Below are 50654 nucleotides of genomic sequence, written 5' to 3' on the forward strand. Positions count from 1 at the left end.
ATTGGAGGCTGGTTTGTCTGCTGCCGGTGCTGACGTAATGCTGTTGGGGCCGATGCCAACGCCAGCGATCGCCTACCTGACACGTACCTTTCACGCTGAGGCGGGCATTGTGATCAGTGCGTCGCACAATCCTCATGATGATAACGGTATCAAGTTCTTCTCGGGCCAAGGCACCAAGTTGCCTGACGAGATCGAACTGATGATCGAGGAATTGTTGGACGCGCCGATGACGGTCGTGGATTCCAGCAAGCTCGGCAAAGTGTCGCGCATCAACGATGCTTCGGGTCGCTACATTGAGTTCTGCAAGAGCAGCGTGCCGAGCAGCACCAGTTTCGCGGGCTTGAAGCTTGTAGTCGACTGCGCCCACGGCGCGACCTACAAGGTGGCGCCAAGTGTGTTCAAGGAGTTGGGCGCGCAGGTGACGGTTTTGTCGGCCCAGCCAGATGGTTTGAACATCAACGAAAACTGCGGCTCGACCCATATGGAGCAATTGCAGGCGGCTGTATTGGCCGAGCATGCTGATTTGGGTATCGCGTTCGATGGTGACGGCGACCGCGTGTTGATGGTTGACCAGACAGGCGCGATTGTCGACGGTGATGAACTGCTGTTCATTATTGCTCGTGACATGCATGAGCGTAACAAGCTGCAGGGCGGTGTCGTCGGGACCCTGATGAGTAATCTGGGCTTGGAGCTCGCCCTGGCGGATTTGGGGATTCCTTTTGTGCGTGCGAACGTGGGTGACCGCTATGTCATCGCAGAGCTGCTTGAGCGCAACTGGCTGGTGGGTGGTGAGAACTCCGGGCATGTAGTCTGCTTCCAGCACACCACTACCGGTGACGCGATTATTGCGGCGCTGCAGGTGCTGATGGCGCTTCGGACTCGCGGCGAGAGTTTGGCTCAGGCGCGCCAAGCGTTTCGCAAGTGTCCTCAAGTGCTGCTCAACGTACGCTTCGCTGGCGGCGAAAACCCAATCGATCATCCTGCTGTCAAGGAAGCGTGCGAGCGCGTGACCCTTGCCATGGCTGGGCGTGGGCGAGTGCTGCTGCGCAAGTCCGGCACAGAGCCTTTGGTGCGCGTTATGGTCGAGGGCGACGACGAAACACAGGTTCGCGGCCATGCAGAAGACCTGGCAAAACTAGTAACTGAAGTTTGCGCCTGAATTCGGCTTGCCAGTGATGATGTGGTTGGGTAACATCTGCGCCCACTTTGACCGACGAGGTACAGCATGCGTCGCACTATGGTAGCTGGTAACTGGAAGATGCACGGTACCCGCGCCAGTGTCGCTGAGCTGATCAATGGCCTTCGTCACTTGGCCTTGCCTGGCGGTGTTGATATCGCGGTTTTCCCGCCTTGCTTGCATATCACCCAGGTGGTTGATGGCTTGAAGGGTAAGTCGATTCAGGTCGGCGCGCAGAATTCTGCGGTGGAAGCCATGCAAGGTGCGTTGACCGGTGAGGTTGCGCCGAGTCAGCTGGTTGATGCGGGTTGTTCCTATGTGCTTGTCGGGCACTCCGAGCGTCGTCAGATGATGGGCGAGCGTGATGGGACACTCAATCGCAAGTTCGCAGCGGCACAGGCTTGTGGCTTGATTCCAGTGTTGTGCATAGGGGAGACCCTTGAGCAGCGTGAATCAGGCAAAACTCTAGAAGTTGTCTCGCGTCAGCTGGGCAGCATCATCGAGGAGCTGGGTGTTGGTGCGTTTGCAAAGGCAGTAATTGCTTACGAGCCGGTCTGGGCCATTGGTACTGGGCTGACTGCTACACCGCAACAAGCGCAGGATGTGCACGCAGCCATCCGCGCTCAGTTGGCGGCAGAGAATTCTGAAGTCGCACAAGGTGTGCGTCTTCTATACGGCGGCAGCGTGAAGGCGGCCAATGCGGTCGAACTGTTCGGCATGCCGGATATCGATGGGGGGCTCATTGGTGGAGCTTCCCTGAATGCAGATGAGTTCGGTGCGATCTGTCGCGCCGCGGGAAACTGAAAAAATGCTGGAAACAGTCGTAGTCGTTTTTCATCTGTTGGCTGCCCTGGGCGTAGTTGCCCTGGTTTTGTTGCAACAGGGTAAAGGTGCGGATGCTGGTGCGTCTTTCGGTGCAGGTGCTTCAAATACTGTGTTCGGAAGCCAAGGTTCCTCTACCTTTCTTAGTAAGTTTACTGCTATACTTGCCGCCGGTTTCTTCATAACCAGCTTGGGGTTAGGTTACTTTGCTAAAGAGAAGGCTCATGTGCTGACTCAAGTAGGTTTGCCAAACCCAGCAGTGTTGGAAGTACCAAAAGCAAAACCGGCTTCTGATGATGTCCCGGTGCTTCAAGAGCAAAAGTCGGCTACTCCAGCGACTGACGTACCTCCAGCTCAAGAGCAAAAGTAAGAAGGGTTTTAAACGCTGTATTGCCGAGGTGGTGGAATTGGTAGACACGCAACCTTGAGGTGGTTGTGCCCATAGGGTGTAGGGGTTCGAGTCCCCTTCTCGGTACCAATTATCAGGAGAGCCCGCTGTTGCGGGCTTTCTTGTAGGTGGAAGGTTACATTGACCCTGTAAGGGATCGGTCGTATACTTCCGCCCCAGCTTTGTCGCGGGGTGGAGCAGTCTGGTAGCTCGTCGGGCTCATAACCCGAAGGTCGTCGGTTCAAATCCGGCCCCCGCAACCAGTTTTAGCGGAGCCCCTTTTAAGGGGCTTTTTGTTAGCTGGACACTTTCAACGCCGCTGTTCGACGGCGTTTCAAGGATGGGCGTTCCGCCCATTTTTTTATTTTGCACAGCATGCACATACATGCACGAGGGGGTTCAGGTGTCGAGCAAGCTAGAAGAGTTGCAGGCCTTGCTGGCCCCGGTGGTCGTGGCCCTAGGCTATGAATGCTGGGGTATTGAGTTTTCGGCTCAAGGTCGCCACTCAATGTTGCGCGTTTATATCGATAAAGAGGGCGGTGTGCTGGTGGACGACTGTGCCATTGTCAGCCGCCAGATCAGCGGTGTCCTGGATGTTGAAGATCCGATCTCCGTTGAATACACCCTCGAAGTTTCCTCGCCAGGCATGGAACGCCCACTGTTCACTATTGATCAGTTTGCAAAATTTGCCGGTGAACAAGTGAAGATCAAGCTGCGATCTCCTTTTGAAGGGCGACGCAACTTTCAGGGCCTTCTGCGCGGTGTAGAAGAACAGGACGTCGTGGTGCAGGTAGAAGACCATGAATTCCTGTTGCCGATCGATATGATCGACAAGGCCAACATTATTCCCAGTTTTGACTGAGACGCGGATCCCGCGGATCCAATGGCTTGCGAAAGGCGAGGCGTACGATGAGCAAAGAAGTACTGCTGGTTGTTGAGTCGGTATCCAATGAAAAGGGCGTACCGGCAAACGTGATTTTTGAAGCGTTGGAGCTGGCTCTGGCCACTGCTACCAAAAAGCGTTTTGAAGACGAAGTTGATCTGCGTGTGGAAATCAACCGCCACACCGGTGCCTATGAGACTTTCCGTCGCTGGACGGTCGTCGAAGAAGCCGATCTTGATGATCCGGCCATCGAAACCTGGCCAAGCAAGGTTGCGCAAACGCACCCTGGTGCCAAGGTCGGTGATGTCGTCGAAGAAAAGATCGAGTCGATCGAGTTCGGCCGTATTGCTGCACAGACCGCCAAGCAGGTCATTGTGCAGAAGGTTCGCGAAGCCGAGCGCGCTCAAGTCGTTGACGCTTACCGCGAGCGCCTGGGTGAAATCATCTCCGGCACCGTGAAAAAAGTTACCCGCGATAACGTGATCGTTGACCTGGGCAACAACGCTGAAGCGTTGCTCGCCCGCGAAGACATCATTTCCCGCGAAACCTTCCGTGTCGGCGTGCGTCTGCGTGCGCTGCTCAAGGAAATCCGCACCGAGAACCGCGGCCCTCAGCTGATCCTGTCGCGTACCGCGCCGGAAATGCTGATCGAGCTGTTCCGTATTGAAGTGCCGGAAATCGCCGAAGGCCTGATCGAAGTCATGGCTGCGTCCCGCGACCCGGGTTCGCGCGCCAAGATTGCGGTCCGCTCCAAGGACAAACGCATCGACCCGCAAGGCGCTTGCATCGGTATGCGCGGTTCGCGCGTCCAGGCAGTGTCGGGTGAGTTGGGCGGTGAGCGTGTCGATATCGTCCTGTGGGACGATAACCCGGCGCAGTTCGTGATCAACGCCATGTCGCCGGCTGAAGTGGCGGCAATTATCGTTGACGAAGATGCCCATGCAATGGACATCGCCGTTGGCGCAGACAATCTGGCTCAGGCCATTGGTCGTGGTGGTCAGAACGTGCGTCTGGCCAGCCAACTGACCGGTTGGACCCTGAACGTGATGACCGAATCGGACATCCAGGCTAAGCAGCAAGCTGAAACCGGTGACATCCTGCGCAACTTCATCGACGAGCTGGAAGTCGACGAAGACCTGGCACAGGTGCTGGTAGATGAAGGCTTCACCAGTCTGGAAGAGATTGCCTACGTACCGTTGGAAGAAATGCTCAACATCGACGGCTTTGACGAAGACACCGTCAACGAGCTTCGCGCTCGGGCCAAGGATCGTTTGTTGACTAAAGCCATCGCTACTGAGGAAAAGCTGGCAGACGCCCATCCGGCCGAAGACCTGCTCTCGCTTGAGGGTATGGACAAGGATTTGGCGATGGAACTGGCGGTGCGCGGCGTAATTACCCGCGAAGACCTGGCCGAGCAGTCTATTGACGATCTGCTCGACATCGACGGCATTGACGATGATCGTGCCGGCAAGTTGATCATGGCCGCCCGAGCCCATTGGTTCGAGTAACTAGGCGCGGCCTGAGGAGAGAAGTGCATGACGCAAGTCACGGTGAAACAACTGGCCGATGAGGTCAAAACACCGGTAGAGCGCCTGTTGCAGCAGATGCGTGAGGCAGGTCTGCCGCACACCGCCGCCGATGAAGGTGTGAGCGATAGTGAGAAGCAGTCTTTGCTGACTCACTTGAAGAGCAGCCACAAGGCGAAAGTGGAAGAACCGCGCAAGATTACATTGCAGCGCAAAACCACCAGCACCCTGCGTGTTGCTGGTAGCAAGAGCATTAGCGTTGAAGTACGCAAGAAGAAAGTCTTCGTACAGCGCAGCCCGGAAGAAATCGAAGCCGAGCGCAAACGCGAACTGGAAGAACGTCGCGCAGTAGAAAATGCTGCTCGTCAGAAGGCTGAAGAAGAAGCCAAGCGTCGCGCCGAAGAAGAAGCGCGTCGCCAGCCTGCTGCTGCGCAACCTGCTGCCACTGAAGCAGTTGCCGCGCCTAGCGCGCCGGTTGAAGCTGTGCGTGAGGCCGCTCCGGTTGCCGCCGCACCTGCTCCTGCTGCCGATGCTCGCAAGCGTGACGAACCTCGTCGCCCAGACAAGCCACGTGCTGACGATAACAATCGTCGCGGCGGTGGTGGCGATGGCGAGCGCAAAAACGCTCCGCATCGTGCCTCGGTTAAAGAGAAAGCGCCTGCTCCACGCGTTGCCCCACGTACTACCGACGAAGAAAGCGATGGTTTCCGTCGTGGTGGTCGCGGCAAGGCCAAGCTGAAAAAACGCAACGCCCACGGTTTCCAGAGCCCAACCGGCCCTGTTGTGCGCGAAGTGAAGATCGGCGAGACCATCACTGTTGGCGATCTCGCCCAGCAGATGTCGGTCAAGGCTGCTGAAATCATCAAGTTCATGTTCAAGCTGGGTACTCCAGCCACCATCAACCAGGTACTGGATCAGGAAACTGCCCAACTGGTTGCTGAAGAGCTGGGCCACAAAGTGACCCTGGTCAGCGACACTGCCTTGGAAGATTCCCTGGCCGAGTCCCTGAAGTTTGAAGGTGAGGCGGTTTCCCGTGCGCCGGTCGTGACCGTAATGGGCCACGTTGACCACGGTAAAACTTCCCTGCTCGACTACATCCGTCGTGCCAAGGTTGCTGCTGGCGAAGCCGGCGGTATCACCCAGCACATTGGTGCATACCACGTTGAAACCGACCGTGGCATGGTGACGTTCCTCGACACCCCTGGTCACGCCGCGTTTACCGCAATGCGTGCCCGTGGTGCCAAGGCGACCGACATCGTGATCCTGGTGGTTGCAGCTGACGACGGCGTGATGCCACAAACCATCGAAGCCGTTCAGCATGCCAAGGCAGCTGGCGTTCCGTTGGTCGTTGCTGTGAACAAAATCGACAAGCCGGGCGCTGATCTCGATCGCATCCGTAGCGAACTGTCGGTTCACGGCGTGACATCCGAAGAGTGGGGTGGCGACACTCCATTCGTACCGGTCTCGGCGAAGATGGGTACCGGCGTTGACGAACTGCTCGAAGCCGTTCTGTTGCAAGCCGAAGTGCTGGAACTGACCGCCACTCCATCGGCTCCTGGCCGTGGTGTTGTGGTTGAGTCCCGCCTCGACAAGGGCCGTGGCCCGGTTGCGACCGTTCTGGTTCAAGACGGTACCCTGCGCCAAGGCGACATGGTTCTGGTCGGTTCGAACTACGGCCGTGTACGTGCCATGCTCGACGAGAACGGCAAGCCAATCAAGGAAGCAGGTCCTGCTATCCCGGTCGAGATCCTCGGCCTGGACGGTACTCCGGACGCTGGTGACGAGATGAGCGTTGTGGCCGATGAGAAGAAAGCCCGTGAAGTGGCTCTGTTCCGTCAAGGCAAGTTCCGTGAAGTCAAGCTGGCCCGTGCTCACGCAGGCAAGCTGGAAAACATCTTCGAGAACATGGGCCAGGAAGAGAAGAAGACGCTTAACATCGTCCTCAAATCTGACGTACGTGGTTCCCTCGAAGCGTTGAACGGCGCCTTGAACGGCCTGGGTAACGACGAAGTGCAAGTGCGCGTTGTCGGTGGCGGTGTCGGTGGTATCACCGAGTCCGACGCCAACCTGGCACTGGCTTCCAACGCTGTACTGTTCGGCTTCAACGTGCGTGCCGATGCTGGCGCTCGCAAGATCGTCGAGCAGGAAGGCCTGGACATGCGTTACTACAACGTCATCTACGACATCATCGAAGACGTCAAGAAAGCCCTCACCGGCATGCTTGGCAGCGACGTCCGGGAGAACATCCTGGGTATCGCCGAGGTGCGTGACGTGTTCCGCTCGCCGAAATTCGGCGCGATCGCCGGCTGCATGGTTGTCGAAGGCACCGTGTACCGTAACCGTCCAATCCGTGTACTGCGTGAAGACATCGTTATCTTCGAAGGCGAGCTGGAATCCCTGCGCCGCTTCAAGGATGACGCTTCCGAAGTACGTGCCGGCATGGAGTGCGGTATCGGCGTCAAGAGCTACAACGACGTCAAGGTTGGCGACAAGATCGAAGTCTTCGAGAAGGTTCAGGTTGCTCGCAGCCTCTAACTCGCGCACTTCCGGAGCCACGCGGCGTGTGGGCATGCAAATGCCCCGCGCAGCGTACGGACTCTAAACGCAACGCCCGGTCTGGCTTTTGTCAGGCCGGGCGTTTGCCGCTTTCAGACCCCACGGGTTTCACCGTGTGGCAGTAACAGGTAACAAGACATGGCAAAAGAATACAGCCGTACCCAACGTATCGGCGATCAGATGCAGCGTGAGCTGGCCCAACTGATCCGTCGCGAAGTCAAAGACCCGCGCGTTGGCCTGGTCACCATCACCGCCGTAGAAGTGAGCCGTGACGTGGGTCACGCCAAGATCTTCATCACCGTGATGGGGCAGGACAGCAGCGAAGAAATCGCGCAAAGCATCAAGGTGCTCAACTCGGCAGCTGGCTTCCTGCGCATGCAGTTGGCACGTGAGATGAAGCTGCGCAGCGTTCCTCAGTTGCACTTCCACTACGACGAAAGCGTCGTGCGTGGTGCGCACCTGTCGGCCCTGATCGAGCGCGCCGTGGCTGAGGACAGCCAGCACCCGTCCACACCTGAAGACGCCAAGGAGTAAGCGGTGGCTCAGGTCAAACGTATCCGTCGCAACGTCAGCGGCATCATTCTGCTCGATAAGCCCATTGGCTTTACCTCCAATGCCGCGTTGCAGAAGGTCCGCTGGCTGCTCAATGCCGAGAAGGCCGGGCACACCGGCAGCCTTGATCCCCTGGCCACTGGCGTATTGCCGCTGTGCTTTGGCGAGGCCACCAAGTTTTCGCAGTACCTGCTCGATTCTGACAAGGGTTACGAAACCCTGATGCAATTGGGCAAGACCACCACCACGGCAGATGCCGAAGGTGATGTTTTGCAGGTTCGCGACGTGACCGTTGGTCGTGCTGATATCGAAGCTGCTTTACCCGGTTTTCGCGGTGAAATCAGTCAGATACCGCCGATGTACTCGGCGCTCAAGCGTGATGGACAGCCTCTTTACAAGCTGGCACGTGCGGGCGAAGTAGTGGAGCGTGAACCGCGTTCTGTTACTATTGCGCGCTTGGAATTGCTCGCCTGTGAAGGCGACACCGCTCGCTTGGCCGTGGACTGCAGCAAAGGCACCTATATCCGTACCCTGGTGGAAGATATTGGTGAACAGCTCGGTTGCGGTGCGTACGTTGCAGAACTGCGACGCACCCAGGCCGGCCCTTTCACCCTGGCCCAGACGGTCACGCTGGAAGAGCTGGAAGCGGTACACGCCGAAGGCGGCAACGACGCAGTTGATCGCTTCCTGATGCCGTCGGACAGCGGTTTGCTCGATTGGCCGTTGCTGCACTTCTCGGAGCACAGCGCGTTCTACTGGCTTAACGGCCAGCCGGTACGTGCCCCGGATGCACCGAAGTTCGGCATGGTGCGGGTACAAGATCACAACGGTCGCTTCATCGGTATCGGTGAAGTGAGCGAAGACGGGCGTATCGCGCCGCGTCGACTGATTCGGTCAGAATGACCGAACGAGTGTGGCTGTTAACAGGCACGGTCAACACTCATTTTTAGATACAGGGATTTGTCCCTGGCCTGTTGAAACTGCCCTTTGGGTGGTTTCCTGAAAAAAGGATTGCCTCATGGCTCTCGACGTTCAAGAAAAAGCACAAATCGTAGCTGACTATCAGCAAGCTGTTGGTGACACTGGTTCGCCAGAAGTGCAAGTTGCACTGCTGACCCACAACATCAACAAGCTGCAAGGTCACTTCAAGGCCAACGGTAAAGACCACCACTCCCGTCGTGGTCTGATCCGCATGGTAAACCAGCGTCGTAAGCTGCTGGACTACCTGAAGGGCAAGGACGTGAGCCGTTACAGCTCGCTGATCGCTCGCCTGGGTCTGCGTCGCTAATAAGCGATTGCGCTAGAGGTTGGTTGTCTGCCGTGTGCCAGTGGGAATCCCGCTGGCCCATGGTAGGCTCCCAGCCTCAAGTTTTATCTGGATACACGTTTTACCCTGGACCAGGCTCGGGCCGATTCCCGACATTGCCCAAGAATTTCGCAAGAAGACAAGTTCCCCCAAGAGCCACAAAGAAGGTAGGACACCGTGAACCCGGTTATCAAAAAATTCCAGTTCGGTCAGTCGACCGTTACCCTCGAGACAGGCCGTATCGCCCGTCAAGCCTCCGGCGCAGTGCTGGTTACCGTTGACGATGACGTTACCGTATTGGTAACCGTTGTTGGCGCCAAGACCGCTGACCCAAGCAAAGGCTTCTTCCCTCTTTCCGTTCACTACCAGGAAAAAACTTACGCTGCCGGTAAGATCCCTGGCGGTTTCTTCAAGCGCGAAGGCCGTCCTTCCGAGAAAGAAACCCTGACTTCCCGACTGATCGACCGTCCGATCCGTCCGCTGTTCCCAGAAGGCTTTATGAACGAAGTGCAGGTTGTCTGCACCGTCGTTTCCACCAGCAAGAAGACCGATCCGGACATCGCTGCGATGATCGGTACCTCGGCTGCCCTGGCTATCTCCGGCATCCCTTTCGATGGCCCGATCGGCGCAGCTCGCGTTGCTTTCCACGAAAGCACCGGCTACCTGCTGAACCCGACTTACGAGCAACTGAAAGCATCGAGCCTGGACATGGTCGTTGCCGGTACTTCGGAAGCCGTTCTGATGGTTGAATCGGAAGCCAAAGAGCTGACCGAAGACCAGATGCTGGGCGCCGTACTGTTCGCCCACGACGAGTTCCAGGCTGTCATCAAGGCTGTTACCGAGTTGGCTGCCGAAGCTGCCAAGCCAACCTGGACCTGGGCTCCACAGGCCGAAGCCACCGAACTGCTGGGCGCTATCCGCTCCGAGTTCGGCGCTGCCATCTCCGACGCCTACACCATCACCGTCAAGGCCGACCGTTACGCTCGCCTGGGCGAGCTGAAGGACCAGGTTGTGGCCAAGCTGTCCGGTGAAGAAGGCCAGCCTTCCTCCAGCGAAGTCAAAGCTGCGTTCGGTGAAATCGAATACCGCACCGTTCGCGAAAACATCGTAAACGGCAAACCACGTATCGACGGTCGCGACACCCGCACCGTACGTCCGCTGAACATCGAAGTCGGCGTTCTGCCGAAGACTCACGGTTCGGCCCTGTTCACCCGTGGTGAAACCCAGGCCCTGGTAGTCGCGACTCTGGGCACCGCCCGTGACGCACAGCTGCTGGACACCCTGGAAGGCGAGAAAAAAGACCCGTTCATGCTGCACTACAACTTCCCTCCGTTCTCGGTAGGTGAGTGTGGTCGCATGGGTGGCGCTGGTCGTCGCGAAATCGGTCACGGCCGTCTGGCGCGCCGTTCGGTACAGGCCATGCTGCCTGCTGCGGACGTGTTCCCATACACCATCCGTGTTGTTTCGGAAATCACCGAGTCCAACGGTTCCAGCTCCATGGCTTCCGTGTGCGGTGCCTCCCTGGCGCTGATGGACGCTGGTGTGCCGATGAAGGCGCCGGTTGCCGGTATCGCCATGGGCCTGGTTAAAGAAGGCGAGAAGTTCGCCATCCTGACCGACATCCTGGGTGACGAAGACCACCTGGGCGACATGGACTTCAAAGTAGCTGGTACCGCTAAAGGTGTTACCGCGCTGCAGATGGACATCAAGATCAAGGGCATCACCGAAGAAATCATGGAAATCGCTCTGGGCCAAGCCCTGGAAGCGCGCCTGAACATCCTCGGTCAGATGAACCAGATCATTGGTCAGTCCCGTACCGAACTGTCGGAAAATGCTCCGACCATGATCGCGATGAAAATCGACACCGACAAAATCCGTGATGTTATCGGTAAAGGCGGCGCGACTATCCGTGCGATCTGTGAAGAAACCAAAGCTTCGATCGACATCGAAGACGACGGTTCGATCAAGATCTTCGGCGAAACCAAGGAAGCGGCTGAAGCTGCACGCCAGCGCGTCCTGGGTATCACCGCTGAGGCCGAGATCGGCAAGATCTACGTGGGTAAAGTTGAGCGCATCGTCGACTTCGGCGCATTCGTCAACATCCTGCCGGGCAAAGACGGTCTGGTTCACATCTCCATGCTGAGCGACGCTCGCGTTGAGAAAGTGACCGACATTCTGAAAGAAGGCCAGGAAGTGGAAGTGTTGGTACTGGACGTGGATAACCGCGGCCGTATCAAGCTGTCCATCAAGGACGTAGCAGCAGCCAAGGCTTCGGGCGTTTAAGTACTCCGGGCCTCAAGCTGTAGAAAAGGACTCTTCGGAGTCCTTTTTTTATGGGCGCTGGAAAGTGAAGCCAAATCAGCCGTTTACCTTTTGGCAAAAACCGCAACTTGCATGCAGGCACGATCGGCTTCATGCAAGTTGCACGATTTCGAAAATCTATGAATTTTATAAGGTGTTGATTTATAAGGATTTTAACTGGTTTTAAAACTTGGCACAGCGCCTGCAATATCCCTGTTAACGCTGCAGCATCTAGGTACACACACTGCAGACTTTTAATAAAACAGGAGTTACTCGTATGAAGAAGTTCGCTCTCGCTACTGCTACCGCTCTGACCCTGGCTATGGGGGCTAACGTTGCCTTTGCTCAAACTTCCCAAGCGCCGATGACCCTGGCCGCTGGTGAGGTGACTAAAGCCAAAGAGTCCACCTCTGACACGTGGATCACCACCAAAGTCAAAGCTGACCTGCTGACCGAAAAAGGCATTCCAGGTTCGGACATCAAGGTTGAGACCAACAAAGGTGTAGTAACCCTGTCGTCTGACGTAGAGATTTCCGAATCGCAAAAAGCAACTGCTGTAGCGATCACCAAGAAAATCAAGGGTGTGACTGCAGTGTCCGCGGACAGCCTGCATGCAGGTGGCGCATACAAAGCTGACAATGTTGATAAAACCAAGGCTGCTGCTTCTGACGCAAAAGGCGCTACTTCCGATACCTGGATCACTACCAAAGTGAAAGCTGATCTGGTTACCGAAAAAGGTATTCCTGGTACCGACATTAAAGTCGAAACCAACAAAGGTGTTGTTTCCTTGTCGTCGACTGTCGCAGTGACCGACGCACAGAAAACCACCGCAGTGAACATCACCAAGAAAATCAAAGGCGTTAAAGCTGTATCGGCTGACGGCCTGAAAGCAGAGTAACGCTTAACTTATCGCCTTGAACTAAGCGTCGGCGGCAACGAGTGAGCTAGATATCCACTCAATGCACCTCACGTGTTCATGCGACCGACCACAAGGATGTGGTCATTACAGGCCCCGGCATTCGTGTCGGGGCCTGTTCTATTGTGGGGTGGAGTGCTGGCGGCAAGGCGATGAGGCCAAATGTGGGAGCGGGCTTGCTCGCGAACGCGGTGTGTCAGCCAACATGGCTGTCACTGGTCCACCGCATTCGCGAGCAAGCCCGCTCCCACATTTAGAAGTGTGTTGCTATTGGTTCACTCGGCATCCAGATGCATCGGTGTCACCACTCGACCATCTTTCTCCGCCTGACCCAGGTTGGCATCAATGAAGTACACCCGCTCATCTTCCAGTTGGCCTTTGTCCACCAAGTAATCCTTGATGGTGCTGGCGCGGTCCTGACCCAGTTGGCGCAGCAGAACGTCACTGCCACTCCAGAACGTGATGACGCCTTCACGCAGCTTCGCAGTGCGGTCATCGTCGCTCAGGTTTTTCCACTCGGCCGGTGGTTGCTGTTTGAGTCGTGTGCGGTAGATGCCTTCCAGCAATGGGGCCTTTTCCTTCTCTGGGACGACAAGCAATGAAGCCTGGGCCGGGACCTTGTCCCCACGGCGCTGAAGAATCTTGTAGTAGTTGTACTGGTATTCCCGTTCCAGGCGTTGGGCGGCCAGGAATGGGCCATCGCTGCTGGCTGCGGCGGTGCCTTCGATTTCCAGACGCAGGGCAGGACGCTCTTTGAGTGCCTTGGCCAGCGTATTCAAGGCGCCCTCGGCGTCTTTGCTCAATTCGCTGGAGCCAGCGGCAAACGACACATTCCCCAAATCCTCTGCGCCGCCTCCGCTGATCAGCCCGCCAATGAACTTGAACGGCGCGGTCGCTGCTCGCACCACCAGGTTACGCAGGGTCTGCCACACAATCGGCATGACGCTGAATTGCGGGTTGTTCAAGTCCCCGGTCACCGGCAGTTCGATGGAGATCTTGCCGTCGCTATCCTTTAGGAGCGCAATTGCCAAGCGAATCGGCAAATCCACGGCGTCGGCACTGTCGACCTTCTCGCCCAGTTGTAGCTGTTCCACCACTACTTTGTTTTCGGCCTTCAACTGGCCTTTGGTGATCACGTAGTGCAGGTCGAGGTTGAGACGACCCTTGCGAATGCGGAACCCGGCGAACTTGCCGGAGTACGGGGTCAGGGTGGTCAATTCGACGCGTTTGAAACTGGTGGCGATATCCAGCGCCGCCATCGGGTCAAACGGGTTCACGCTGCCTTTGATAGTTACCGGTGCATAACGGTCCACTTTGCCCTTGATATCGACACTGGCCGGTTTGGCCTGGCGGCTATCAATGGTGCCGATCTGACCGTTGAGCTGTTGGATGGCGGTGGCAAAGTTGGGGGTCAGGCTAAAGTCGGCAAAGTTGGCCGAACCGTCATTGATCGCGATCTGCCCTACATGAATACCCAGCGGTTTCTCTTTGCTGGCCGGCTTGGGGCCCTTATCGGGTGGTTGTGGGATCAGCAGGTCATCGACGTTGGTGGTGCGGTCATCATTGATCATGAAGCGCGCATACGGTTGCAGCAGGTTGACCTTGTCGATCGACAGGCTATCGCCGTGCTGATAGTTCAAGCCCTCCACCACCACGCGCTGCCATTTGACGAAATCGCGGGTCTTGAGCGTGTCGAGGGTGTGCAACTGGTCGACCTGTGCCCGGCCAGTGACCTGAAGCTTGAGTGGGTCAGTGCTTTTGAGGTTCACATCCAGGTTGCTGCCGAGCATGCCGCTGCGCAGTTCCAGGCGAATGAATGGGCTGATGTAAGACTGCGCAACCCGTAGGTCGATGTCCTGGGTATTCACTTTGAGCTTGGCGCTGACCGGGTTGAGGTTGACCTCGCCACTCGCGGCGATCTTGCCCTGTTTGCCCAGGCCGGTGTCGATCTTCAGGGTAAACGGGCTTTGGTTGAGGCTGTCGAAGTTCTGCACATCAACATTCAGTGGGCCCAGTTCCAGCGCGACTGCCGGCTTGGCCTGACGGTCTGCCAGGTGCACCTGATAGTTACGCAGTTGCACGTCCTTGAGCAGTACTTGCCAAGGTTTGCTCGGCGCTGCGGGTTCCGGTTTTGGTGAATCGGCGGTGGCCGGCGCGGTGGCAGGTTCGGGTGCCTTCGAGGGTTTGCTCGGTTGGCTGGCGAACAGTTTCTGCCAGTCCAGTTGGCCATCGGCTTCACGGGCGGCCCAGGTTTCCAGCTTGTTGCTGCGGATTTTGCCGACCACGACTTGCTGTTTGGCCAAATCTACCGTGGTTTCACTGACATCCAGACGTTCCAGGCGTACCAAAGGTCGGCCATCCGGCGCCTTGATGGCAAACGGTGCAATGCTGGCGGCGGTGTTCGTCAAGTTCAGCTCGGTCTCCTTGGCCAGGCTGAATTTATAGTCGGTACTGAAGTTGAGTACGCCGTCTTCCAGCACCAGCGGCAAGGCGTCCCGCACATAGGGCCACCAGGCCTTCATCTTGCCGTCGGTGACTTTCAGCGTGCCTTCGGAGGTGATCGGGATCAGGCTGAAATTACCTTTCCAGTCGATCTGCCCACCCTCGGGGCCGACCGCGACCAAGGTCATGTCCGCGTTGTCTTCGGGCAAAGTGCTGAGGTTTTTCAGCTCGAAATCGAGCTTGTTGTAAAGAAATTCGATGGGCTCGCTGGGGCGCAAGTCTTGGAAGTGCACATAACCGCCGGCCAACTTGATGCCGTCGATACGCAGCGGAAACGGTTTGGCGTTGGGATCGGCCGGGGTTGGCTCGCTGGGCGGCAGTTTGAATAGCTGCGCCAGGTTCAGTTGGCCTGACTTGTCGAACAATATTTCAGTCTTGGGCTGGTCCAGTTGCACGTCGGCCAGGTGCAGCGCGCGCGTCCAGAGGCTGTCGATCTGCAAGTTGGCATAGAGGCGTTCGAAACCCACCTGTTCCTTGCCGGGCTCGCCGACTTTCAGGCCCCATACCGTCAGTTCCAGGCTGAACGGGTTGAGCTCGATGCGCTCGATCCGGGCCGGCACTGTGGCGTAATTCGCCAGCTGTTGGTTGGCAATGCGAAGGGCAATGCCGGGCAAAATCAGGAAGCCCAGCAAGCTGTATAGGGCTAGAGCGGTCAACAAGGCGCCGATGGCGCGAATCAATCCTTTGGGCATGGGTGACGCCATCTATGTCAAACAGGAGTGCCTTGGAGTATGGCACGGGTTTTCGGTTCCGAAGATCCAGACTCTTGGGAAACGTCCTACAGCTGGAGTATCAATGTTTTAAGAGGGGGCTGTTGATCCTGTGAAGGAAAATCCGCTCCAGGCGTCATGATTTGCCAGTCACGCACTGGGCGCCCGGCTTTTTCTGCGCAACGCAGTACCTGTTCACGCCAGTCCTCCATGCTGACTTTTGCCAAGTTGTTGCAGCAGATCAGCACGCCGTTGTCAGCGGTGGCCAGCAACGCAGGCTTGAGCAGGCTCTGGTAGTCGCGAAGCAGGTCGACGGTGCCGAATGCGCTCTTCGCCCATGCTGGGGGATCCAACAACACCAGGTCGTACTGGCGCTGCTCCAGGCGTGGATAGCTCGGCAGCTTCTGCCCGCGACGCTGGGTAATCGGCAAACCGGCCAGTTGACGAATGGCCGGGAAGTAGTCGGATTGCACGAATTCCATGCTCGGCAACTGTGGGTTCAGCAGGCCGTTTTCGCGCCCAACCGCCAGGTTGCCCTCGGCAAAGTCCAGGTTGCACACTTCACGGGCACCGCCGGCAGCGGCGCTCAGCCCCACGCCGCAGGTGTAGGCGAACAGGTTCAGCACGCTTTTGCCGGCACTGTGTGCCTTGACCCAGCCACGGGTGTTGCGCAGGTCAAGGAACAGCAACGGGTCCTGCCCGGCGTGCCGACCACGGACGCGATAATTGAGGCCCCATTCGTGACCGACCAGGTCTTCCAGCGCGACAGGATCGGCACGGTAGACGGTGTCTTCGCGGTCGATCCGCGAGTGGCCACGGGAGCGGTCGTTGTACACCAGCAACAATTCCAGGCCGGTGTACTGGTTGATCAGTTGATGCAGCTCCAGCAACTCTTCGGTTTTCAGCGACTGGTGGAAGCTTTGCACCAGCAATTGCGGGCCGTAACGGTCGATGGTCAGGCCGCCGGCACCTTCCTGGCTGCCATGGAACAGTCGATAACAGTCGGTGCCCTGGGCGTGCAGCTCGTTGACCAAGTCTTGGCGATGATCGAGGGCGGCGCGCAGCGCCTGATTCAAGGGAGACATGGAGCGCGCCTTGCTGGGAAAAGAGGGCGCGAAGTTTAACAGTTATGAGGCGTTGCCTACATCAACCCCATCCGCCGATGGGCGCGCTGTACCGAACCGTTACGCATCGCCCAGCGCAGCAGCGGCGCACTGCGTTTGACGCCGCTGCGGATCATCTGGCGTTGCAGCGGGCTCTGATGTTGATCGAGCATGTCGCTGGCCCAGTCCGGCAGCAGGTCGATCCCGGCCTGCATCATCAAGGCCCCGAACGGCTTGGCCATAGTGCTGGGGGAGGGCGCATTGAGCAGCAGGCGCAACACTTCGCGACTGCGCTCGTCGCACAACAGCTGAGGGCGGATGCGTTCCAGATAATCCGAAACTTCCTGCCGTGAGCGCGGAACATGCCGCGCGCCCAGCCGTTCGGCCACCAGGGCGATTTCGCTGTAGTAACGGTCTTGGTCGCGGCCCGAGAGATGAGGGTTGCGGTAGCGCAGGTGTGCGGCCAGGAAGTTGCTGACCTCCGCCACATGCACCCAGGTCAGCAACTCCGGGTCGCTGGCCGCATAAGGTCGCCCATCCGGTGCATGGCCAACCACTTGCAGGTGAATGGTGCGCACTTTTTCGATCAACCATTCAGCATCACGTCGAGAGCCGAACGTGGTGCCGGAGATAAATTGCGAAGTCCGCCGCAATCGCCCGAGCATGTCCTGGCGAAAGTTCGAATGGTCCCACACGCCTGCCAGGGCCAGTGGGTGCAAGGCTTGCAGCATCAAGGCACTGATGCCGCCGATCAGCATGCTGCTGAAGTCGCCATGGACTTGCCAGCTCACCGAGTCCGGCCCGAACAGGCCTGGGTCGCCCTTGGGGTTTTCCAGGTCCAACTGGCCCAGCGATAGGCCGGTGAGGCTCATCAGCTGGTTCTCGATACGGCTGCGGATAAATTCCATGGCGACTCAGGGGTTCCTATCGGTTCAGGCGTTTGTCGATCAGGCCGTCCACCACGCTTGGGTCGGCCAGGGTCGAAGTGTCACCGAGGCTGTCCAGTTCGTTGCAGGCGATTTTGCGCAGAATCCTGCGCATGATCTTGCCGGAGCGGGTTTTCGGCAGGGCCGGCGCCCATTGGATCAGTTCTGGCTTGGCAAAGCTGCCGATTTCCTTGCTGACCAGCTCCAGCAGGTGTTTTTTCAGGGTTTCGCTGGGCTCCACGCCGTTCATGGGCGTGACAAACGCATAGATGCCCTGGCCTTTGACGTCATGGGGGTAACCCACCACGGCAGCCTCGGCGACCTGGTCATGCAGCACCAGCGCGCTTTCGACTTCTGCGGTGCCAATGCGGTGGCCGGAAACGTTGATGACGTCGTCGATACGCCCGGTGATCCAGTAGTCACCGTCCTCATCGCGACGTGCGCCGTCTCCGGTGAAGTAGTAGCCGGGATAGGGTTTGAAATAGGTGTCGATCATGCGCTGCCGATCATGGTACACACCGCGAATCTGCCCCGGCCAGCTGGCCTTGATTGCCAATACGCCGCTGCCGGCGCCGCTGAACTCCTTGCCCTGTTCATCCAGCAACACGGGCTGTACGCCAAACATTGGCTGGGTTGCACAACCAGGCTTGATCCGCCGGGCGCTCACCAACGGGCTGAGCATGATGCCGCCGGTTTCGGTCTGCCACCACGTGTCCACGATGGGGCAGCGCTGTTCGCCGACCGCGTTGAAGTACCAGTCCCAGGCTTCCGGGTTGATCGGCTCGCCGACGCTGCCGAGCAGGCGCAGGCTGGCGCGAGAGGTGTTTTCCAGAGGGCCGTGGCCTTCACGCATCAGTGCGCGCAAGGCGGTGGGCGCGGTGTAGAAGATATTCACCTGGTGCTTGTCGATCACTTGCCAGAAGCGCGAGCTATCCGGGTAGCTCGGCACGCCTTCGAATATCAGCGAAGTGGCACCGTTGGCCAGTGGGCCGTACACGATGTAGCTGTGGCCGGTGACCCAGCCGACATCGGCGGTGCACCAGAACACTTCGCCCTCGCGGTAGTCGAGGACGTACTTGAAGGTCATCGCCGCCTGCAGCAGATAGCCGCCGGTGGTGTGCAACACGCCTTTGGGTTTGCCGGTGCTGCCGGAGGTGTAGAGGATGAACAGCGGGTCTTCGGCGTCCATCGGCTCGGGTGGGCAGTCGTCGCTGGCGGCGTCCAGTGCTTGTTGGTATTTGAGGTCGCGGTCTTTGACCCAGATCAGGTCTGCGCCAGTACGCTCCACCACCAGCACCGTGCTGACATTCGGGCAACTGGCCAAGGCCTTGTCGACGTTTTGTTTCAGCGCCACTGGCTTGCCGCCGCGCACGCCTTCGTCGGCGGTGATCACGATGCGGCAGTCGGCATCGAGGATGCGGTCGCGCAGGGCATCCGGCGAGAACCCCCCGAATACCACCGAGTGCACCGCGCCAATACGCGTGCAGGCCAGCATGGCGTAGGCCGCTTCCGGGATCATCGGCATATAGATACACACCCGGTCGCCTTTCTTCACACCACGGATTTTCAGCACATTGGCCAGGCGGCAGACATTTTGGTGCAGTTGGCGGTAGGTGATTGTGGCGGACTGTGTCGGATCATCGCCTTCCCAGATGAAGGCCGGCTGATCGGCACGTTGCGCCAGGTGACGGTCGATGCAGTTGTAACTGACGTTGAGCTGGCCACCGGCAAACCATTGGGCGGCGCCGGTGTTGATGTCCGAGCTTTGGACGGTGTGCCAGGGCTTGATCCAGTCGAGAAAACCCTTGGCTTGTTCGGCCCAGAAGGTGTCGGGGTGTTCGATGGATTGGCGGTAGAGGCGCTGGTAGTCCTCTTGACTGAGTTGCGCAGCCCGGCGGACGGCATCGGCGGCAGGGAATGTGCTGATATCGAACATGAGCGGTCCTTATTCTTGTTTTAGCGACAAGTGATAAAGATGCACGCAGTGGGGGGAGGGTTCAAGGCCAACGTCCAAACGGACGTTGGCCTTGGAGTTAACGCATCAGCCGCGATGACGGCCGCGGAAGTAGTTGATCAAACCTTGTGTCGAGGCATCGTCGGCCAGGGTTTCTTCGGCGCCGGTCAGGCGGTTGTAGACGCCTTTGCCCAGCTCCTTGCCCAGCTCCACGCCCCATTGGTCGAAGGCGTTGATGCCCCAGATCACGCTCTGCACGAACACCTTGTGTTCATACATCGCGACCAAGGCGCCCAGACGACGTGGACTGATGCGCTCGACCACCAAGGTGTTGCTCGGGCGGTTGCCCGGGATCACCTTGTGCGGTGCCAGCTTCTGCACGTCGTCTTCGGCCATGCCCTTGTCGCGCAGCTCGGCTTCGGCTTCGCTGCGGGTCTTGCCAAGCATCAGCGCCTGGCTCTGGGACAGGCAGTTGGCGTACAGCCACTGATGGTGGTCGGACACTGGGTTGAAGCTGACGATCGGCACGATGAAGTCGGCCGGAATCAGTTGGGTCCCCTGGTGCAGCAACTGGTGGTAAGCGTGTTGGCCGTTGCAGCCTACGCCGCCCCAGATCACCGGGCCGGTATCGGTAGACACAGGCGTACCGTCCTGCCGCACGCTCTTGCCGTTGGATTCCATGTCCAACTGTTGCAAGTGCTTGGTGATGTTACGCAGGTAGTGGTCGTACGGCAGGATCGCATGGCTCTGCGCGCCCCAGAAGTTGCCGTACCACACGCCCAGCAAGCCGAGCAGCACCGGCATGTTCTGTTCGAACGGGGCGTTCTGGAAATGCTGGTCCATGGTATAGGCACCGGACAGCAGTTCCTTGAAGTTGGACATGCCGATGGCCAGGGCGATTGGCAAGCCTATGGCCGACCACAGCGAGTAGCGCCCGCCGACCCAGTCCCACATCGGGAAGATGTTTTCTTCGCGGATACCGAAAGCCACCGCTGCCGCGTTGTTGCTCGATACGGCGATGAAGTGGCGATACAGCTCGGCTTCCGAGCCACCCTGGGCCAGGTACCAGGCACGAGCAGCCTGGGCGTTTTTGAGGGTTTCCAGGGTGTTGAAGGATTTTGACGAGACGATAAACAGCGTGGTCTCGGCGCGCAGCTTCATGGTCAGCTCGTGGAACTCGCTGCCGTCGATGTTCGCCAGGTAGTGGCAGCGCACGCCTTTGTGGGCGTAGGACAACAGCGCTTCGGAGACCAGCTCCGGGCCGAGGAACGAGCCACCGATACCGATGTTCACCACGTCAGTGATCGGCTTCTCGGTGTAGCCACGCCACAGGCCGTCGTGGATGCGACCGACCAGGTCAGTGATCTGGTTCAGCACCTTATGCACGTCCGGCATGATGTTCACGCCATTCACCGACAGCTTGTCGCCTACTGGGCGGCGCAGGGCGGTGTGCAGGGCCGGGCGGCCTTCGGAGGAGTTGACCGGCTCGCCGTTGAACAGCGACTTGATGGCGCCTTGCAGGTCGACTTCGTTGGCCAAACCCACGAGCAGGTCGCGGGTTTGGCTGGTGATCAGGTTTTTCGAGTAATCGAGGAAAAGTCCGCAGCTGCTCAAAGTGAATTGGGAAAAACGCTGAGGATCGGCATTGAACGCTTCGCGCATGCTGAAATCCTGCATGGCTTGGCGATGTTGATTGAGCGCTTGCCAGGCGGGCAGAGCGGTAACGTCATGAGGAGTGCGGTAGTACGCCATCGCTGCGGGTTTCCTTTTATTACGGGGACTGCCTTTAGGACACTTCAAAGCCCGGAACATCCCACCTGTCGTCAAGGATCGGGTTCCGGACAGCGCTAACCAAGAGCGCAGGGCGATTACATTAAACCTAGCGTGTGAATATGTCTTGGCTTTGTCTGCGCTGTGGCCGGTACTTTTTTATACCGGCACGGCGGGAAGGGCAACTGGAGGGGGTTAGTTGAGGTTCAGATGCAGGTTGTCGATGAGGCGGGTGGCACCGAGGTAGGCCGCCACCAGGATCACAATGTCGCGATCTTCGGCGGTGGCCGGACGCAGATGCACGCCTTGGCGCACTTCGAGGTAGTCCAGGCGCAACCCGGCGGCTTCGATCAGTTTGGCCTGCTCGGCACGCAGTCTGGCGAAGTCGCGGTCACCGGCTGTGACCGCAGCGCCGATCTGGCTGAGGCTGCGGTACAGCACGGGTGCGATGGCGCGTTGTTCTTCCGTGAGGTAGCCGTTGCGCGATGACAGCGCCAGGCCGTCGTCGGCACGCACGGTGGGCTCGCCGATGATTTGGATCGGCATGTTCAGGTCATGGACCATGGCACGGATGACTGCCAGTTGCTGGTAGTCCTTCTGGCCAAACACGGCCATGTCCGGTTGGACCATGTTGAACAGCTTGCTGACCACCGTCGCCACGCCTTCAAAGTGCCCTGGGCGGCTTGCGCCGCACAGGCCCTCGGACAATTGTGGGACGCTGACGCGGGTCTGGCCGGTCGTGCCGCCGGGGTACATTTCCTCGACAGTGGGCGCGAACAGCAGGTTGCAGCCGGCTTGCAGCAGCTTCTCCTGGTCGGCGGCCAGAGTGCGCGGGTACTTGTCCAGGTCTTCGCCAGCGCCGAACTGCAGCGGGTTGACGAAGATGCTGGCGACCACGAAGTCCGCCTGTTGCGCCGCCTTGGTCACCAGGGTGGCGTGGCCGCTGTGCAGGTTGCCCATGGTGGGCACGAAGCCAATGCGTTTACCGGCGTTGCGGGCGTGGGTCACAGCGGCCCGCAGTTCGCGTACGGTTTTTACGGTGTTCATGCAGAGAATCCGTGTTCGGCGCCAGGGAAGGTCACGGCTTTGACTTCAGCGACGTAGGCGCTCAGGGCGGCGTGGATGCTGTCTTGGCCGGTCATGAAGTTTTTCACGAACTTCGGCACGCGGCCGGTGATCGACAGGCCGAGCATGTCGTGCAGCACCAGTACTTGGCCGTCGGTGGCCGAGCCTGCGCCAATACCGATGACCGGTACTTTGACAGCCTGGGTAATTTCAGCAGCCAGTTCGCTGGGCACGCATTCGAGCAGGATCATCGCGACCCCTGCTTGTTCCAGGGCGATGGCATCAGCGCGCATCTGGCGCGCCTGGGCTTCGTTGCGGCCCTGAACCTTGTAGCCGCCCAGGATGTTGACCGACTGCGGTGTGAGGCCCATGTGGGCGCATACCGGCACGCCTCGTTCTGCCAGCAGGCGGATCGACTCGGCGAGCCACACGGCGCCTTCTACCTTGATCATGTGCGCACCGGCACGCATCAACTTGCCTGCGTTCTGGAAAGTCTGTTCGACGGTGGCGTAATCCATGAACGGCAGGTCGGCAATGATGAACGCGCCATCGTTGCCACGCTTGACGCTGGCGGTGTGGTAGGCGAGTTCGTCGGTGGTCACTGGCAGGGTGCTGTCATTCCCTTGAAGAACCATGCCGAGGGAATCGCCCACCAGTAACACTTCAACCCCGGCCTGGCAGCTGGCGTGGGCAAAGGTGGCGTCGTAGCAGGTCAGCATGGTGATTTTTTCACCTTTGAGCTTGAGGCTCTGCAAGGTGGTCAGGGTAACGTCTGGCATGAAAAGGGTCCTCGTTCAGGCGCTTGGAAACAGCGAGTAACGCGCGTGAGTCTTCGTTTATACAGGCGCACTGTCTTGAGAGCAGTGCTTATAAGGCCTGGATTGCGCCCTTTAGCGCCGGGTTGGCGGCAGCGGGACGCCTATAGTCGTGAGGAGGGCACGGGAAGTCAATTGGATGTGTTACCGCATTGTTACGGACGGGGTGTTACCGCTGTTACTGATGCGATTCAGCAATTCGAACAGGTTTTTTGACGACGCTGGAGATCAAATGTGGGAGCGGGCTTGCTCGCGAAAGCGGTGGGTCAGCTTGCGTGTGTGTCGGTTGACACGCCGCCTTCGCGAGCAAGCCCGCTCCCACGTTGACCGAGTCAGGCTTGAGGCATGCGTTCCAGGCCGACAAACGGGCAGGCTGTCAGTAGCTCGCTGAGGCGTTGGCCGTCAGGTAGTTGGAGGTTCTCGGGCGCAAGTTCGGCCAGCGGATACAGCACAAACGCCCGCAGATGCATCTGATAGTGAGGCACCTTGAGGCGCGGCTCGTCGATCAGGCGATCGCCGAACAGCAAGATATCCAGGTCGAGTGTGCGTGGGCCCCAGCGTTCAAGGCGCTCGCGGCCCTGGTCGTTCTCGATGGCCTGCAAGGCGTCCAGCAGCTCCAGGGGGGTGAGGCTGCTGTCGAGGGCGGCAACCGCATTGGTATAGCGCGGCTGGCCCGGGAGCAGGGAGTCACTTTGATAAAAGGCGGACACACCGGCAACGTGGGTGCCGGGCAATTGCGCCAGCGCTTCAATGGCGCTGCGCAATTGCTGGTCCGGGGCAGCCAGGTTACTGCCCATGCCGATGTAGATACGTTCCACGTTTATTCGCCCGAGGTATCGGCCGCGCTGCGCTTGCGCTTGCTGCCACTGCGGCGGCGTTTTTTCGGGCCTTCGCCATCGCCTTTGCTGCCGAGGTCACGAATCATGTCGCGGCGCTCGCTGTCATTGGCGTCCTGGTAGTCGGTCCACCATTCGCCCAGGCCGTCGGTCTGCTCGCCGGCGCTTTCGCGCAGCAGCAGGAAGTCGTAGCCGGCGCGGAAGCGTGGGTTGTCCAGCAGCAGATCGGCACGTTTGCCGCTGCGGCGGGGCAGGCGCTCCTGCATGTCCCAGATCTCACGGATCGGCATGGTGAAGCGCTTCGGAATAGCGATGCGCTGGCACTGTTCGGCGATGAGTTCGTGAGCGGCTTCCTGCATGGCTGGAATCGGCGGCATGCCACGGTCTTGCAGACGCAGTACGCGTTTTGGCAAGGCCGGCCACAACAGTGCGGCAAACAGGAACGCCGGGGTTACCGGCTTGTTCTGCTTGATGCGCAGGTCGGTGTTGATCAACGCCTCGCTGATCAGCGTGTGGGTATAGGTCGGGTTGTGTTCCAGTGCTTCGGCGCTGGCCGGGAACAGTGGATCGAACAATTGCAGGTCGACCAACATTTCGAAGGTGTCCGCCGCGTAGCCCGAGAGAAACAGCTTGAGCACTTCTTCGAACAGACGTGCCGAGGGGATTTCCCGCAGCATCGGTGCCAGCTCGCGAATCGGTGCAGCAGTGTGCTTCTCGATGCCGAAGTTCAGCTTGGCGGCAAAGCGCACGGCCCGCAGCATGCGCACCGGGTCTTCCTGGTAACGCTGTGTCGGGTCGCCGATCAGGCGGATCAGGTTGTTGCGAATGTCGTGTACGCCATTGGCGTAATCGAGGATGCGCTCGCTGACCGGATCGTAATAGAGGGCGTTGATGGTGAAGTCGCGGCGCTGCGCGTCTTCTTCCAGGCTGCCATAGACGTTGTCGCGCAAGATGCGCCCGCTTTCGTTACGCGAAGACTGATTGGTGTCTTCCTCGTCATCGTTTTGCGGGTGGCCGGCGCGGAAGGTGGCGACTTCGATGATTTCGCGGCCGAAATGGATGTGCACCAGCTTGAAGCGGCGGCCGATGATCCGCGCATTGCGGAACTCGGCGCGCACTTGCTCGGGCGTGGCGCTGGTGGCGACGTCAAAATCCTTGGGCGTGATGTTAAGCAGCATGTCGCGCACGCAACCACCTACCAGATAGGCCTGGTAACCGGCGTTCTGCAAACGTTCGACGATATTCACCGCATAACGGCTGAATTGAGCACGTTGCAGCGAATGCTGGCTGCTATTGAGCACTTCAGGCGTGCTGCGTTTGTGTTGCGTACGACGCAAGGGAGAACGGAATGACTGGAACAACTTCTTCAGCATGGGATGCACTGTTTGAAGGAATGTTCGGCCATAACGAAGAATGACCGCATGATGGGCGGGGATTCTAGCATTTAGTCAGGGGATGGTGTAGGAACAAGCTGCAGGCCTTGCGCCATAAGCCTTAAAAGGTCAAATCCCGGAAACTACAAGGGGAGCCGAAGCTCCCCCAGAAGTAGTTGCGTGCTCTATTTTTATTATTGGTTGCGGGCTTCTTGTTTTTGTTGATCGCCCTCGCCATGAAGCTTCACCTTCATGACACTCCCAATCGGGAGCCAAGAGCAAACGGATTGCTTTGGTCGCTGTGTTGCTGATCTACGATCCAACCAGTTCAGGCTCTGCCTTAGGGCAGTTTTTGTTGTTCTCGGCCTGGTTGCGGGGCAAGCCCCAAATGCAACGCCTCTCCAAAAGAATCAGTTAGCTGCGCCTCCGCCGTGTTGTTTTTGTTATGCGTGAGTCGATTCGTCTTATTTTTATTGTCTTGTACAAAGCTTGTTATTGTTTTTGTACTAAGCATATAGCAGGGTGCGTGCCAACTTTTGTACCGACCAACAAAATCAGGGGGTTGAGGCGATTTTTGGTTTTTGACAGGCCAAAAAAAGCCGGGGCTTCGTTACCGTAAGCCCCGGCTTTTGTTACGCAAAAAATCAGCGGTAACAGTTTTTTCACAACTGAGGGTGTTACCTGTGGGGGAACACCCTCAACTCTCGCTGGCTACCCCGGTCTTGCGGCGTGGAATGCCCAGGCGCTGGCGGCGTTCCCACAGGCATTTACGGCTCACACCCAGTTTGCGTGCCAGTTCAGTCTCGGTCATGTGGTCCTGGTGTTCGAGGACGAAATGCTGGAAGTAATCTTCCAGTGACAAATCCTCAGTCGGCTCATGGCTGGTGTTGCTGCCACCGCCCTGTTGCGGGGCCAAGCCGATGAAATCGTCGTCTTCCAGGTCGCTCAGTTCGATATCAATGCCCAGCAACTCAGCGGAAATCTCCGGACTCTCCGACAGGATTACCGCGCGCTCGACGGCGTTTTCCAGTTCCCGCACGTTACCGGGCCACGAGTAATGCCGAATTGCCTGCTCGGCATCCGGGGCAAACTTGAGGTCGGTACGGTTGATGCGCGCGCTCTGGCGTAGCAGGAACGCGTTGGCGATCTCGTTGACGTCTGCGCCACGCTCACGCAGGGCAGGCAGCTTGAGAGCAATGACATGCAGGCGGTAATACAAGTCTTCACGGAACTGGCCGATCTTGGCCAGGCTTTTCAAGTCACGGTGCGTTGCCGCGATCAAGCGTACATCCACCTTTTGTGACTGCACCGAGCCCACACGGCGAATCTCGCCTTCTTGCAGCACGCGCAGCAATCGCGCCTGGGCTTCCAGTGGCAGCTCGCCGATTTCGTCGAGGAACAACGTGCCGCCGTCCGCTGCCTCCACCAGGCCAGCACGTCCAGCGCTGGCGCCGGTAAAGGCGCCTTTCTCGTGGCCGAACAATTCGGACTCTATCAGCGATTCCGGGATCGCCGCACAGTTCACCGAGATCATCGGCGCCTTGGCACGCTTGGACAGGTTGTGCAGGGCGCGGGCGACCAGTTCTTTACCGGTGCCCGACTCGCCCTGGATCAACACATTGGAGTCGGTCGGCGCTACTTTGCGGATCTTGCTGTACAGGTCCTGCATCGGTGGGCAGGAGCCGATGATGCCGATTTCGCCGTTGCTGTTATCAACCCCGGGTTTGTCAGCGGTTTTGCCGGCGGGGCGCTGTTCGGCAGGCGCACTGCTGGCCGACTGACGGTCGCGCAGGATACGGGCCACGGCCTGGAGCATTTCGTCATGGTCGAACGGCTTGGCGATGTAGTCCACCGCGCCCATCTTCATGGAGTCCACCGCCGAGCGCAGGCTGGCGTAGCTGGTCATGATCAGCACCGGCGTGCCCTGGCCAAGCTTGATCAGCTCAGTGCCCGGCGCGCCCGGCAGGCGCAGGTCGCTGACAATCAGGTCGAACGTGGGAATGCTGAAACGCTCCTGGGCTTCCTGCACCGAGCCAGCTTCGCTGACCTGGTACTGATTACGTTCAAGCAGGCGACGCAAGGCAGAGCGGATAATGGTTTCGTCTTCGACGATCAAAATGTGCGGCATTGATTCAATTCTCTCGACGGTCTCAGTTCACAGCGGACGTCGCTTCGACATGACGCGGCAAGGTCACCCGAATACGGGTGCCGCGTTGGCTTTCGGTGTCAGCCGGGCTGTCGATGGTGATTTGTCCATAATGCTCTTCAACGATGGAATAGACCAGTGCAAGGCCCAGACCAGTACCTTCACCTGGGTCCTTGGTGGTGAAGAAGGGTTCGAACAATCGGTCCATGATGTTCTGTGGAATGCCGCTGCCCTCGTCTTCGACGATCAGGTCGACCGTATGCTCGAAAGCCTCGGTCTTGACACGTACCGCGCCACCGGCCGGCGTTGCATCACGGGCGTTGGACAGCAAGTTGATCAGCACTTGGGCCAGGCGTTGCGAGTCGCCGTCGACCCAGTGTTCCGGGTCGCATAAATTGAAGAACTGTACTTCGAAATTGCGCCGGTTCAAGGCCAGCAGCCCAATGGCGTCTTGTGCCACTTCGGCCAGGCATACGGCTTCATCCTGATTCTGGTGCGCACCGGCGTGGGCGAAGCTCATCAGTGACTGCACGATGCGCGAGACACGCTTGGTCTGCTCAAGTATTTGCCCGCTGATTTCGGTGATTTCGCCGTCTTCTTCGCGTTCTTCCCGCAGGTTCTGCGCGAGGCACGCGATACCGGTGATCGGGTTGCCGATCTCATGGGCCACACCGGCTGCGAGGCGACCAATGCTGGCGAGACGCTCGGAGTGCACCAGCTTGTCTTCGAGCATCTGGGTTTCGGTCAGGTCTTCCACCAGTAGCACCAGGCCGCTATTACCGGGCGCCAGCGGTTCGTCGATGGCCGCTTTGTGCAGGTTGAGCCAGCGGGTCTGGCCGTCGAGGGCCAGGTGTTGCTTGTGCAAGTGCTCGTCAGGCAGGTTGATGAAGCCTTGCAGCAGTTCTTTCCACGGCTCGCCCAAGGTGTTCAGGCGCGAGCCGACCACCCGTTGCGCGGCGATGCCGGTGAGTTCTTCCATGGCTTTGTTCCACATCAGGATCTCCTGATCCTTGGCCAGGGAGCAGACGCCCATCGGCAATTCCTGCAGGGTCTGGCGGTGGTAGCGGCGCAGGGCATCCAGTTCGGCTGCAAGGCCGGTGAGGCGCGAGTGGTAGTCCTCCAGGCGGCTCTCGATGAAGTGGATGTCTTCGGTCACGTAGTTTTCGCCACCGGCCTTATAGGGCAGGAAGGTTTCCACCATGTCTTGGGACACGCTGGGCCCCATCAGCCCTGACAGGTTGGCTTCGATACGGTCGCGCAGGCGACGCAGCGCATACGGGCGGCGTTCGTCAAAGGGCAAGTAGAGGTCGCGCAATGCCTGTTCGACTTCTTTTTGCGCGGCCTTGGCGCCGAGGGGCTTGGCCAGTTGCGTGGCAAACTCCTGGGGCGAGGCGGCATGCAGTTCGCGGCGTTGTGGGCGGCGCACGTTATCAACCGCGCAGGCCTCGGCGGCGCTGGTTTCTTCGGGGCTGGCGTTGGTGAACAGCGAGATCAGGGTGAACATCAGCACGTTGGCGGCCAGCGACGCAATGGCTGCCATGTGCCAACTGGTGTCGTCCAGCACGTAGATCATGTTCAGCAGCGGGATGTAGAAGCCCTGCAAGTTGCCGACCAGCGGCAGCAGCATGGTCACGATCCACACCAGGATCCCCGCTAGCAGCCCGGCGATAAAGCCACGACGATTGGCCGTCGGCCAGTACAGCACTGACAACACGCCTGGCAGGAATTGCAAGGTGGCGACAAACGCGACGATGCCCAGGTTGGCCAGGTCCTGGCCCGCGCCCAGCAGCAGGTAGAACCCGTAGCCGGCCATGATGATCGCGACGATCAGTGCTCGGCGCGTCCATTTCAACCAGCGGTAGATATTGCCCTCAGCGGGCGGCTGGTACAGCGGCAGTACCAAGTGGTTTAGCGCCATGCCCGACAGCGCCAACGTCGTGACGATAATCAAGCCGCTGGCCGCCGACAGACCGCCGACATACGCCAGCATCGCCAGGGCCGGGCTATTGGCGGCGATGCCGATGCCCAGGGTGAAGTATTCGGGGTTGGTGGTGGCGCCCAGTTTCAGGCCGGCCCACAAGATTAGCGGTACCGCCAGGCTCATCAGCAGCAGGAACAGGGGCAGGCCCCAACTGGCGCTGACCAGCGAGCGCGGGTTGAGGTTCTCGGTGAAGGTCATGTGATACATGTGCGGCATCACAATCGCCGAGGCGAAGAACACCAGCAGCAGGGTGCGCCACGGGCCTTCCTGCAGCGGAGTATGCAAGGCGGCGAGGGCGGTCTGGTTCTGCAGCAGCCACAGTTCCAGTTGCTGCGGGCCGTCGAATACGCCGTAGAGCGCGTAGAGGCCGACGCCACCGATGGCGATCAGCTTGATGACCGACTCGAAAGCAATCGCGAAGACCAAACCTTCGTGTTTTTCACGGGTGGCGATGTGGCGCGAACCGAAGAAAATCGTGAACAACGTGATCAGCGCGCAGAAGGCCAGCGCGACGCGATGCTGCACGGGTTCGCGGGTGAGGATACTGATGGAGTCGGCCACTGCCTGGATCTGTAGCGCCAATAACGGCAGCACGCCGATCAGCATGAACACCGTGGTCAGTGCACCGGCCCAGGTGCTGCGAAAGCGGAAGGCAAACAGGTCGGCCAGGGACGACAGCTGATAGGTGCGGGTGATTTTCAGGATCGGGTACAGCAACACCGGCGCCAGCAGGAACGCACCGGACACCCCGAGGTAGCTGGAGAGAAAGCCATAGCCATATTGATAGGCCAGGCCCACCGTGCCATAGAACGCCCAGGCGCTGGCATAAACGCCGAGGGACAAGGTGTAGGTCAACGGATGGCGAATGATCGCCCGCGGAATCATTCCACGCTCACTGATCCAAGCCACCCCGAACAACGCAGCCAGGTAGGCAGCGCTGACGAGCAGCATCTGGGTGAGGCTAAAGCTCATCGGCATCTTTTTGGCTCTGCAGGATGAAAGTCACGACGATCAGGATCAACCACAGCAGATAAGGGCGATACCAGGCGCCCGTGGCGTCGATCCACCAATCCATGATGGCGGGAGAAAACAGGTAGATCCCGACGACCAGCAGCAGGACCAATCGATAGATGTACATGTTGGCCTCTGATTGAAAAACTGCGGCGATGGTAACGGATGCTTGGCAAGCTGCAAGGGGCTTCAGCTCAATTGCGCTTCGGCCAGCGTGAGTGTGCGCGGGATCAGTGTTGCATCCCAGTGCGCGATGCCCCAATCCAGCAGTTCCCGTGGGTTGGCGTGTAGCAGTTCATCGCCGGCTCGTTGGCCGAGGGCGCGCAGTGCTCTCAACAGCAAAGGCGTGGCTTGGTCGGGTGTCAACGGTGGGGAACGGTAGGACTTGCCCAATTTGTTACCGTCGGGCTGGATGATCAACGGCACGTGCAGGTAACGCGGTTGGCGCAGGCCCAGCAGTTCTTGGAGATAAAGCTGACGTGGTGTTGAGTCCAGCAGATCGGCGCCACGAACGATATCGGTCACACCTTGCCACGCGTCGTCGAGCACCACGGCGAGTTGATAGGCGTACAGGCCATCACGGCGACGGATGATGAAGTCGCCTACATCGCGGCCCAAGTGCTGTCGGAATTCGCCCTGCACGCGGTCAGTAAAGTGGTATTCCAGCTCCGGTACACGCAAACGGATGGCAGCGTCTTGCTGGTCATACCCGGCATTGCGGCATAGGCCGGGATAAATGCCGCTATAGGGTTCCAACTGCTTGCGCGAGCAAGTGCAGGCGTAAGCCAGGCCATGGTTGAACATATCGTTCAGCACCTTGGCGTAGGCATCATGCCGCTCGCTCTGTCGGACCAGTTCCCCGTCCCACTCAAAGCCGTAGCTTTCCAGGGCGTGCAGAATCGCCGCCTGGGCACCAGGTTCTTCGCGGGGAGGGTCGAGGTCTTCCATACGCATCAGCCAGCGACCTTGGTTGGCGCGGGCGTCGAGGTAGGAGGCGAGAGCAGCAACCAGGGAGCCAAAATGCAAATGGCCGCTGGGCGTAGGGGCGAAGCGCCCGGTATAGGTAGAGGCTGTCATGGGCCGGATACTACTGGAAAATCGGTAAACGCCAGAAACAAAAATGGGGCGTTGGTACGCCCCATTCGCTCAGCTCGGAAGGATTACTTGCCGACCTGTTTTTCCTTGATTTCAGCCAAGGTCTTGCAGTCTACGCAGAGGTCCGCGGTTGGGCGGGCTTCCAGGCGACGGATACCGATCTCGACGCCGCAGGACTCGCACCAGCCGTATTCTTCGTCCTTGATCAGCTGCAGCGTCTTGTCGATCTTCTTGATCAACTTGCGCTCGCGATCACGGGCGCGCAGTTCAAGGGCGAACTCTTCTTCCTGGCTCGCACGGTCGGCCGGATCAGGGAAGTTGGCTGCTTCGTCCTTCATATGGTCAACCGTACGGTCGACCTCCTGCATCAAGTCCTGTTTCCACTTGTTCAGGATCTTGGTGAAGTGCTCGCGCATGGGCTCGCCCATGTACTCCTCACCTTTCTTCTCTACGTAAGGTTCGAAGCCATTGAGGCCTTGAGTCTGCTGTTGCTTTGCTTGGGTGGACATGAATAGACCGCCTCTCACTCTTCTAATCCATTGCGCAGGATTGCAACGTCACCGACACCTGCCGGCCCTGCGGCTGCAAGCGGGCGAACTTACCAGATAGATTCGGGGTGCGCCACTCCCGGTTGTCGAGGCCCATGCCCCCCAGGTCGCAAACGCAAGCGGCCCGTCGTGGCTGAGTATGAATCGTCTCGAATGTTGATTTTAGTCGTTTTGCAGGCGCTTGCTCGGTTCATCTGGGACGGCCGAGCAGGCAATAGAACATGTTTTACCGTGAGGGTTCGGTAGAATCCTGTTTTTGTCCTCACCGTTAAGGAAGGCTAATGGCCCAGCCCTACAGTGCGCGCAGTCGCGCCATCGAACCTTTTCATGTCATGGCGTTGCTGGCACGTGCCAACGAGCTGCAGGCGGCCGGCCATGATGTGATCCATCTGGAAATCGGCGAGCCGGATTTCACCACGGCCGAGCCGATCATCCAGGCGGGCCAGGCCGCACTGGCCAACGGCAAGACCCGCTACACCGCTGCCCGTGGCCTACCGGAGTTGCGCGAAGCCATCAGCGGCTTCTACCAGCAACGTTACGGGTTGAATATTGACCCCGAGCGCATCCTGATCACGCCAGGCGGCTCGGGCGCGTTGCTGTTGGCCAGCAGCCTGCTGGTAGACCCAGGCAAACACTGGCTGCTGGCCGATCCGGGTTACCCGTGTAATCGGCATTTTCTGCGACTGGTGGAGGGCGCCGCACAACTGGTGCCGGTGGGCCCCGATGTGCGCTATCAACTGACCGCTGACCTAGTGACCAAGCACTGGAATCAGGACAGTGTAGGCGCGCTAGTGGCATCCCCGGCCAACCCGACGGGCACTATCCTCACGCGGGATGAGCTGGCCGGGCTTTCGAGCGCAATCAAGGCGCGCAACGGCCATCTGGTGGTGGACGAGATTTACCATGGCCTCACCTACGGCACCGATGCGGCCAGCGTGCTGGAAGTGGATGATGACGCCTTCGTCCTAAATAGTTTTTCGAAGTATTTCGGCATGACCGGCTGGCGCCTGGGTTGGTTGGTGGCACCGCCAGCCGCAGTCGGGGAGCTGGAGAAGTTGGCGCAAAATCTCTACATCAGTGCGCCAAGCATGGCCCAATATGCGGCGTTGGCCTGTTTCACCCCGCAAACCCTGAGCATCCTCGAAGAGCGCCGCGCCGAGTTCGGCCGTCGGCGCGACTTCTTGCTGCCGGCGCTGCGCGAGCTGGGTTTCGGCATCGCCGTCGAGCCGGAAGGGGCGTTTTATTTGTACGCTGATATCCGCAAGTTCGGCGGTGATGCCTTCGCGTTCTGCCGACACTTCCTCGAAACCGAGCACGTTGCCTTTACGCCAGGGTTGGATTTTGGCCGCTACCAAGCCGGTCATCATGTGCGGTTTGCCTACACGCAAAACCTCGATCGGCTACAGGAGGCGGTTGAACGAATCGCCCGTGGCTTGCAGAGTTGGCAAGGCTGATGCGCTTTCATCCTCCCCTCGAAGAAGGCCGGCTGATTCGCCGCTACAAGCGTTTTCTTACCGATATCGAAACCATTACCGGTGAGTTGCTCACTATTCACTGTCCCAACACCGGCTCGATGCTCAATTGCATGGTTGAGGGTGGGCAAGTCTGGTTCAGCCGCTCCAATGACCCCAAGCGCAAGCTGCCAGGTACTTGGGAGATCGCCGAGACGCCCCAAGGACGGTTGGCCTGTGTCAACACAGCGCGGGCCAATCAGCTGGTCGAAGAGGCCCTGCGCGCGGGGGTGATCACGGAACTCAATGGTTTTACCGCGTTGAAGCGTGAGGTGCCTTACGGCCAGGAGAACAGCCGCATCGATTTTCGCCTGGATTACCCGGACGGTGCCGCCTATGTCGAAGTCAAAAGCGTAACCCTGGGCTTTGACGGCTCCCCAGTGGCAGCCTTCCCCGATGCAGTCACTCAGCGCGGCGCCAAGCACCTGCGGGAGCTAGCCCATCTTGCGCGCGACGGTGTGCGGGCGGTGCAGTTGTACTGCGTGAATCTTTCGGGGATTGATGCGGTGCGCCCTGCCGTGGAAATCGATGCCGGCTACGCAGCGGCATTGCGTGAGGCCAAGGCTGCGGGCGTGGAGGTGTTGGCGTATGGCGTGCGGGTGACACCTGAAGAAATCTGCGTCGATCGGCGGCTGGACGTGTTGCTCGACTAGAGTTCTACCCACAAGCCCTGTGCATCTTCACGGCCGCGCAGGGCGGTGAGGTTTTGGCCAGCGCACGGGCCGGAAATGCATTCGCCACTTTCGATCAGGAACAATGCGCCGTGCGTGGCGCACTGGATCAGGCTGGCACTTGAATCGAGGAAGTGGTCGGGCTGCCATTCCAGCGGAATGCCGCGATGGGGGCAGCGGTTGATATAGAAGTAGGCAACACCGTCCCGGCGCACCGCCAACAATTTGCAACCATCGATTTCAAAACCAAGGCTGCTGTCTGGCGCGAGGGTGTCGGAGGAGCAGAGAAACTTCATTTCAATCCTTAAGTGCCTTGACGTTCAAATGCAAACAATTATCAAATGCCGGCTTCGCCCACTGGCCGCCTGGGCGCTCAATACGATGCCAGGCAGACGTTATCTGTCACATCGATGAGCGTTTGAGCGGCCCTGCCCTTGGAAGGAAACCCTGTTATGCGCCTGAGTGCCAGCGCTATTGCGCTTGTTGTCGGACTGCTGGTCAACCATGGGGCACAAGCCTCTGAACTGCCACAACGCTGGGTGAGTGCTGGTGGCGCGCTGTCGGAGTGGGTGACGGCCTTGGGCGGTGAGTCGAAGCTGGTAGGGGTCGATACCACCAGTCAACATCCCGAGTCCCTCAAGGCGCTGCCGAGCATCGGCTATCAGCGGCAGTTGTCCGCCGAGGGCATATTGAGCCTGCGCCCGCAGGTGCTGGTGGGCACCGAAGAAATGGGACCGCCGCCGGTGTTGGCGCAGATTCGCAGTGCGGGCGTGCAGGTTGAAATGTTTTCGGCGCAACCGGACTTGCCGACGCTGAAAGGCAACCTTCAACACCTGGGCAAGCTGCTGGGCAGTGAGGCCAAGGCCGACGAATTGTTCAGCGGATATGAGCAGGCGCTCGATCAGCAGAAGCGCTGGGTCGCCAAGGCGCAGGCCACGCAAAAGGCGCCGGGTGTATTGCTGTTGCTCGGTCACGCTGGCGGCAAACCGCTGATCGCCGGTAAGGACACGGCCGCTGATTGGGTGTTGCAGCAAGCAGGTGGGAATAACCTGGCGACCCATAGCGGCTACAAGCCGTTTTCGGTGGAGTCGCTGGCGGGGTTGAGTCCTGATGTGCTGGTGTTTGCCGACCGTGCCCTGACCGGTGACGCGGCGCGTGCGGCCCTGTTCAAGGAGAACCCCATCCTGGCCTCGACGCCTGCTGCCAAGAGCGGGCGGGTGTTTGAGCTGGACCCCACATTGCTGGTCGGTGGTTTGGGGCCGCGCCTGCCGCAAAGCCTTGTGAAGTTGTCTGCCGGGTTTTATCCGTCCCAAGCTAAGCCTGCCCCATGACCTCTCTGGTTAAACCGCGAACCTTGTTTATCGGGCTGGCGCTGTTGTGCGTATTGGCAATCTGGCTTTCATTGGCACTCGGGCCCGTTAGCCTGCCGCTGCTGGATACGCTCAGGGCGGCCTTGCGCTTGATGGGTATGCCAATCGAGGCGCAGGGGTTGGAGCAGGCGGAGCTGATCCTGGGGCAGATTCGTTTGCCGCGCACATTGTTGGGGCTGGCCGTCGGCGGCGTACTGGCGCTGTCGGGCGTAGCGATGCAGGGGCTATTCCGTAATCCGCTGGCGGATCCGGGGCTGGTCGGGGTGTCCAGTGGCGCGGCGCTTGGCGCGGCGATTGCGATTGTCGGCGGTTCGTATTTTGGTGGTTTGCCGGATGCGCTTGGGCCTTACCTTTTGTCGTTGTGTGCGTTTCTGGGTGGGTTGGGCGTAACGGCGCTGGTCTATCGGCTGGGACGGCGCAACGGCCAGACCAATGTCGCGACCATGTTGCTGGCCGGTATTGCCCTTACGGCGCTCGCCAGTTCGGCGGTGGGCCTGTTCACCTACCTGGCGGATGACGCCACCCTGCGGACCCTGACGTTCTGGAATCTAGGCAGCCTCAACGGCGCCAGCTACTCACGGCTATGGCCGCTGTTGCTGGTGAGTGCCGGTGTGGCGCTGTGGTTGCCGCGTCGGGCCAAAGCGCTGAATGCACTGTTGCTTGGCGAGTCCGAGGCCAGTCACCTGGGGATCGATGTTGAGGGACTCAAGCGTGAATTGGTGTTCTGTACGGCCCTGGGTGTGGGGGCGGCGGTGGCGGCAGCGGGCATGATCGGTTTTGTGGGGTTGGTGGTGCCGCACCTGGTGCGTTTGCTGGCGGGGCCGGATCATCGCGTGCTGTTACCCGCCTCGGTACTCGCGGGCGCAAGCCTGTTGCTGTTTGCGGACCTGGTCGCACGGCTTGCCTTGGCACCGGCTGAACTGCCTATCGGTATCGTTACCGCATTTATCGGTGCGCCATTTTTTCTTTACCTGTTGTTGCGGGGGCGTGCCTGATGTTGCGCGTGGAAGAACTGCAGATCCGTCGCGGTCGAAAAATCGTATTGGCGGATGTCACCCTGGATCTATTGCCTGGCGAAGTGCTCGGTGTGTTGGGGCCTAATGGTGCGGGCAAGAGCACATTGCTGGGGGCGTTGTGTGGTGAGTTGCAGCCGGATCAGGGCGGTGTGTTGTTGGACCAACGGCCGTTGAGCGAGTGGGGTGGGCCGCAGCGTGCGCAACGTCTAGCGGTATTGCCACAAACCTCGACATTGGATTTCGCTTTCCGGGTCGAAGAGGTGGTGGGTATGGGGCGATTGCCTCATCAAACCGGGCGCGTGCGGGACGATGAAATCATTGAGGCTGCCTTGCAGGCGGCAGATGTCGGGCACTTGAGTGGCCGTAGTTACCTGGCATTGTCTGGCGGCGAGCGCCAGCGCGTGCACCTGGCGCGAGTGTTGGCGCAGTTGTGGCCAGGTGAGGCGGGGCAGACGTTGCTGCTGGATGAACCGACGTCGATGCTCGATCCGTTACACCAGCACACAACCCTGCAGGCCATCCGTACCTTTGCCGATCGTGGCGCAGCGGTGCTGGTCATTCTCCATGACCTGAATCTGGCGGCTCGTTACTGCGATCGCATTCTGTTACTGGAGGAGGGACGTCCCCATGCGTTGGATACGCCAGTGCACGTCATGCGGCCTGAACCGCTGAAGGCCGTGTTTGGCTTGGATGTGCTGGTGCAGGCGCACCCGGAGCGTGGGCACCCGCTGATCATTGCGCGTTGACGCCGGCCAATTAAATGGCGGTTTTCGATGGGCAAAAAAAGACCCGGCAAGAGCCGGGTCAAATAACCGTGATTAGCCTGATGAGGAGATAATCTGAGAGTCCGAACCAATGGTCTTTCAGTTATCGGCTGATCTCGCGACCAGCTGTGATAATCATAACGATTCTCATTTGAGAGTCAACATTTGTTTTTGCACTGTTTTCTACTTTTGCCAAACGCTTGTGTGCGATGCCTGTAAATGCTGGGTGCGGTCGTCAATTTAATTTTTCTGCCGCGCCGCAATAGCGTCCAATTGACGGTTCAACGCTTCCTTGCGCTCTGCAGGAATGTCGTTCCAGTGCACATCCATCAAAGCCCCTTCGATTGCATACAGCAGCACTTTCGATGCCCGGAACCCGCGTGTTCGCACGGCACGGTAGGCATCAACCGCTCCCAGGCGACGTAAGTCGGATGCACTGTGGATGCCCACCGCATGCAGCCACTGTGCTGACGTCTTGCCGAGGTTTTTCAGGTGTTGCAGCTCATCGTTCATCAAGCCTCCTTGCGACGGCCGAATGGTTCGGTGGGAATCGTGACCAGGCAAGCCTGAAAAGGAGTGTAGCGCTCAGTAGGAAAAGTGCAGTTCTTTGGTCGGGAACGGCCTAAAAGCTTATAAGAATGGCGCGGGGATTTTGACGGAGGGCAGGCGCAAAGCCCGGTACGCTTAAGCGTAGCCGGGGCTTTAACAACGGTGATTATTTGGTGCGATAGCGCAGGCGAGTGCCGAAATTGACTGACATGAGGATCTCATCGGCGGTCAGTTCGGGAGGGAAGTAGGTGCCCGAGATCTGCGCATGGGCCAGGCTGGCGCCTTCCAATGAGCAATCGCGAAGGTCCAGGCCGCGCAGGTCGGCGGAACGGAAGTACGCATCTGTGAAATCCACGCCTGTGGCATTCAGTTCGCGCAGGTCCAACCCGCGGAAGTCGCCACCGCGCATGTCGATGACACCGTCTTTTGGTCGTTCCTGGTTGAAACCGCGAATATCGTCTTTATGCAGGAGCGAGTAGAGCGGGGTATCAAGAAGCTTGGGCTGACTCATGACGGCGACTCCTGTTGGATTTATGACGCCATTATAGTGCCACTATTTCTGGGGCGTGTGCCTTAGTAGGCCGCACGCCCAAGAAATTTTTCTTACAGGCCTGGCAGATGCTGGCGAATATGCGCGACCAAAGCGTCGAGAGTCCCGCTTTCGTTGGTTTCGACGCGTTTGCTGAGCAGTAGCTCCTCGGCTGTCAGCGGCTCGCGATTCGCCTGCTGCTCTTCAATGACCGTCAGTGTTGCGTCAGACGGATCGTTTTTATCCGCCTGACGTTGCGCCAACCAACTGGCGATAACGGCTTGCGGCGCGTTGCAATCCAGAATCAGGAACGGCGCGCCAGTCGCTTCGGCAACTTTGGCTGCGGCGTCGCGCTGTGCACGTTTCAAGAAAGTGGCATCCAGTACCACCGGGAAGCCGGCGCGCAGTACGGTATCGGCAATTTCATTCAGGCGAGCGTAGGTGGCTGCGCTGGCATCGGCCGCATAGATACCGGCCTGTGGCGTGTTTTCAACCTGCTGCTCGCCGAACAGACGCTTACGCTCTACATCCGAGCGCAGACGCACGGCCCCCAGTGCTTCTACCAGGCGCATGGCAACCTGGCTCTTGCCGACAGCCGAAACGCCGTGAGTAATTGCCAGGAAGCGCGATGGAATGGTGCTGTAGCTTTCCGCCAGGTTGGCGTAGTTGCGGTACTGGCGCAGGCTGGTGGCGCGTTGCACGGGGCTTGCATCGCCCGGCATGCTGAACAGCGCGATCTTGGCGCGTACCAGGGCGCGGTAGGCCTTATAGAAGTTCAGCACTTCGAGGCCTTGATAGTCGCCGGTCAGCTCCAGGTATTGGCTGATGAAGCGGCGCGCCAACGACTTGAGGCCACGGTCTTCCAGGTCCATCGCCAGGAAGCCGGTGTCGGCGTACACATCGGTAAAGCGAAACGGTTCGTTGAACTCGATGCAGTCGAAAATCACGACCTTGCCGTCGATCAAGGTGGCATTGCCCAGGTGGATGTCGCCGTGGCATTCACGGGTGAAGCCGTCCAGCTTGCGCTGTACCAGCAGCGGCTTGAGGCGCTCGAAGCTACTTTCGGCCCACGCTTGCAGCGCTTCAAGTTGAATCAGGTCGGCCTTGTCGCTGAGGAATGGGCGGATCTGGTCGAAGTTCTGCCGTACCGGCGCCATTACTTCGTCCGGTGTGCCTGCTGGGTGTTCCTGTGGGACTTTCGGCGCGGTGAGGTGGAAGTGCGCGATTTGCTTGGCCATCTCATCGATGTGCGCACTGGTCAGTTCGCCGTTAGCTTGTAGGGTGCTGAGCAGCTGGCTTTGTGGGAACTGACGCATCTTGAGTGCGTATTCGATCACCGGGCCTTCGCCGCCCAGTTGCGGTGCTTCGGCCGTGCCGGTAATCGGCAACACTTCAAGATACAAATCTTCGGTCAGGCGCTGGTTGAGGCGCAGTTCTTCGTTGCAGAAGTGACCGCGATCCTCCAGGGAGGTGAAATCCAGGAAGCCGAAATTCATCGGCTTCTTCAGTTTATAAGCGTAAGGACCGGTCAGTACGACCCAGGAAATATGGGTTTCGATGACGTGGAACGCTTCAACCGGGTGAGGATATAAAGCCGGGTTTTGCAGGGCTGCGATCAGGGACTGGCTCACGGGCGATCCTTCAGAGTCTGGGGGAAATCATGGCGGGCATTATGGCTGCTGACGCCTGCCGTGCAAACCGCTGTCCGGTTCATGTTGATCGTCAATAAAGTGCGTATAATCCGCCGCCATGACTCGAACCCGATCCCCCCGTTCCCGTAAAAAACCTCCTTCCCGCGGCCTGCGCCCGTGGCTGGGCTGGGCGCTGAAGCTCGGCCTGGTTGGCCTTGTGGTGCTCGCTGGCTTCGCGGTGTACCTCGACGCTGTGGTCCAGGAGAAGTTCTCCGGCAAGCGCTGGACCATTCCGGCCAAGGTGTATGCACGCCCGCTGGAACTGTTCACCGGCCAGAAGCTGAGCAAGGATGACTTCCTCACCGAACTCGATGCCCTCGGCTACCGTCGTGAGCCTGTAAGCAATGGCCCGGGCGCCGCAGCTGTCAGCGGTAATACCGTTGACCTGAACACGCGCGGTTTCCAGTTCTATGAGGGGCTGGAGAAAGCCCAGCCTGTTCGTGTGCGCTTCTCCGGCGACTATGTGGCTGAGCTCTCGTCGCTCAATGGCTCGAAACTGCCGGTGGTACGCCTGGAACCGCTGATGATGGGCGGTATTTACCCGAAGAACCTTGAAGATCGTATCCTGATCAAACTCGATCAGGTACCGCCGTATCTGCTTGAAACCTTGGTTGCCGTGGAAGACCGCGATTTCTACAGTCACTGGGGCGTTTCGCCGAAGTCGATCGCTCGCGCTATCTGGGTGAACACCTCCGGCGGCAAGATGACTCAGGGCGGCAGCACGTTGACGCAACAATTGGTCAAGAATTTTTACCTGACCAATGAGCGCAGCCTGACCCGTAAACTCACCGAAGCCATGATGGCGATGCTGCTGGAGATGCACTACAGCAAGCAGGAAATCCTTGAGGCGTACCTCAACGAGGTATTCGTCGGCCAGGATGGCCAGCGCGCGGTGCACGGTTTCGGCTTGGCCAGCCAGTTCTTCTTTGGTCAGCCGCTTTCCGAATTGAAGCTTCATCAAGTCGCGTTGTTGGTGGGGATGGTCAAGGGGCCGTCCTACTACAACCCGCGCCGTAACCCGGAGCGCGCCCTTGAGCGCCGTAACCTGGTACTCGATGTCCTTGAGCAGCAGGGCGTTGCCACGGCGGAGCAAGTGGCGGCGGCGAAGAAGATGCCGCTGGGCGTCACCACTCGCGGCAAGCTGGCGGACAGTTCCTTCCCGGGCTTTATCGACCTGGTCAAACGCCAGTTGCGCGAAGACTACCGCGACGAAGACTTGACCGAAGAAGGCCTGCGGATCTTCACCAGTTTTGACCCCATCCTGCAGATGAAAGCCGAGGCGTCGGTCAACGACACCTTCAAACGTATGACTGGCCGTAAAGGCGCTGACGAAGTGGAAGCGGCCATGGTCGTGACCAACCCGGAAACCGGCGAAGTCCAGGCCTTGGTGGGCAGCCGCCTGGCCAGTTTCGCCGGCTTCAACCGGGCGCTGGATGCAGTGCGGCCGATTGGCTCGTTGGTCAAGCCGGCGGTTTATCTGACAGCCTTGGAAAAACCGAGCAAGTACACCCTGACCAGTTGGCTGTCCGATGATCCGTTGTCGGTGAAGGGCGCTGACGGCCAGGTGTGGACGCCGCAAAACTTCGATCGCCATTCCCACGGCACGGTGTTCCTGTATCAAGGGTTGGCGCATTCCTACAACATTTCCACATCGCGCCTTGGGCTGGAAGTGGGTGTGCCGAACGTGCTGAAAACCTTGGGGCGACTGGGCATCACGCGTGAATTCCCGGCTTTCCCATCGATCCTGCTGGGTGCCGGTGCGATGACGCCGATGGAAGTGGCAACCATGTACCAGACCCTCGCCAACGGTGGTTTCAACACCCCGATGCGTGGGATCCGCAGTGTACTGACCGCCGAGGGCGAGCCGCTCAAGCGTTATCCGTTCCAGATCCAGCAGCGCTTCGACGCGGGTTCCATCTACCTGATCCAGAACGCCATGCAACGCGTGATGCGTGAAGGTACTGGCAGTTCGGTCTACAAGGTCCTGCCGTCGAACCTGACGCTGGCAGGCAAGACCGGTACGAGTAACGACTCGCGCGACAGTTGGTTCGCAGGTTTCGGCCAGGATGTACTGGCGGTGGTCTGGATGGGGCGTGACGACAACGGCAAGACGCCATTTACCGGTGCGACCGGTGCGCTGCAGGTCTGGACCAGTTTCATGCGCAAGGCCGATCCGTTGCCGTTGAACATGCCGCAGCCGGATAACATCGTGCAGGCCTGGATCGATCCGCACACAGGGCAGGGCTCCGATGCCAACTGTCCGGGCGCAGTACAGATGCCGTATATTCGCGGCAGCGAGCCGCCACCCGGCGCCGCGTGTGGTGGCAGTGCGCCTGCTGACGCGGAATCGGTGATGGATTGGGTCAAGGGCTGGATGAATTAAGCAAAGAGGGTTTCACGTGAACAAGTGGTTGTTTCCAGCTATGACAGCTCTGGCTTTGCTCAGTGGTTGCTCCAGTGTGCAGCGCGGTTCCATTCCCGTGGTGGACTCGAGCACGGCGGTCTCCAACAACGATCGGATTTCGGCCAACGGCGGTTTCCGCCAAACCGTGACCAATCGTCCAGCCCAGGCTAAGCCGCAAGCCGTTCCTCAGGATTCTGGTGTGGTGGTGATGGTGCCGGGCGGTGGTGCAGCCACCGCCGCGCCGATCAGCGCCGAACCGTGGACCCCCGGGCCAAGCACATCGGGGCCGATCGACTCCACGCCTATTCAAACGGCGCCGATCAACCAAGGCACCTACAACATGCCGTCGACGCCGAGTGGTATCCCGTCGTCGTCCAGCTCCGGCGGCCTGTCGGCTGATGAGCAATTGGACGGTCCGGTACTGGCCCTGCTCACCACTGCCCAGCAACAGCAGGCGGGCGGCGACTTGAATGGCGCCTCGTCGAGTCTTGAGCGTGCCCAGCGCGTTGCACCACGCGAGCCGCAGGTGCTGTATCGTCTGGCCCAGGTGCGCATGGCCCAGGGTGATGCTCCGCAAGCCGAGCAATTTGCTCGTCGCGGCCTGACCCTGGCCAATGGTCGCCCTGACCTGCAAGCCAACCTGTGGGCTTTGATCGGTGACGCACGTGCCGCGCAAGGTGATGCTGCCGGTGCCGCCCAGGCGCGGCAAAAAGGTAAGGTCAGCTACTGATGGATGAACGTTTTCCCGCGATTGCCGAACAGTTATTGCTGATCGAGCGAGAGTTGCGCGTACAGGGCTGGTGGGACGAGGTGTCCCCCAGCGTCGAGGCGCTCAGCAGCGTCGAGCCGTTCTCCGTAGACACCTTGGACTTCCATCAGTGGTTGCAATGGGTCTTCCTGGTGCGCATGAAGCAGATCCTTGAGCAGGACCTGCCGTTGCCCAATGCGTCGGGGATCATGGAAATGGCCGAAATGGTCTACGCCGATCGCCCGCAAGAGAGCCTCGGCTTGCGTAACGCGCTGAAAAAGTTCGACCAATTGATCGTCGACGCTCGTTAATTGCCTGACTGCCGGTTTTTCCGGCAGTCTTGCGCACATTTCTACCGCTTGACGACATTCAGGCGAGTTTTATCCCTCCTCAAAGCCCTTTCTTCTACGTTCTCATGCGCTTAGTTGGAAAAAAGCGCAATTATTGCTTGACTTGAAGGGCCTGAAACAGAAGAATCCAAAGTCCGCTGTATCGGGACTGCCAGAAGCAGGCCCGCTCAGCAGATCATGAGGCGCACATCCGCGCCGACCTGTTACACCCGCAACGCGTTACCTCGCGCTGGGTGGGAAAAGCCCGCAACACTTGGGACGATCCCAATACTTGCTCAGTCAGTGCTGACGTAGTCGGCGACCACCGTCGCTCATGCTCTGTTGAGAAGTAAACCTATTAAGACCCGTCGGTTTTCAACGGACGGTATTCTGGCGTTTTAGAGGTGAACAACGTGGAGCTTTTATCTGGCGGTGAGATGCTCGTCCGCTTTTTGCGTGACGAAGGCGTCGACTATATCTACGGGTACCCAGGTGGTGCTCTGCTGCATGTCTACGACGCATTGTTCAAGGAACCGGCTGTTACCCACATCCTGGTTCGCCACGAACAGGCCGCGACCCATATGGCTGACGGTTATGCCCGTGCCACCGGTAAAGCCGGCGTGGTGCTGGTAACGTCCGGCCCAGGCGCAACCAATGCCATCACCGGCATCGCGACTGCGTATATGGACTCCATCCCGATGGTGATCATTTCTGGCCAGGTGGCAAGCACCATGGTCGGTACCGATGCATTCCAGGAAACCGACATGATCGGTATCTCCCGGCCGATCGTGAAACACAGCTTCATGATCAAGCATGCGTCGGAAATTCCGGAAGTCATGAAAAAGGCGTTCTACCTCGCGCAGTCCGGTCGCCCGGGCCCTGTTGTGGTCGATATCCCGAAAGACATGACCAACCCGGCTGAAAAATTCGAATACGTCTTCCCGAAGAAAGCCAAGCTGCGCTCCTACAGCCCGGCTCTGCGTGGGCACTCGGGCCAAATCCGCAAGGCCGCAGAAATGCTGCTGGCGGCCAAGCGGCCAGTGTTGTACTCGGGCGGTGGCGTGATTCTGGGCGGCGGTTCTGCACCGCTGACCGAACTGGCCAAGTTGCTCAACCTGCCGGTAACCAACACCTTGATGGGCCTCGGCGCATTCCCGGGCTCGGACCGTCAGTTCGTCGGCATGCTCGGCATGCACGGCAGCTACACCGCCAACCTGACAATGCACCACGCCGACGTGATCCTGGCCGTGGGTGCGCGTTTCGATGACCGCGTGATCAATGGCGCGAGCAAGTTCTGCCCGAATGCCAAGATCATCCATATCGACATCGACCCGGCGTCCATCTCCAAGACCATAAAGGCCGACGTGCCGATCGTGGGTCCTGTTGAAAGCGTGTTGACCGAAATGGTCGCTGCGCTGAAGGACATCGGCGAAACGCCGAACAAGGAGTCCGTTGCCAGCTGGTGGAAGCAGATCGACGAATGGCGCGGTGATCGTGGCCTGTTCCCCTACGACAAGGGCGACGGCAGCATCATCAAGCCTCAAACCGTGATCGAGACTCTGTGCGAAGTGACCAAGGGCGACGCCTTTGTGACCTCCGACGTAGGCCAGCACCAAATGTTCGCCGCGCAGTACTACAAGTTCGACAAGCCTAACCGCTGGATCAACTCCGGTGGCCTGGGCACGATGGGCTTTGGTTTCCCTGCGGCCATGGGCGTGAAGCTGAGCTTCCCGGACACCGACGTCGCGTGCGTCACCGGTGAGGGCAGCATCCAGATGAACATCCAGGAACTGTCGACGTGCTTGCAGTACGGTCTTCCAGTGAAGATCGTCTGCTTGAACAACGGCGTGCTGGGCATGGTTCGCCAGTGGCAGGATATGAGCTACAACAGCCGTCACTCCCATTCCTACATGGAGTCTCTGCCTGATTTCGTCAAACTGGTTGAAGCCTATGGCCACGTCGGCATTCGCATCACCGATTTGAAAGATCTGAAGCCGAAGATGGAAGAGGCGTTCGCCATGAAGGACCGTTTGGTATTCATTGATATTCAGGTGGATACCAGCGAGCACGTCTACCCGATGCAGATCAAAGACGGCTCTATGCGCGACATGTGGCTGAACAAGACGGAGCGTACTTAATCATGCGGCACATTATCTCCCTGCTTCTGGAGAACGAACCCGGCGCTCTGTCTCGTGTTGTCGGCCTGTTTTCGCAGCGTAACTACAACATCGAAAGCCTGACCGTGGCCCCGACCGAAGACCCGACACTGTCGCGCCTGACGTTGACCACCGTGGGCCACGATGAGGTGATCGAGCAGATCACCAAGAACCTCAACAAGCTGATCGAAGTGGTCAAGCTGGTCGACCTGTCGGAAAGTGCCCACATCGAGCGCGAGCTGATGCTGGTTAAAGTCAAGGCCACGGGTGCCCAACGTGCCGAGATCAAACGGACTACCGACATTTATCGCGGGCAGATCGTCGATGTGAGCGCCAGCGTTTATACCGTTCAACTGACCGGTACAAGCGACAAGCTGGACAGCTTCATCCAGTCGATCGGGACGGCCTCGATTCTGGAAACGGTACGCAGTGGTGTCACCGGGATTGCCCGTGGCGACAAAGTACTCAGCATCTAACCCAAATTAGCGAATGGCCTTACGGCCTGGATATATAGAGGAACCTCATGAAAGTTTATTACGATAAAGATTGTGACCTGTCGATCATCCAGGGCAAGAAAGTCGCCATCATCGGCTACGGCTCCCAGGGTCACGCACAAGCTTGCAACCTGAAAGATTCCGGCGTTGACGTAACTGTTGGCCTGCGTAAAGGCTCGGCTACCGTCGCCAAGGCAGAAGCCCACGGCCTGAAAGTGACTGACGTTGCTTCCGCTGTTGCGGCTGCCGACTTGGTCATGATCCTGACCCCGGACGAGTTCCAGTCCTCGCTGTACAAGAACGAGATCGAGCCGAACATCAAGAAAGGCGCCACCTTGGCCTTCTCCCACGGCTTCGCGATTCACTACAACCAGGTTGTGCCACGCGCTGACCTCGACGTGATCATGATCGCGCCGAAAGCACCGGGTCATACCGTGCGTTCCGAGTTCGTCAAAGGCGGCGGTATCCCTGACCTGATCGCGATCTACCAGGACGCTTCGGGCAATGCCAAGAACGTTGCGCTGTCCTACGCTGCTGGCGTCGGTGGCGGTCGTACCGGCATCATCGAAACCACCTTCAAGGACGAGACCGAAACCGACCTGTTCGGCGAGCAAGCCGTACTGTGTGGCGGTACCGTTGAGCTGGTTAAAGCCGGTTTCGAAACCCTGGTTGAAGCTGGCTACGCGCCAGAAATGGCCTACTTCGAATGCCTGCACGAACTGAAGCTGATCGTTGACCTCATGTACGAAGGCGGTATCGCCAACATGAACTACTCGATCTCCAACAACGCTGAATACGGCGAGTACGTGACTGGTCCGGAAGTAATCAACGCCGAGTCCCGTCAGGCCATGCGCAACGCCCTGAAACGTATTCAGGACGGCGAATATGCCAAAATGTTCATCAGCGAAGGCGCTACCGGCTACCCTTCGATGACCGCCAAGCGTCGTAACAACGCCGCTCACGGTATCGAAGTCATCGGCGAGCAACTGCGCTCCATGATGCCGTGGATCGGTGCCAACAAGATCGTCGACAAAGCCAAAAACTAAGTCGTACGCATCAAGGAAAAACGCGGCCTAGGCCGCGTTTTTTCGTTTGGGGGCCGCATCTGGTATAAAGCTGCATCGTTTGCGGGCGAACACTCGCCGCAAGTACCTGTCGAATTTTTTTCACACCGTTGCAAGGTAAAGTCCATGAGCGAACGTCCCGAAGAGCCAAGCCAGGCTTCTGACGCCGAAAGCCTGCTACCGATCGATGAGCATGTCGAAGAAGGGCATGACGCGGAAGGCCGCAAGGTCCGGCATCGTGGCATCTATCTTCTGCCCAACCTGTTCACCACGGCGAACCTGTTTGCCGGCTTCTATTCCATCATCAACTCCATGAGTGCCCAGAGCGCGTTGGCAGCGGGGGATGCGGCGAGCGCCAGCAAATACTTCGGTTTTGCTGCCATTGCCATCTTCGTCGCCATGGTGCTGGATGGCCTTGATGGTCGTGTGGCACGGATGACCAACACCCAAAGTGCCTTTGGTGCCGAGTACGACTCGCTGTCGGACATGGTTGCCTTTGGTGTCGCGCCAGCGTTACTGGCGTTTGCCTGGGCGTTGGGTGATATGGGTAAGGTGGGTTGGATGGTCGCCTTCATCTATGTCGCGGGCGCCGCTTTGCGTTTGGCCCGCTTCAATACTCAGGTGGGGACAGCCGACAAGCGCTACTTCATCGGGCTGGCCAGCCCGGCCGCTGCGGGTGTGGTGGCGGGTATTGTCTGGGCGTTCAGCGACTACGGCATTCAGGGGTCGAAGATGTCGTTCCTGGTGGCCTTGATGGTTGCGGCGGCAGGCATGCTGATGGTCAGCAATATCAAGTACAACAGCTTCAAGGAGTTGGACCTGAAAGGGCGCGTGCCTTTCGTGGCGATCCTGGCAGTGGTACTGGTGTTCGCCGTGGTCTTTAGTGATCCACCGCGGATCCTGTTGCTGGCGTTTTTGGTCTACGCCGCTTCGGGCCCGGTTCAGTACTTGCTGCATCTGCGTCGGGACAAAACATTGTCTTAATGTAATTTCCCCCATACTCCGCAGTCTATTGGTGCATCAGTTCTCCAATGCTGCGGAGTTGCCATGCTAATCAAATTGTCAAAATCATCCGATTGTCATGAATCGGAAGTCACCCCTGAATCCCTCTATCTCTCTCGCCGCAGCTTGCTCGGTGGTGCGCTTGCCGGTATCGCTGCCAGCAGTTTGCCGCGTTGGGCCAGTGCTGAAGAGGCCGCCCGTTATGCCGATGTCGAGCCAGGCAGTGCGCCGAATTGGTTTGCCGAGAAGCTGCCGGCCACCAAATGGCAGGCGGTGACGGTCAAGGACGAGGCTATCACCCCCTTCAAAGACGCAACCCACTACAACAACTTCTATGAGTTCGGCACAGGCAAGGGGGACCCGGCAACAAATGCGGGTTCTCTCAAGACCGAGCCCTGGAGTGTGGTGATTGATGGTGAGGTGGCGAAGCCTGGACGTTATGCCCTTGAAGACTTCATGAAACCTTATCAATTGGAAGAACGAATCTACCGTTTGCGCTGCGTCGAAGCGTGGTCGATGGTCATCCCTTGGATCGGTTTCCCTATCTCCGCGTTGCTCAAGCAGGTCGAGCCGACTTCAAAAGCCAAATACATTCGCTTTGAAACGCTGCAGGATCCCAAAAGTATGCCGGGGCAGCGCTCCAGTTTCGGCTTGATTGACTGGCCCTATGTAGAAGGGCTGCGTTTGGATGAGGCGATGAATCCTTTGGCCATTCTTGCCGTAGGTATGTATGGGCGCGAGCTACCGAATCAGAACGGCGCGCCGCTACGGCTCGTGGTGCCATGGAAGTACGGTTTCAAGAGTGTGAAGTCCATCGTGCGGATCAGCCTCGTGAGCGAGCAGCCGAAAACCACTTGGCAAAGTATTGCCGCCGATGAGTATGGGTTTTACGCGAATGTGAATCCTACGGTTGATCACCCTCGTTGGACCCAGGCAAGGGAGCGTCGCTTGCCGAGCGGTCTGTTCAGTCCCAACGTGCGCGAAACGCAGATGTTCAATGGTTACTCGGATGAGGTCGCCTCTCTTTATACCGGTCTTGATCTGCGGAAGAACTATTGATGCGCTACCCCATTTGGCGCGTTGGCGTCTTTATTGCTGCGGCGGTATGGCCGTTGTTCTGGCTATTTGAAGCGTGGAGTTCTGCTCTGGGGCCTGATCCGGGCAAAGTGCTGGTGGATCGGCTAGGTCTGGGTACGTTGATTCTGTTGCTGATCACTCTCGGAATGACGCCGTTGCAAAAGCTGAGCGGCTGGCCGGGATGGATAGCGGTGCGCCGGCAGTTGGGGCTGTGGTGCTTTGCTTATGTGGTGCTGCATCTGGCGGCTTATTGTGTGTTCGTGCTTGGGCTCGACTGGTCGCAGTTGGGAGTGGAGTTGCGTAAGCGGCCTTACATTATTGTCGGGGCGCTGGGCTTCTTGTCGCTTCTGGTGTTGGCGATTACTTCAAATCGCTATAGCCAGCGACGCTTGGGGAGTCGCTGGAAGAAGCTGCATCGCCTGGTATATGTGGTTCTCGGGCTTGGTTTGCTACATATGTTGTGGATCGTGCGGGCTGATCTGAAGGAGTGGGCCATTTATGCATCTATAGGTGTGTTGCTGCTGATCCTGCGGTTACCGCCAGTGATGCGCCGAGTTCCACGGCTAATTGCCAAAAAATCACCTTCTGCAACAAAAGCGTAATTAAAGGTTGACGGCAGATTCTGGAGGCCTATAATTCGCCCCACTTCCGGCGCAGTCGAAACGGAAAACTCCTTGGTAAACAATGAGTTATGTGGGTTTCGACAGTCAGTTGCTTCAGTTCATCGAAGCCCGCAAGAAGTTGAAAAAGAGGTGTTGACAGCAGCGTGTAACGCTGTAGAATTCGCCTCCCGCTAACGAGTGATCGGAAGCGCAAGTGGTTGAAGTTGTTGAAGAATTCTTCGAAAGCTTCTGAAAATAATCACTTGACAGCAAATGAGGCTGCTGTAAAATGCGCGCCTCGGTTGAGACGAAAGATCTTAACCAACCGCTCTTTAACAACTGAATCAAGCAATTCGTGTGGGTGCTTGTGGGGTCAGACTGATAGTCAACAAGATTATCAGCATCACAAGTTACT

Annotated in this window: 43 protein-coding genes and 2 tRNA genes (1 of these 45 only partly in view); 27 read left to right on the forward strand and 18 right to left on the reverse strand. The window is 58.8% G+C overall.

The genetic code is table 11. The features are described from left to right. From glmM to HF257_RS22985, 13 genes are all read left to right on the forward strand, one after another. Positions 1-1159, forward strand: partial view of a phosphoglucosamine mutase gene (gene glmM, locus HF257_RS22925; protein ID WP_185708489.1) — the 3' portion only. The gene continues 179 nt to the left of window position 1, outside the view; 1159 of the gene's 1338 nt are visible here — the last part of the coding sequence; its start codon lies off the left edge, out of view; the stop codon is at positions 1157-1159. A 66-nt stretch (positions 1160-1225) separates the two neighbouring features. Further along, positions 1226-1981 carry a triose-phosphate isomerase gene (gene tpiA / locus HF257_RS22930; RefSeq protein ID WP_185708488.1) on the forward strand — a complete coding sequence of 252 codons (756 nt, stop codon included), beginning with the start codon at positions 1226-1228 and terminating at the stop codon, positions 1979-1981. 4 nt (positions 1982-1985) lie between these two features. Further along, positions 1986-2369 carry a preprotein translocase subunit SecG gene (gene secG / locus HF257_RS22935; RefSeq protein WP_010206600.1) on the forward strand — a complete coding sequence of 128 codons (384 nt, stop codon included), beginning with the start codon at positions 1986-1988 and terminating at the stop codon, positions 2367-2369. Positions 2370-2391: 22 nt separating this feature from the next. Further along, positions 2392-2477, forward strand: a tRNA-Leu gene (locus tag HF257_RS22940). 96 nt (positions 2478-2573) lie between these two features. After that, a tRNA-Met gene (locus HF257_RS22945) sits at positions 2574-2650 on the forward strand. A 140-nt stretch (positions 2651-2790) separates the two neighbouring features. Further along, positions 2791-3249 carry a ribosome maturation factor RimP gene (gene rimP / locus HF257_RS22950; protein ID WP_003235029.1) on the forward strand — a complete coding sequence of 153 codons (459 nt, stop codon included), beginning with the start codon at positions 2791-2793 and terminating at the stop codon, positions 3247-3249. 47 nt (positions 3250-3296) lie between these two features. Further along, on the forward strand, positions 3297-4778 hold the full coding sequence (gene nusA / locus HF257_RS22955; RefSeq protein ID WP_060541201.1) for a transcription termination factor NusA: 1482 nt from the start codon (positions 3297-3299) through the stop codon (positions 4776-4778). Between the two features lie 27 nt (positions 4779-4805). Beyond that, a complete protein-coding gene (infB, locus tag HF257_RS22960; RefSeq protein WP_025857113.1) occupies positions 4806-7331 on the forward strand; it encodes a translation initiation factor IF-2 in 2526 nt (841 codons plus the stop codon). A gap of 159 nt (positions 7332-7490) precedes the next feature. After that, the gene (gene rbfA / locus HF257_RS22965; RefSeq protein WP_016973761.1) at positions 7491-7886 is read left to right on the forward strand and encodes a 30S ribosome-binding factor RbfA; all 396 of its coding nucleotides are present in this window, start codon (positions 7491-7493) and stop codon (positions 7884-7886) included. Between the two features lie 3 nt (positions 7887-7889). Next, positions 7890-8807 (forward strand): tRNA pseudouridine(55) synthase TruB, encoded by a 918-nt coding sequence (gene truB / locus HF257_RS22970; protein WP_185708487.1) that lies wholly within the window; start codon positions 7890-7892, stop codon positions 8805-8807. A 115-nt stretch (positions 8808-8922) separates the two neighbouring features. Next, positions 8923-9192: a 30S ribosomal protein S15 gene (rpsO, locus tag HF257_RS22975; protein WP_020299907.1), complete on the forward strand. Its 270-nt coding sequence runs from the start codon at positions 8923-8925 to the stop codon at positions 9190-9192. A 195-nt stretch (positions 9193-9387) separates the two neighbouring features. Then, a complete protein-coding gene (gene pnp / locus HF257_RS22980; protein WP_105698723.1) occupies positions 9388-11493 on the forward strand; it encodes a polyribonucleotide nucleotidyltransferase in 2106 nt (701 codons plus the stop codon). Between the two features lie 295 nt (positions 11494-11788). Then, a complete protein-coding gene (locus HF257_RS22985; protein ID WP_185708486.1) occupies positions 11789-12409 on the forward strand; it encodes a BON domain-containing protein in 621 nt (206 codons plus the stop codon). A 293-nt stretch (positions 12410-12702) separates the two neighbouring features. On the opposite strand, the gene HF257_RS22990 is transcribed toward HF257_RS22985, so the two are convergent. The 14 genes from HF257_RS22990 to dksA all read right to left on the reverse strand — a co-directional run bounded on the left by HF257_RS22990 (position 12703) and on the right by dksA (position 32223). Continuing rightward, positions 12703-15621, reverse strand: a complete 2919-nt coding sequence (locus HF257_RS22990; RefSeq protein WP_185708485.1) for a DUF748 domain-containing protein — start codon at positions 15619-15621, stop codon at positions 12703-12705. 86 nt (positions 15622-15707) lie between these two features. Next, positions 15708-16724, reverse strand: coding sequence for a class I SAM-dependent rRNA methyltransferase (locus HF257_RS22995; protein WP_185708484.1), 1017 nt, complete (start codon positions 16722-16724; stop codon positions 15708-15710). A 56-nt stretch (positions 16725-16780) separates the two neighbouring features. Further along, on the reverse strand, positions 16781-17650 hold the full coding sequence (locus tag HF257_RS23000) for an oxygenase MpaB family protein (RefSeq protein ID WP_185708483.1): 870 nt from the start codon (positions 17648-17650) through the stop codon (positions 16781-16783). A 16-nt stretch (positions 17651-17666) separates the two neighbouring features. Continuing rightward, the gene (gene acs / locus HF257_RS23005) at positions 17667-19604 is read right to left on the reverse strand and encodes an acetate--CoA ligase (RefSeq protein ID WP_185708482.1); all 1938 of its coding nucleotides are present in this window, start codon (positions 19602-19604) and stop codon (positions 17667-17669) included. Between the two features lie 105 nt (positions 19605-19709). Continuing rightward, complete coding sequence (gene pgi, locus HF257_RS23010) at positions 19710-21374, reverse strand: glucose-6-phosphate isomerase (protein ID WP_185708481.1); 1665 nt, start codon at positions 21372-21374, stop codon at positions 19710-19712. Positions 21375-21587: 213 nt separating this feature from the next. Further along, positions 21588-22439 (reverse strand): pantoate--beta-alanine ligase, encoded by an 852-nt coding sequence (gene panC, locus HF257_RS23015; RefSeq protein WP_185708480.1) that lies wholly within the window; start codon positions 22437-22439, stop codon positions 21588-21590. Next, positions 22436-23236 (reverse strand): 3-methyl-2-oxobutanoate hydroxymethyltransferase, encoded by an 801-nt coding sequence (gene panB / locus HF257_RS23020; RefSeq protein ID WP_185708479.1) that lies wholly within the window; start codon positions 23234-23236, stop codon positions 22436-22438. The genes panC and panB overlap by 4 nt, the downstream gene beginning before the upstream one ends. 368 nt (positions 23237-23604) lie before the next feature. Further along, positions 23605-24090 (reverse strand): 2-amino-4-hydroxy-6-hydroxymethyldihydropteridine diphosphokinase, encoded by a 486-nt coding sequence (folK, locus tag HF257_RS23025; RefSeq protein WP_185708478.1) that lies wholly within the window; start codon positions 24088-24090, stop codon positions 23605-23607. A 2-nt stretch (positions 24091-24092) separates the two neighbouring features. Then, the gene (locus tag HF257_RS23030) at positions 24093-25481 is read right to left on the reverse strand and encodes a polynucleotide adenylyltransferase PcnB (RefSeq protein ID WP_185708477.1); all 1389 of its coding nucleotides are present in this window, start codon (positions 25479-25481) and stop codon (positions 24093-24095) included. A 697-nt stretch (positions 25482-26178) separates the two neighbouring features. Beyond that, on the reverse strand, positions 26179-27609 hold the full coding sequence (locus tag HF257_RS23035; RefSeq protein WP_185708476.1) for a sigma-54-dependent transcriptional regulator: 1431 nt from the start codon (positions 27607-27609) through the stop codon (positions 26179-26181). A 22-nt stretch (positions 27610-27631) separates the two neighbouring features. Continuing rightward, positions 27632-30586 carry a sensor histidine kinase gene (locus HF257_RS23040; RefSeq protein ID WP_185708475.1) on the reverse strand — a complete coding sequence of 985 codons (2955 nt, stop codon included), beginning with the start codon at positions 30584-30586 and terminating at the stop codon, positions 27632-27634. Continuing rightward, positions 30570-30746: a hypothetical protein gene (locus HF257_RS23045; protein WP_003176118.1), complete on the reverse strand. Its 177-nt coding sequence runs from the start codon at positions 30744-30746 to the stop codon at positions 30570-30572. The genes HF257_RS23040 and HF257_RS23045 overlap by 17 nt, the downstream gene beginning before the upstream one ends. A 62-nt stretch (positions 30747-30808) precedes the next feature. Beyond that, positions 30809-31696, reverse strand: coding sequence for a tRNA glutamyl-Q(34) synthetase GluQRS (gluQRS, locus tag HF257_RS23050; protein WP_185708474.1), 888 nt, complete (start codon positions 31694-31696; stop codon positions 30809-30811). A gap of 83 nt (positions 31697-31779) precedes the next feature. Further along, positions 31780-32223: an RNA polymerase-binding protein DksA gene (dksA, locus tag HF257_RS23055; RefSeq protein ID WP_025857127.1), complete on the reverse strand. Its 444-nt coding sequence runs from the start codon at positions 32221-32223 to the stop codon at positions 31780-31782. A 320-nt stretch (positions 32224-32543) separates the two neighbouring features. Here dksA and HF257_RS23060 point away from each other — a divergent pair, with 320 nt between their 5' ends. Together HF257_RS23060 and sfsA are read left to right on the forward strand one after the other, a co-directional pair. Then, the gene (locus HF257_RS23060; RefSeq protein WP_185708473.1) at positions 32544-33716 is read left to right on the forward strand and encodes a pyridoxal phosphate-dependent aminotransferase; all 1173 of its coding nucleotides are present in this window, start codon (positions 32544-32546) and stop codon (positions 33714-33716) included. After that, complete coding sequence (gene sfsA / locus HF257_RS23065; RefSeq protein WP_185708472.1) at positions 33716-34426, forward strand: DNA/RNA nuclease SfsA; 711 nt, start codon at positions 33716-33718, stop codon at positions 34424-34426. Before HF257_RS23060 ends, sfsA begins: the two co-directional genes overlap by 1 nt. On the opposite strand, the gene HF257_RS23070 is transcribed toward sfsA, so the two are convergent. Beyond that, a complete protein-coding gene (locus tag HF257_RS23070) occupies positions 34423-34740 on the reverse strand; it encodes a Rieske (2Fe-2S) protein (RefSeq protein WP_185708471.1) in 318 nt (105 codons plus the stop codon). The two genes, sfsA and HF257_RS23070, sit on opposite strands and share 4 nt — an antisense overlap. 156 nt (positions 34741-34896) lie before the next feature. Between HF257_RS23070 and HF257_RS23075 the strand changes: the two genes are divergently transcribed. From HF257_RS23075 to HF257_RS23085, 3 genes are read left to right on the forward strand one after another with little or no spacing between them, the layout of a single operon-like run. After that, positions 34897-35775, forward strand: a complete 879-nt coding sequence (locus tag HF257_RS23075; RefSeq protein WP_185708470.1) for a heme/hemin ABC transporter substrate-binding protein — start codon at positions 34897-34899, stop codon at positions 35773-35775. Further along, a complete protein-coding gene (locus tag HF257_RS23080) occupies positions 35772-36809 on the forward strand; it encodes a FecCD family ABC transporter permease (RefSeq protein ID WP_185708469.1) in 1038 nt (345 codons plus the stop codon). Before HF257_RS23075 ends, HF257_RS23080 begins: the two co-directional genes overlap by 4 nt. Then, positions 36809-37576, forward strand: coding sequence for a heme ABC transporter ATP-binding protein (locus tag HF257_RS23085; protein WP_185708468.1), 768 nt, complete (start codon positions 36809-36811; stop codon positions 37574-37576). The genes HF257_RS23080 and HF257_RS23085 overlap by 1 nt, the downstream gene beginning before the upstream one ends. Positions 37577-37834: 258 nt before the next feature. Here the strand turns inward: HF257_RS23085 and HF257_RS23090 are convergent, their stop codons facing one another. The 3 genes from HF257_RS23090 to HF257_RS23100 form a co-directional block, all read right to left on the reverse strand. Beyond that, the gene (locus tag HF257_RS23090) at positions 37835-38107 is read right to left on the reverse strand and encodes a TfoX/Sxy family protein (RefSeq protein WP_185708467.1); all 273 of its coding nucleotides are present in this window, start codon (positions 38105-38107) and stop codon (positions 37835-37837) included. A gap of 202 nt (positions 38108-38309) precedes the next feature. After that, positions 38310-38654 (reverse strand): pentapeptide repeat-containing protein, encoded by a 345-nt coding sequence (locus tag HF257_RS23095; RefSeq protein ID WP_185708466.1) that lies wholly within the window; start codon positions 38652-38654, stop codon positions 38310-38312. A gap of 92 nt (positions 38655-38746) precedes the next feature. Then, complete coding sequence (locus HF257_RS23100) at positions 38747-40303, reverse strand: bifunctional aminoglycoside phosphotransferase/ATP-binding protein (RefSeq protein WP_185708465.1); 1557 nt, start codon at positions 40301-40303, stop codon at positions 38747-38749. A gap of 118 nt (positions 40304-40421) precedes the next feature. Here HF257_RS23100 and mrcB point away from each other — a divergent pair, with 118 nt between their 5' ends. The 9 genes from mrcB (at position 40422) to msrQ (ending at position 50239) form a co-directional block, all read left to right on the forward strand. Then, positions 40422-42746 (forward strand): penicillin-binding protein 1B, encoded by a 2325-nt coding sequence (gene mrcB / locus HF257_RS23105; protein ID WP_185708464.1) that lies wholly within the window; start codon positions 40422-40424, stop codon positions 42744-42746. Positions 42747-42762: 16 nt separating this feature from the next. Continuing rightward, positions 42763-43497, forward strand: coding sequence for a hypothetical protein (locus HF257_RS23110; protein WP_185708463.1), 735 nt, complete (start codon positions 42763-42765; stop codon positions 43495-43497). Continuing rightward, complete coding sequence (locus HF257_RS23115) at positions 43497-43826, forward strand: YqcC family protein (RefSeq protein ID WP_185708462.1); 330 nt, start codon at positions 43497-43499, stop codon at positions 43824-43826. Before HF257_RS23110 ends, HF257_RS23115 begins: the two co-directional genes overlap by 1 nt. Positions 43827-44257: 431 nt before the next feature. Beyond that, complete coding sequence (locus HF257_RS23120; protein ID WP_185708461.1) at positions 44258-45982, forward strand: acetolactate synthase 3 large subunit; 1725 nt, start codon at positions 44258-44260, stop codon at positions 45980-45982. 2 nt (positions 45983-45984) lie between these two features. Next, positions 45985-46476, forward strand: coding sequence for an acetolactate synthase small subunit (ilvN, locus tag HF257_RS23125; protein WP_003176102.1), 492 nt, complete (start codon positions 45985-45987; stop codon positions 46474-46476). A 47-nt stretch (positions 46477-46523) separates the two neighbouring features. Further along, positions 46524-47540, forward strand: coding sequence for a ketol-acid reductoisomerase (ilvC, locus tag HF257_RS23130; protein ID WP_003194132.1), 1017 nt, complete (start codon positions 46524-46526; stop codon positions 47538-47540). A 144-nt stretch (positions 47541-47684) separates the two neighbouring features. Further along, a complete protein-coding gene (gene pssA, locus HF257_RS23135; RefSeq protein ID WP_185708460.1) occupies positions 47685-48542 on the forward strand; it encodes a CDP-diacylglycerol--serine O-phosphatidyltransferase in 858 nt (285 codons plus the stop codon). A 63-nt stretch (positions 48543-48605) separates the two neighbouring features. Further along, entirely contained in the window at positions 48606-49619 is a 1014-nt protein-coding gene (gene msrP, locus HF257_RS23140) for a protein-methionine-sulfoxide reductase catalytic subunit MsrP (protein ID WP_185708459.1), read from the forward strand. Then, a complete protein-coding gene (msrQ, locus tag HF257_RS23145; protein ID WP_185708458.1) occupies positions 49619-50239 on the forward strand; it encodes a protein-methionine-sulfoxide reductase heme-binding subunit MsrQ in 621 nt (206 codons plus the stop codon). Before msrP ends, msrQ begins: the two co-directional genes overlap by 1 nt. Positions 50240-50654 lie beyond the last annotated feature (415 nt).

Source organism: Pseudomonas cremoris, assembly GCF_014230465.1.

Excerpts from the sequence above, each read along its gene's own strand:
- HF257_RS23060 (WP_185708473.1), top strand. The coding sequence starts at position 32,544 with ATGGCCCAGCCCTACAGTGCGCGCAGTCGCGCCATCGAACCTTTTCAT.
- HF257_RS22985 (WP_185708486.1), top strand. The coding sequence starts at position 11,789 with ATGAAGAAGTTCGCTCTCGCTACTGCTACCGCTCTGACCCTGGCTATG.
- HF257_RS23115 (WP_185708462.1), top strand. The coding sequence starts at position 43,497 with ATGGATGAACGTTTTCCCGCGATTGCCGAACAGTTATTGCTGATCGAG.
- nusA (WP_060541201.1), top strand. The coding sequence starts at position 3,297 with ATGAGCAAAGAAGTACTGCTGGTTGTTGAGTCGGTATCCAATGAAAAG.
- HF257_RS22990 (WP_185708485.1), bottom strand. The coding sequence starts at position 15,621 with ATGCCCAAAGGATTGATTCGCGCCATCGGCGCCTTGTTGACCGCTCTA.
- HF257_RS23080 (WP_185708469.1), top strand. The coding sequence starts at position 35,772 with ATGACCTCTCTGGTTAAACCGCGAACCTTGTTTATCGGGCTGGCGCTG.
- panB (WP_185708479.1), bottom strand. The coding sequence starts at position 23,236 with ATGCCAGACGTTACCCTGACCACCTTGCAGAGCCTCAAGCTCAAAGGT.
- panC (WP_185708480.1), bottom strand. The coding sequence starts at position 22,439 with ATGAACACCGTAAAAACCGTACGCGAACTGCGGGCCGCTGTGACCCAC.
- ilvC (WP_003194132.1), top strand. The coding sequence starts at position 46,524 with ATGAAAGTTTATTACGATAAAGATTGTGACCTGTCGATCATCCAGGGC.
- dksA (WP_025857127.1), bottom strand. The coding sequence starts at position 32,223 with ATGTCCACCCAAGCAAAGCAACAGCAGACTCAAGGCCTCAATGGCTTC.
- rpsO (WP_020299907.1), top strand. The coding sequence starts at position 8,923 with ATGGCTCTCGACGTTCAAGAAAAAGCACAAATCGTAGCTGACTATCAG.
- sfsA (WP_185708472.1), top strand. The coding sequence starts at position 33,716 with ATGCGCTTTCATCCTCCCCTCGAAGAAGGCCGGCTGATTCGCCGCTAC.
- HF257_RS23030 (WP_185708477.1), bottom strand. The coding sequence starts at position 25,481 with ATGCTGAAGAAGTTGTTCCAGTCATTCCGTTCTCCCTTGCGTCGTACG.
- secG (WP_010206600.1), top strand. The coding sequence starts at position 1,986 with ATGCTGGAAACAGTCGTAGTCGTTTTTCATCTGTTGGCTGCCCTGGGC.
- HF257_RS23070 (WP_185708471.1), bottom strand. The coding sequence starts at position 34,740 with ATGAAGTTTCTCTGCTCCTCCGACACCCTCGCGCCAGACAGCAGCCTT.
- HF257_RS23040 (WP_185708475.1), bottom strand. The coding sequence starts at position 30,586 with ATGCCGATGAGCTTTAGCCTCACCCAGATGCTGCTCGTCAGCGCTGCC.
- tpiA (WP_185708488.1), top strand. The coding sequence starts at position 1,226 with ATGCGTCGCACTATGGTAGCTGGTAACTGGAAGATGCACGGTACCCGC.
- HF257_RS23035 (WP_185708476.1), bottom strand. The coding sequence starts at position 27,609 with ATGCCGCACATTTTGATCGTCGAAGACGAAACCATTATCCGCTCTGCC.
- HF257_RS22995 (WP_185708484.1), bottom strand. The coding sequence starts at position 16,724 with ATGTCTCCCTTGAATCAGGCGCTGCGCGCCGCCCTCGATCATCGCCAA.
- HF257_RS23085 (WP_185708468.1), top strand. The coding sequence starts at position 36,809 with ATGTTGCGCGTGGAAGAACTGCAGATCCGTCGCGGTCGAAAAATCGTA.
- pssA (WP_185708460.1), top strand. The coding sequence starts at position 47,685 with ATGAGCGAACGTCCCGAAGAGCCAAGCCAGGCTTCTGACGCCGAAAGC.
- gluQRS (WP_185708474.1), bottom strand. The coding sequence starts at position 31,696 with ATGACAGCCTCTACCTATACCGGGCGCTTCGCCCCTACGCCCAGCGGC.
- msrP (WP_185708459.1), top strand. The coding sequence starts at position 48,606 with ATGCTAATCAAATTGTCAAAATCATCCGATTGTCATGAATCGGAAGTC.
- pgi (WP_185708481.1), bottom strand. The coding sequence starts at position 21,374 with ATGGCGTACTACCGCACTCCTCATGACGTTACCGCTCTGCCCGCCTGG.
- infB (WP_025857113.1), top strand. The coding sequence starts at position 4,806 with ATGACGCAAGTCACGGTGAAACAACTGGCCGATGAGGTCAAAACACCG.
- mrcB (WP_185708464.1), top strand. The coding sequence starts at position 40,422 with ATGACTCGAACCCGATCCCCCCGTTCCCGTAAAAAACCTCCTTCCCGC.
- HF257_RS23075 (WP_185708470.1), top strand. The coding sequence starts at position 34,897 with ATGCGCCTGAGTGCCAGCGCTATTGCGCTTGTTGTCGGACTGCTGGTC.
- msrQ (WP_185708458.1), top strand. The coding sequence starts at position 49,619 with ATGCGCTACCCCATTTGGCGCGTTGGCGTCTTTATTGCTGCGGCGGTA.
- HF257_RS23090 (WP_185708467.1), bottom strand. The coding sequence starts at position 38,107 with ATGAACGATGAGCTGCAACACCTGAAAAACCTCGGCAAGACGTCAGCA.
- rbfA (WP_016973761.1), top strand. The coding sequence starts at position 7,491 with ATGGCAAAAGAATACAGCCGTACCCAACGTATCGGCGATCAGATGCAG.
- ilvN (WP_003176102.1), top strand. The coding sequence starts at position 45,985 with ATGCGGCACATTATCTCCCTGCTTCTGGAGAACGAACCCGGCGCTCTG.
- HF257_RS23045 (WP_003176118.1), bottom strand. The coding sequence starts at position 30,746 with ATGTACATCTATCGATTGGTCCTGCTGCTGGTCGTCGGGATCTACCTG.
- HF257_RS23000 (WP_185708483.1), bottom strand. The coding sequence starts at position 17,650 with ATGGAATTTATCCGCAGCCGTATCGAGAACCAGCTGATGAGCCTCACC.
- acs (WP_185708482.1), bottom strand. The coding sequence starts at position 19,604 with ATGTTCGATATCAGCACATTCCCTGCCGCCGATGCCGTCCGCCGGGCT.
- HF257_RS23095 (WP_185708466.1), bottom strand. The coding sequence starts at position 38,654 with ATGAGTCAGCCCAAGCTTCTTGATACCCCGCTCTACTCGCTCCTGCAT.